Genomic DNA, 56,230 nt, shown 5'->3' with positions numbered 1-56,230 from the left:
GTGTCTCCAGACTGGCCCAAGCACGTCGCGACAGCGACGTATATTGCGCCCTCGAACAGATCGGACCGAAGGGCCGATGCCGCTTTTCCGGAACACGGCCATCGGCCGGAATTCCGGCTGCGACGTTTTCGACTTGATGGAAAATAGCCCATTTAACTATTTTATTCTAGTTAGTATAATCTGTCCGCTGAGGTTATTTTCAGGAAGGATGAATCACCGATGGCCACAAAATCATCGATCACCGACATAGACACCCAGATCGAAAAGCTGCGCGAGCGCAGGCGCGCGATGATCGCCAAGTCCGCCGAGCGCTTTGCGCGGGCCGCGACGAAGTCGGGCCTGGCGGAAATGGAGATCACCGACGAGGAGGTCGATCGCCTCGTCGAGGAGATCGCGGCGCGATTTCGCAAAGGAGAGAAGAAGGGGACTGATGGCGCATCTGTTTCGCCGCGTCGACCAGCAGCTGGCGTCGCTGGAACGCCGGCGGAGGTTTCTCATGACGGCTGATCGTAGGCACAAGGCGCGCGAAAAGTTTTTGCTCGGCGGCCTCGTCGTCAAGGCGGGAATTTCAAAGGCCGACCGGGCGTTCCTACTAGGCGGCTTTCTCGAATTGGCAAGGATCGCCCCGGGTTCATCGGAGCATCGGCGCTTGCGCGATATCGGCGAGGAGGCGTTCAAGATCTCCAAGCTCGACGGCGGTTCGCTACGCATCGCGGAGGCGGCCGAATGACCCCGCTAAGGAAACCGCGCCCGAGCCTGTTACTCGTTCTGGCGCCGATCGCCGGCACTGCTTTTGGTGCCTATGTCGTCGGCTGGCGGTGGCAGGAACTCGCCGCTGTCATGTCAGGCAAGACGGAATATTGGTTCCTGCGCTTCGCACCCCTGCCGGCGCTTCTGTTCGGGCCGCTCGCGGGGCTGTTGACGGTATTGGCTCTGCCACTGCACCGGCGAAGGCCGGTGGCCATAGTGAGCCTCGTCAGCTTTCTGGCTGTGGCCGGTTTCTACGCACTGCGCGAATATGGCCGGCTCGCCCCATCCGTGGAGAGCGGCGCGGTCTCATGGAGCCGGGCACTTTCCTATCTGGATCTCGTGGCCGTCATCGGCGCGCTGATGGGCTTCATGGCCGTGGCGGTCGCCGCGCGCATCTCGACCGTCGTGTCCGAACCGGTGACGCGCGCCAGGCGCGGTATCTTCGGGGACGCGGGTTGGCTTTCGATGTCCGCGGCTGCAAAGCTCTTTCCACCCGATGGCGAGATCGTCGTCGGCGAGCGCTACCGGGTCGACCAGGAAATCGTCCATGAGCTGCCCTTCGATCCGAACGATCCGGCGACTTGGGGGCAAGGCGGCAAGGCCTCGTTGCTGACCTACAAACAGGACTTCGATTCCACCCACATGCTGTTTTTCGCAGGATCGGGCGGATACAAGACCACCAGCAACGTCGTCCCGACGGCGCTGCGCTATAGCGGGCCGTTGATCTGCCTCGATCCCTCCACCGAGGTCGCACCAATGGTGGCCGAACACCGAGCCGGCGCCCTCAAGCGCGAGGTCATGGTGCTCGATCCGACGAACCCGATCATGGGCTTCAACGTGCTCGACGGGATCGAAGCATCCAAGCAAAAGGAAGAGGACATCGTCGGCATTGCGCATATGCTGCTGTCGGAAAGCCTTCGCTTCGAAAGCTCGACGGGATCCTACTTCCAGAACCAGGCGCACAACCTCCTGACCGGTCTGCTCGCCCATGTGATGCTCTCGCCCGAATATGAGGGCCGGCGAAGCTTGCGCAGTCTCCGCCAGATCGTTTCCGAACCGGAGCCCTCGGTGCTCGCTATGCTGCGCGACATTCAGGAGCATTCCGGTTCGGCCTTCATCCGCGAAACGCTCGGCGTCTTCACCAACATGACCGAGCAGACGTTTTCGGGCGTCTATTCCACAGCATCGAAGGATACCCAGTGGCTGTCGCTCGACAGCTATGCCGCGCTCGTCTGCGGCAATGCCTTCAAATCGAGTGATATCGTTTCGGGCAAGAAGGACGTCTTCCTCAACATCTCCGCATCGATCCTGCGCTCCTATCCGGGCATCGCTCGTGTGATCATCGGCTCGCTCATCAACGCCATGGTGCAGGCCGACGGCGCCTTCCAGCGCCGGGCGCTGTTCATGCTCGATGAGGTCGATCTTCTTGGCTACATGCGCGTGCTCGAGGAGGCGCGCGACCGCGGCCGCAAGTACGGCATCTCGATGATGTTGATGTACCAATCGGTCGGGCAGTTGGAGCGGCATTTCGGGAAGGATGGCGCGACGTCATGGATCGATGGCTGCGCTTTCGCCTCTTACGCAGCGATCAAAGCGCTTGACACGGCGCGCAACGTCTCTGCGCAATGTGGCGAGATGACGGTGGAGGTGAAGGGCAGTTCCCGCAACATCGGCTGGGACACGAAGAACAATGCATCCAGGAGATCCGAGAACGTCAACTTCCAGCGCCGGCCGCTGATCATGCCGCACGAGATCACCCAGTCGATGAGGAAGGACGAGCAGATCATCATCGTCCAGGGGCATAGTCCGATCCGCTGCGGTCGGGCGATCTACTTCCGGCGAAAGGAGATGGATGAGGCAGCTAAGGTCAATCGTTTCGTCAAACCCGTGCTATGATCGTGGTTTTATGAGCGGCCCACCTCGTCCTCGCCGGCATAGGCGTCGACGGCGTTTTCGAGTTCGGCAAAAAGCTCGTCGGGCATCGTTTCGATAGTGCCGACGGTGCGTCGGCCTGCCTGCCTGATCAGTTGCTGATAATCTTCGATATTGAGGAGAACCAGCCGGGGTTTGTTCCGCTGGGTGATCGTCACCGGATGACGCAGCGCCTCGGCGATGATGTCGCTGGATTTACGTGGGAGGTCACTGGTTGAATACGTCCCGCTTGGCTTCGGCATATGGGCTTCCTTGTTGCTATCGCTGGGATTTACAGCATTTACAACATTACTGCGATTGTTGTGAAACTTCGCAGCCGTCCTTCCTCGGCCCACTTGAGGGCCATCGGCAACTGAGAGGCAACCTCGTCTGTCGCCTCTCAGTATGTGAGATGGTGCTGCTACCACCATGACCAAACGGCGCGCCCCGCATAGACCGGGATGCGAGTTGCCAACGTGATATCCTTGATGATCGGCGCCAGCGAGCCGAGTTCGTCCGCAATCAGCGCAACGAGCTCAGGATAGTTGATATCGACGCCAGTGTCGTCGGCAGCCCAAGCGCTCATCCAATCGCCGCCGTTGACGCGGAATTCACGCGTGTCGTAATCAATTCGAGTTCGTCCAGCAGATTGATAGTGAAGCGCCCGAAAATCTCGATCTCGCCCTCCAGCTGATATTCGGCGAATTCATCCTCCCCGATGAGAACACTTCGTTCCAATTCCATGATGACGCGGATCCGATCGATTGCCGCGTCGAGCCCCTCAACCAGGCGATCGTGAAGCTCTCGCGAAAAATCGCTGTCGCAGCCGAAGCGGTTTGCCAGGACCCCGAGCCGGAAGCCGGCAAGCTTGGTGTAGAGCATGAGGTTCTGATCGGTTGTCACAATGTGATCTCCTTCATCTTGATGACGGAGATCGGCCACTCTGTTGCAAAGAGGGGTCAAGGACCGCGGAACGCGGCTCGCAAGCGGGGGAACCGATTTTTCCAGAGCGCAGTGAAACGCAGCAGCGGAAAAATTGGGGGAGACGCGCCGTCCTTGACGCCGGATTTGCTGGAGTAAAATTGGACGTCAGAGAGAGAAGAGACCCGCGGACCCGAAGGGGACGCGACCGTTTCCGGCGTGAGCCGGCAGCAGGTGTCGAGGATAGAACCCCGCCCCGCGGCTGGGCAATTCGCTCACGTCATTCCGCGAGAGGGGGCGTGACCGGAGGCGCAGACGGTGTTCGGGCTCCGTGAGCGGAGCGAATAGCACCCGGCCGGCGATTGGCCGGCTCGCCCAAATCCATGATCTTCGGCTTCGACGATCATCACAAAAATGAATCGGTGTGGGCCGATCGATTCATAAGTGTCGTTAGACGCAAAAGCTGGAAGAGGCGACTCTCCGTCATGCTCACTCAACCCTATCAGCTCTACATCGAACGCACGGACGCGACGAAAAACATGGCGCGCTTCTACGCGCTCGCAATCGAACCGACGTTGTTCGGCACACCTTGCCTGACGCGGCGATGGGGACGCATCGGAACGATCGGACAAGCCATGGTGCATCACTTCGACAGAGAGGAGGATGCAGTCCGTATGTTCCTCGAACTTCTCCGATCAAAACGGGCGCGCGGCTATAGGCCGAACACAAATGCCGGACGGGAACCCATGGTCCGCGCTGTCCGCGGAAGTCTTCCTGGTCCTTGCCGGTGATTATCGGCGTGAAGCGCAGCTTCGGGTCGACGCGCCGGTCGATCCGGCGCGCCGGCCCAGGCGAGGAGGCAAACGCCGCCCTCAGAAGGGTGGCGCGGCGTCGATGGCGCCCTCCTGCTCGGCGATCGCTACCCTCAGTTCGGCCCGAGCGATCTCCAGCTCCGCTTCGATCTGGCGGCGCTCAGCCGGATCGGCGTTTCTGAGCTCGGCCCGCAGTTCCTCAACCTGAATTTCGAGTGCAATCGTCATCGTCGTCATCTCCTGAAATGTGAAAGATGACGCCCGGGGTCGTGAGGATCGGGCCGGGTCAAGGATCGCGTCAGCGACCGGCGGAGCCGGCGAGCGGAGGAACCGATTTTCTGACGGTGCCCTTCAGGGCGCCGGCTGAAAATTGGAGGGGCCGCGAAGTCCTTGAGGCGGCACGAGCCTCACGGCAGACTTCAAGTATCTGGGCAGACAGGGTCCTTGGTCTCGTGTGGCACGACAGGAGGATTGAAAGCGGGCTCGATGCCCGCTTTCAATCCCGCTATTGCGCGCAAAACTTGAGATACGACGAAGCCGGCCCCGATTGCTCGGGGCCGCTCGCTTTGTTCTTCAGTTCGGGCTGTTCCAGAGGATCACCTTCTTGCTCGGATCGCCGCCGGGTGCCGGTGCGAGATTGCCGAAGATCACACCGATCTCGGGGGCCTCAAGCTTCACTGAGAGGTATTCCTCGCCGGTCTGCCGCGCGATGCGGTTCCAGGCGGCGCCGATCTCGAAGCCCGTCTTGCGGTGAATGACGCGGTAGTCGGGCGCTTCTTCGCTTGCCTTGCTGGCATTTGGGACGATGGCGATCGGGGCGTTGACCCGGATCGTGGCGAAGACGCCTTCGAGGATGCCGTCGGTCTTCTGCGTGAGCGTTGCGATCGTGGTGGCCATGGTTGTTGTCTCCGGTTGCTCGGGACCATTCCCGATGGCGCACGAAGAGACGGCCGACCTGCTGCGGTCAGCTCGCCTGAAAATTTTGCAAAATTCTATTTTCCACCAGGACAAGCGAACCGAAATCGAATTTTGCAAAAATTTCGGGCGAGTCTTACCCCTTCAGGGGTTGGCCGCAAAAGCAGGCGGTCGTCTATACGAGCGACATAAAACGGGAATGGTTCGGGGCAATCGAAGGCTGCGACAAACCATCATGGCCCCCCGGTCCAAGCACTGGGGGATATTGGCCGCGCACTCCACGGACGCTTCGCCCGCATGTCGATCAACATAATCCCTCGCCCGCTCCCGGCTGCGGCAGGCTGTGAGCACCTCGATAGCATTTCTGCTGATCGGCGAGGTCGCCGCGGCACCGCATTGCCGTCTGCAGACCGTGCTCCAATCCCGGGTGAAGCTGTTCACGCGGGTGTCGAATGAGTGATCTTCCCCAAACGTGCCCGCTCCCAAGCACCTGAGCCGCCGATGGGTCGCCAGGTACATCGCCATTGGCAAACACGCAACCGGAACGATCTGAGCCGGCTTCATCCGCGGAGCCAAGCTCGGTGAGATCACAAGGCAACAGGATCGGAGCAAGTCACAAACGGAATGCCATAAAGCGCGACATTTTGATCGTCCGAAACCAAATACGCTCCCTCCGCCACGGCTTGCGCCATGAGCAGATGATCGAAAGGATCGCGGTGATGAAGTGGAAGAGCAGCGAGAGCGATAAGATGCGCGTCCGAGATATCCAGCCGGTCGAAACCTTGATCCGGCAAAATCGCAACAATCTCTTCGATATCGGCATCAAGTTTGCCGATGCGCAGCTTCACAGTGATTTCCCAAAGCGAGACAGCACTGACGAGGACATCATTCTCGGGATCGCCGATGGCGACGCGCATGGTTCCCTAGCTTCTCGTCGTCGTTCAGCCACCACAGCAAGGCATGTGTATCGAGCAGCAGCCTCACGTCCCGTCTTCCATGGACTTCAAAACATCCGCCGGCAGACCATCGAAGTCATCGGCAACTTTGATCTTTCCGCGCAGCGCGCCTGGTTTCCGCATGACGACGCCGGCTGACGGCGGGCCGATTTCGGCGACAACCTTGTGATGCGACGTCAGGACGAACCGCTGGCCGTCTTCGACCTGCTTGAGGAAAGACGTCAGGTTGCCGCGAAATTCCCGCACGCCGACACGGCGGGGAGATGGTATCTGCTGCCGAGATTGGGTCATGGCGAAGCTCCGTTTCAACGGCAAATGTGTACACAATTTTTACGAAATACAAGCATCTCCTTCAGCCGTATGGACAGATGGCGCTTACGCGCCATCTCCCGCCGCTTGCCAAACGGAGATGCCAAGTCGGCGGGCCTTGTCGGCCAGATTGCCGGCAATGCCGGAGCCGGGGAAGATGACGACGCCAGCCGGCATGACCGAGAGCATGTCGTCATTGCGGCGGGAAGCCAGGGGAAGAAACCTGAGCGACCCGCTGAAGGCCCGCCCGCCGCATGGTAAGGGTCGCCTCTCGGCAGGCCCGCGGGCGGGCGCCTACCCGTGCGGCGACCGGCAGAGACCGGCCATCCTGTAGGCCCTCACGCCCTCACCTTCCCCGTCCGGCTCGATCATGCGGGCAGAAAGGCCAGAGCGTTTCCCAGAACGAGCTGCGCCCTGAGATTAGCGATGAGCCGTTCCGGGCTGAGCCGGCGCAGATCCTCGTTGAAGTCGCCGAGCTCCGGGGCAAGCACTAGCGGCAGGATCCCCAGCGCCTGGGCGCGGCAGCTCAATCCCTCGATACGTGCCGGCCGGCCGCATCGGCGTCAGCTGCGATGTAGAGACGCCGGCAGCCAGCGGGCAGTCGGAAGGCGGCAAGGTGATTGGCGGTTCAGCGCCGGCCGGCTCGAAGGGCTGGGTAGCACGCGATTAGAACTCACTTTATGCTGGCGCAGTCTCTACATTTTGACGGGCTGACGTCTAATCAACGCACCGTTGACTTCTAATTATCATGATCGTTAATTTTAATTTTTGGAGGCTGGAATGCACGTATCTTCTTTCCTGCCTATGGCGTTGAAATCGGCCCCAGCGGCCGTAACATTTACATACTAACTATTTTGCGCTAGTAAAGTCCGCGAAGCTCGTGCTACGCCTTCCTTTTACGGTTCGATCAGCCTTTGGTCAGGCAAGGGAGGAACGACGTGCGACAGTTTTTGATCGGCAACCAGGCGTTCGACGACAGTTCTCCAGAGTTTCTGCCGCAGCTCGAACGCGCTTACCAACAGAAGCTCAGGCCACTTTGCCAGTGCCGGCAACCGCCGGTGCCGATGTACATTGCCCGGATGGATGGCCAATTCCTGATCAAACGCATGCCGCTCTCAGGCCGGCAGCATGATCCCGGCTGCTCGTCTTACGACCCGCCGTATGAGCTATCCGGCCTCGGGCCGTTGATCGGCAACGCCATCCAAATCGACGCGGCGACCGGTGCGGCAACGCTGAAACTCGATTTTTCGCTGTCGAAACGAGGGGGCCGATCGACGTCGACATCGCCTTCGGAGCCGTCGGAGATTGTGCGAAGCGAGCCCAAGAAGCTCTCGCTCAGGGCGATGCTCCACTATCTCTGGGACATGGGGGAGCTGACGGAATGGACCTCGCTATGGGCCGGGAAACGCGGCTGGGGGCGCGTGCGCAGCAGTCTGGTGAACGCGGCAAAGCAGATGATCGTCCGCGGCGGCCCTCTCAGCGATATCTTGTTTGTCCCGGAAGTCTTTCATCAGGACGACAAAGAGGGGATTTCAGCGCGGCGTGCGGCTATGTTGGCCGGCGCCCAGTTAACCGGTCCCGGTCCGCGGAAACTGATGATGACCGTCGGAGAGGTAAAGGAATTTTCCTCAGCGCGCGATGGCCAGAAGATGCTGGTGCGCCACCTGCCTTTCCCCTTCATGCTCGATGAGGGGGCGTGGAAACGGTTGAATGCCCGATATGAAACCGAACTGGAACTGTGGCGATCCAACGAGGGGTTTCATCTCATCGTCATCGCCACGTTCGGCATTTCGGGAGCGGGGATAGCTTCGGTCGAGGAAGTGGCGCTGATGGTGGTCAACGAGAACTGGATCCCGTTCGAAACCATCCATGAACAGCGTCTCCTGGAGCGGCTCTCAAGCCTGAAGCGAAGGAGCGTGAAAGGACTCCGGTTCGATCTTTCGCGCGACCAGCCGATTGCCTCCGTGACCTTACCGGAGGCAAAGCCAGCGCCGATCGCCATGTTCATCGTTCCGACGAAGGCCGACGAAGACTATGACGTTGCACTGAATGAGATGATCGCCGCGAGAGCCGAGATGACGCCGTGGATCTGGCGTGTGGCCGACGGCGAAATGCCGCGACTGCCATGATCCACACCAGCCTCCTTGGTCAGCGACGTAGACGCCCTAAAAGGAAACCAACGCCCGGGCGATCTCGACTGCGTGAAGCTATATCCCGGTCAAATCGGCCCAGAGGCGGCCCTTTTGCATTGCACGATCACATCGAAAGCGGAGCGCTTGCCGTTGGCGGTAACCCACGCTTGAAGTTGGCGGGTCGAGCTCGTTCGCCGCGCGCTCCTATGGCACCCAGAAATCGGAGATGGAAGGGGAAGATATTTCAGTTATTGCAGTTATGAGCGACTTGCCCTATATACATGGTCAGAGGTGTTCGCCATGACCAGCCATGTTCTTCAATTTACCAAATTGTCGGATCGCGACCGCAAGGCCGTCGCGCCTATGCCAAATCTGGCGGAGGGCGACCAACTGGAACTACGGATTCGCCGTCAAAGTGGACAACTTCAAACCCTTTCTCTCCCAGCCTCGGCTCTCGCGCCTGTCGAAGCACTCCTCGATCATCTGTTGCGCGGCAAGCGTGTTGCCGTGCTCACGGAAGATCAGGAATTGAGCCCGACCGACGCCTCCACCATCCTCGGCATCTCACGTCCTCTCGTGGTGCTGCGCATGGATCGCGGCGATCTGCCCTTCCGCTATGTCGGCAAGCACCGCCGAGCCAAATTGAAGGATGTTCTCGCGCTCAAGGCCAAGCTCGATGCTCGCCAGAAAAGCCTCGACGCGCTGGCCGAGGACACAGAGGATCTCATCGTCAATCATGGCCTCTAAGCCGCCTGTCGCGGTCTATGATGCCTGCGTCCTCTACCCTTTCCATTTGCGCAATGTCTTGGTCCAATGTGGCTTCGACGGTCTCGTCGACGCACGCTGGACCGACGACATCCACGCCGAGTGGATTCGCAATCTGGCCATCGGCTCCCCCGAGATACCCATCTCACGTCTGGAAGCGACCCGTGATCGGATGAAAGAGGTTTTGCCCGATGCAGATGTCGGTAACCACCAATTTCTCATCCCCGACCTCTCGCTACCGGATCCGGATGATCGTCATGTTTTAGCTGCAGCCATCGCCGGAAAGGCTTCTGTGATTGTCACGTGGAATCTCAAAGATTTCCAGCCGCGGACCTTCGGCCTCATGGGGTGGCCTGCGTATCGCCAGACAATTTCCTCGTGGGCCTCCATTCCATCTTTTCGAGCGCATTGATCGACAGCATCAGGCGCGCCCGGTTGAATTTACGCAAGACGGTGCCGGCGGTTGACGAATTCATTGATGCACTGGACCATCAGGGGCTCCGCGCGTTTTCAGTGGTCCTGCGTGAGAAGGCCGCACAATTGGACTGACGGTCGAGACAGACAGAATCGTTAGAGGCCCGGACGCAACCCGTTAAGCTCGATCCGACGAAGAGCGGCCGAGGTCAGTCGCGGCGTCTCGATAGTAGATCTCGCTCACCCGAAACCGGCCGTCGATCCGCTTGCATTGGATGATGATGTCGACCGCGATCGTCAACATCTCGCGGATGTCGTGCCGTTCGAGGTCCGCACCTCCCTCCGACTCCTTGACCAGCAAAGTCAGCTGCTCAAAGGCGAGGCGGGCCGAGTCGGCATGGACCGTGGTGATGGAGCCAGGATGGCCGGAGTTGACATTGCGGATGTAGTAGAAGGCCGTGCCGTCCCGCAGCTCCTGAAGTAGGATGCGGTCGGGCCGCATGCGCAAGCAGGATTCCAGCAGATCCTTCGCATCGACTTTAGACAATCCCTGGCCGCCTTTGGAATAGAACAGTCGAACGTGGTTGGGCTGCGGGACCACCAGTTCCGGAGTGTCTTCGATCGAAATAATCCGCTCGCTTTGCGGAATGTGGCGGATCAGCGCTTTCGATAGAGTTGTTTTTCCCGACCCGGTGGCGCCGGAGATGATGATGTTCTTTCTTGCAAACACCGCCTCCCGGAGAAACGCCTTGTAGGCACCGATGCGATAGTATTCCAACAGCCTATGGTCTGATCGTCGCCCGTCGTCTTGGGCCGGCACAACATCGGCGAACAATCCCCCATGATCGAGATCCTCCAGGGTCAACGACACGGAGGATGGCTTACGGATGGTGATGCTGACGGTTCCCTTCGTCGTTGCCGGCGGGATGACGATCTGAATTCGCTCATCGTCCGGCAAGGTCGCCGACAGGATCGGTCGCGTCTCGTCGATCGACTGATTGGAGAAGCTCGCGACGGAGCGGGCGAGACGCATCAGCCGGTCGAAAGAAAGTTCGGGCATCTCATAGGTCTGCCATCCGTCCCTACCCTCTGTGACGACCTGTCCCGGCCGGTTGACGATGACCTCATAGAGCGTCTTGTCGCGTAGGAAGCGTGATAGTGGCGAAAGCAGTTCGCGCACGACGCCGGCGTCGGCAGCTTCAGTCATGCAGAACCTATTTTGTCACGAGCTTCGAGGAGGGGCTGAAATCCCCAAGCACGGCGCGGTCATAGACGCGATTGCGGGGCTCCGTCACGCGAAGCCGATAGACGCTGGAGAAATCGAGATCGCGCGCCACGAAGATCGAAACGAGCTCGCCCTGATGTTTCATCAGGGTCGGGGGAATGTTGATCGACTGCTCGACGGCGATCGCCGCGGCCTGCTGACCGGCACTGGTGGTGTTTTGCGCTTCGACGTCGCTGTCCTGCAGCCGGCTGCTGGCATAGGAACTGGCATCACCGACGATCGACAGGAGCATTGCGCTGCCAAAACGCTCCCACCAATGGGTGTCCACATAGCCGTCGATGCCCGCCCGGCCAAGCGCATCGGTTGCCGGCGATGCCAGCGTGATGATCACGCCTTTCGGCGTCTTCGCCCGGTTCCAGAGAACGAACACGCGCTTTTGCCCGCGGCGAATGCCGCCGCGATATTCGCCGACGACCTGCGTACCTTTTTCCATCAGCACAACGCGGCCGTTATCTGAAAGAACGTCCCGGTTGATGACGCAGCTCGTGAACCCCGGCTGATCGGAGGAGAGCGCGGTCTCGAGAACGCAAGGAATGGATGTCCCCATTGCGACGATGAAATCGCGATTGCCCAACGTCCCTGCACGCGATCCCTGCAATTGCGTCGGCGTCAGCAAGCGGTTGAAGCGCTGATCTTCGTTTTCGCCCTGCGAGGCGAAGCCACCGGGATTGGCGCCGAGCGGCACGTAGTTCGAAGCCTGATCCGTCGCCGCATCCTGATCCTGCCGCCGCGTCGCCGGCGATTTCTCGCCGCCATAGGCGATGACCGGCGCACGCCGGGCAGCGTCGAGCAGCTTATCGTCGTCCGTGGGCGCTTGTTCTGTGACAGCGGGCGTCGGCAGTTGGACCTGCGGAAGAGGCGCTACAGGCTGGACCGGTTCCTTGGCCGGTTCGAAATCCGATGTCTGCCGGATGACCACCCGCTCCGGCTGGGCACCGTCTGACGGTTTGTCCTGGCCTCGCATCGACCAGAGAGCGAAGGCGACAAAGACGACGATCGCCAAGGCGATAGCGCCGCGTTTGAGGATCGGGTTATTGTCGAGCCGGCCACCGGCCGACGTCTCGGCGCGCTCGCCCGGAATCTGGGTAATCTCTTCCTCGGCCATGTCACCTCCTATTGCGCCGCGCCGGGCGGCACTTTGACGACGCGCTCGACCGATGGTGACGTCGTGTTGGTCTCGGGATTGGTGCCGACGCGATCGTAGGCTTCGTTGAAGACGCAAAGCCCGTCGCCGCCACGGCGCAGTATGAACTTGCGGCTGATCGCGTGAACGAGGACGAGATTGCCGTCGACTGACTTCGGAACCAGGCTTTCGCTGCCGTCGGAATTTTCCATATAGATCGCCGGCATTTCCTGGTTGCCGGCAAAGGTGAAGGTGGTGACCTTGCCGTTGTCATAGACCGTTTGCGGTTCGAGCGCCTGGGTCCCTTGCGCCGAATAACGCCAGTTGCGCGGTCCATAAGCTTCGTGAAGGGCAAGCACGCGATCGGCCTCGCCGGCCTGTGCCGCCTGCGCGCGCGCAGCTGCTTCCTGGCGGCGCCGCTCCGCCTCATCAGCGGGATAGCGGTATTTCACATAGAAATAGGTGTTCTGCCCGGCTTCGACGCTGCCGTCGCGAACGGTGAGTTCCATCTGATAGCTGCGGGTCGAGCCGTCCCGTCGTGTCGTCACGACCGAGATATTCGTCACCGGCTGATTTTCCCTGGGCTTCAGGAACAGGATGTTGCCGGCCGGCGCCACTTCCCAAGCAACGCTGTTGCCAAGCGCCACATGAGCGACTTCCTCGTCGGCGGCGAATTCGATTTGCACCGAAGACCGCAGTGTGCCGACGACTTTGGTGATGTTATAGGGCTGGTAGACGACGAAACGGATGCGGCTGTCCTGCGCGGCGCCGCGCGGCGTCTCGAGGGCGAGCGCTGCAGACGAAAACCCGGTGGCCAGGATGAGCGGAAGGAGAAAGTGCGGTCTCAATTGATGGCCTCCGGATCGGCGCGATATTCGCTGACGACGAAGCCGAGCGGATTGGTCAACCGGTCGGTCGAGGACATCGGAGCGTTGGCATAGGAGAAGGTCAGGGTCGTAACCCAGTGCGTGGTGCGCACCTCGTCACCGCGGCTCACGGTCCTCATATAGCGGACGGATGCCACATTGGCGTTGATCAGCGAGATGGAAACAATGTTGATCCGCGACGTGGCGCTGCGGCCATAAATGTTCTGCGGGGAATCGGGATTGCTGCCGCGGTAGACTGCGGCAAATCGAGTCTGTTCCGGCTGCGTCGACAGCAAGGCGACGGTGCGGAAATTCTCCTCGCCCTCGCTCCAGACGTAGCCCTCGCGGGCGCGGACATATTTGGCCGCGAAATATTTGGTGACGGCCTCGTCGTAGGTGCCGGCGGTGGATGTCAGCGCCGAGACCACATCGACGATACCGGTGGAATTATCGACCCGCACGACGAAGGGCTCGACGGTTTTCAAAGGAGTGAGGCCGGCAACGGCAAAGACGGAAACGGCAGCAACCGTGCCGGCGCAAGCAGCGACGAACCAGGCGATGCGGGCGGAACGCTCGACCTGGATCATCCGGTCCTGATCGAACCGGCGGGCTTTGTCGAAGTAACTTTTGAGGTTATTCGTGGTCACCATGTCATTCGCCCTCGCATGGACGGTAGGAGCCCGCGACATCGAAATGCGCGAAAGCGGCCGGTGTGGCTGAAGATGGTTCCGGCACATAGGCGGCCGCGTGACTGGTCGGCTCCGCGGGAACAGCCCCGGTCGTCGGCTGCTGCCTACCTCCGCCATCCTCCCACTGCCACATGGCGCGGTTCAGCGGCCGGCGGGAATAACCGTCACATTTGGGCAGCGGGTGGGAAATCGAACCGCAGCCTACGAGACCAGCGGTCAGCAAAAGCGATAAAACGATACGGAGCATCCAAAAAAACCTGTTCGATTATCTGAAGCGTTGGGGGCGTCATTCGGTCCGGCCTGGCGTCAGGCGGCGGCCGACGGAACGCGCGCCGCGGCCGACCGCTCTGACTGTGTGGGATGTCGCCCAGGAGAGCGTGCTTTCGTGCGCATCGCGGGCAGCGCCGTAGCCATAGGTGAGCGACGCCCCGCCCGCCGCAAGAGCTGAAGCAATGCCGGGCAGTTGGTAGAAGACATAAAGAGCGGCAAGGCAGATGGCGCAGAGCGCGATCGGCCGCATCAGGACGTCGCTATAGCCTTCGATCGCCGCAAACGTCGTGTCGATGCAAGTGATCAGCAGCGAACCGATGGCAACGACCAGAACCTGAAGGATGACGAAATTGACGAGCTGGCCGATCCAGGATTCGGTGAACCGGCGGGTCGACTGGAACATCGCAAGCGCGACGAAGATCGGTCCGATGGCCAGAACGATGGCGAGCGCCAGCCGGGCATAGAGCGAAACGATATAGCCGATCGCGGCCACGATGAAGCTCGCACCGATGACCATCATGCCGCCGATGCCGGTGACGATATCGACCGGCCAGGAGGCGCGCGACCAGATCTCATAGGCGCATTTCTGGCCCTTATCGAGCAGGCTGTCGAAGGTCGATGCGCTCGGCGCCGTGCCGGAGTTCAGCGCCTGCGAGATTTCGCGCGGCAGCGCATCGAAAAAGATATTGGTGACGTAGGTCTGATAGTCGCCGGCATTCCTCACCAGCATGACGATGATGGCGAGCTTCATTGCGCGGAAGGCGAATTCGAGTATCGGTTCCTGCACGGAGCCGCGCAGAACGAGATAGCCGTAGAGCACGACATAGAGCGTGAGTGCCGCCGTCAGCGGGCCGCTGACCCAGCTGGCAATATTTGACGTGCCGGAGGAAATGAAGTTCTCGAGCGGTGCCTTGAACTGCCCATCGACGAAGCTGAAGACCTGATACATCGTCAGCCTCCCAACGATTTGCCCATCCGCTCCAGCCGCAGCTTGCCGTCGGCGGCCTCGGCGTTGCGGCAATTGGGCGTATCGCGGAGTTCTCCGGGATTGTTACGGCATTCGCCGATAATCCTAGCGAGCAGAGCATCGTCGGCCATAAGCTCATCGACGGTGTAAATCTTATCCGCCTGTGGGGAGCAGGCCGCCAGAAAAAGCATGGCCGTGCCGGAAAGAAACCACCTCATTTGAGCGCCGCTCCCATCGTGTCCATGCGCTTGCGCCAGTCCTCGGCCTTGCGTTGGTCGTCGACCTGCACCTGGGCCTGCTGGACCATCTGCAGGCCCTGCATGCGCAGGACATCGGTTTGCAGGAAGGCGGTCTCGGCCTGGAGGCGGGCCTGCAGATCGGCGATGTCCTTGGCGTCGGCAGCACTGGAGATTTTCTGGCGAAGCTCATCGATGCCGTCGATGCGCTTGGTCGCCGCATCGTAGATCTGCTGGCCGAGGCTCATCTGCCCGGCGTTCTGGTTCTGGATGCGCGACAGTTCCTGCGCATAGAAATCATCGGCATCGGTGCGATAGCTGGAGTTGTCCTGGCGGAATTTCGAAGCGGAACTGCCGAAGACGCCGCTGCCGGAACCTTGGAACAGGCCCTCGATCGCGTTGAAGTCCTGGGGAAGCGCCTCGCGGATCGACGGATCGTTCAGCAGGTTGGCGACGTCGGCCATGTTGGTGATCTTGTTCAGCGAGCCGTAGAGCTGCTGGGCTTGCTGGAGCTGCTGGTTCAAGGCGTCGAGCTGGGACTTCAGCTGCGTGATGCTCTCGATCTGCTTGGCGATCGATGTCTGATCGATGACCGGGATGCCCTGGGCCGACGCCAGCATCGCCGACGCTAAAAGAGCGGCCGATACGAACAATGGCCGCATCGTTCCTGTTCGGATCATCCTGTCTTCCTCCTCTGATGAAACACGGCAAGCCAATCCTCCCGTCCCTCGCCGATCTCCAAACGGATAGTATCGGCAAGCTCGACATTGGCCGTCCGGCCGGAGAGGATGGCAAGTTCGTCGTCGAAGCCGTTGAGGTTCAGCTCGGCGACAACGCTGTTGTGCCCCTGCTTGACGATGAACCGGCGGGTTTCGACGGAGAGTTCGCGTGAGACGAGCTCGAATTCGCGCTCAGTCAGCTTGAAGCCGTCGACATAGTCGGCGCGGTCGCCGCGCGGGTTCGGAAGAAAGATCTGGGTCGGGCACTGCTCGATGATCGTGTGGGCGATCGGCGATACGATGGCGTCGCGCGGGCTCTGGGTCGCAAACAGCATGAGACCGTTCTGCTTGCGGATCGTCTTGAGCTTGTTCTGGGCGAGATCACGAAAGCCTTCGTCCTGCAGCGCCTTCCAGAACTCGTCGATGACGATGATGATGCGACGCCCGTCTATCAGTTGCTCGATGCGATAGAACAGGTAAGCCATCAACGGCGTGCGGATTTCCTCGTTGTCGAGGAAATCGGTCATGTTGTAGCCGATGAACCTGGCGCCAATGCCGATATCGTCGGCTTCGTTGTCGAAGACCCAACCAAGCGGCCCGCCCCTCTCCCAGCGTCGCAGACGTGCGGCAATGCCCTCGGGATCGGTGTTGTTGAGGAAGGTGCGCAGGGCGCCGATGGAGCGACGCTCCACCGGCAGGTCCGCCACCCCGTCGACCGCCGAGGCGATGTCGCGCAACTCGGTGATCGATAGTTCGCCAGATCCGGATCGGACCAGCTTGGCGATCCAACCGGTGAGGAATATTTTGTTTTCCGCAGTGAATTCCAGTGCTTTCAACGGCGCGCAGCCGGTGGCGACACCATTCCTCAGCGGCAGATAGGTGCCGCCGGCCGCGCGTACGAAGAGATCCGCGCCGCGGTCCTTGTCGAAAAAGACCATATGCGGATCGTGCTTTTCGAGCTGCGACAGCATGAAGTTCAACAGCACCGTCTTGCCCGCACCCGACGGGCCGCAGACGAAAGTGTTGCCGAGGTCGCCGTGATGGAAATTGAAATAAAAGGGCGAACCCGAGGCGGTCTTGAGCATGGCGACCGCCGGTCCCCACTCGTTGCCGTCCTTCTTACCCGCCGGATAGGAATGATAGGGAGCAAGGGCTGCAAAGTTGCGCGACGTGAGCGCGCCCGAGCGCGCCCGATAGCGGAAATTGCCCGGCAATTGCGCCCACCAAGCGGCCTCGAGGCCGAGATCCTCGCGGGCGACGACCGCGCCGCCGCTGGTGAGGTAGGCGCGCGCCTTCGCCATGTGATCGGTCAGTTCCTTGACCGAGGGCGCGAAGACGGCAAGCGCAAGGTGATGCTCTCCGAGGACGAAGCGATTGGATTCGAGATCGTCCATCGCCTCGCCGAGTTCCTCGATCTGCGAAGCCGCCTTGTCGCCGGCGCTGACCATCTGGTTCTGCTTGCGGCCCATGATTGTTCGAGCATCGGGCTTTGAGGTGAAGGCGAAGGACTGCGTCAGGATGAGCTCGAAAGGTGCGGTCAGGATAGCATCGAGCATGCCGCTGCGCGTGGTCGCCGGATATTCCTTAAAGCCGAACATGCCGGCATAGCGGCTGTCGGCCTCGTGACGGATCTCGACGGTCTCGCGCCCGAAAATGACCCGGTCGGAATAAATCGCCGAAGAAATTCGTCCCTCCGTCAACGGAATCGGTTCCCGCCGGCCGCCGATGATCTGGTGGAGCACTTCGCTCGACTCGGAGAAAAGGATCCCGTCATGTTCGTGGAGGGTGAGCAGCCGCGGCTCGAAGCGCTGCAGGCCGGCGACGACATCCGCCACACGGTCACGCAGATGCTTCAGAGCCTGCCCGTCGAGCTCTGTATCGGATCGGCGGGCCTTGCGCAGTCGGGAGAGAAGCTTGGCCGCCTTTTCGGCAGGATCCCGGCCGGGATGCCAGACAAGGGTGAGGTAGAGATCGTTGCGAAACAGGTCTTCCCTCACCATCCGCTCCCGATATCTCGCGTTCAAACCGTCGGAGAAGGGATTGGCGAAGCGTCCCTCGGGATAGGCATTGTCGCGGCGGCGCACGACATGCGTCCAGAGCGCCAGCCGCTCGTCGGCGATATTGCGATAGAGCGTGTTCAGGCTTCGGTGCAGGCCGTTGAGGTCCCTGACGTCTGATGTCTCGAAAGAAACGCCGTCGAGAGCGATCATCGTCATCAACGCTCGGGATTCGAGCGCAATGGTCGTCTCGTCGACATGCCTGACATAAGGAATGAAGGTCTCCGGCCCGAGCTCGCGCGACCGGAGCGTCGCAATGTTAGACAAAGCTGAGATCCCTTTCGTCATAACGCCGGGTGAGCGTCAGAGGCGAGAGCGTGGCGCCGCCCCAATAGGAGGCATTGCGGGAGCGGCCACGGGTTTCGATCCACGCAATCAGGATCCGAAACATATTGTGGTCGTGCTTGACGAGCGCGCGAAACAAGACATGGAAGACGATGCCGACCAGCGCGTAGGCGATTGATCCCGCGGTGATGTAAAGGATGGTCGTCAGCATGATGTTGACGCCCATCGCCTCCATCGTCACACCCGCGATCATTGCCGGGCGCGTGCAGGCGAGAAACAACGTGTCGTCTTCGAGACTCGGAATGCTCACCATAGCGCTCAATTCCCGACGATGGTGTTGACCAGCTCGGTGGCGCCGAAAATGCCGCCGATCCCGATAATCCAAAAGCCGGCTCGCCTCAAATCCATGTAGCCAAACATCCAGGCAATGCAGATGATGATGACGGCGATGACCGCCAGCAGACGGGCGATATTGCCGGTCAGCATGTCGACGATGTTCTGCAGCACGGTTTCGATGCCGGCGGCCTGGGCGAAGGCTGGCTCGACCAGGCAGATGACAATGGCGGCCGCCATCAGCGTGGATGAGGCAAGGGGGCGAAGACTGGCTTTGGAGATCATTCACTTTGCTCCGATCGATCATTCTGGAAAACGAGAATCGAGGATTGCCGCCCTGAGCTGAACACATCCCAGGATGCGGCCTCGACGGTTTGGGAGGGTTGTAAAGGCGGTTCGGGAAGTGCTGGTACCACCTCATCCTGTGGCTGCCCGCCAGCCCCGGCCTGGTCACCGCGTTCGCCAATGGTGAGCGAGGCAAGCGTCGGCGATAACTGCTTTGCTTCCTGGCGTACCTGCTCGTCATATTTGACCATGGCGCCGAGGGATGGATCATCGCGGCCATAATAGGACTGGAGCATCACCCTTTCGGCCTGAGCCGGATCCCCCGCGCGTAATGCGGCGCGGTAGTATCCGTCGAGAAGCGTGGCCGTGGCCTTGAGGTTCCGGCAGGGATCGAAGGCGTCGGCGACGGATAGATTCAGTTTCTGAAGGTGCTCGATGCCAATGCCGCCAAGGCCGATCTGGATATCCTGGCGATCGCCAATCAGGGACGTGGCAACCTCGATCGCTTCGGCCTTCGATGCGGGTTGGGTGGCCAGCGGCGGGCCCGTGTTGATGCGGATGGCGAAGGGCTGAAACCGGCTCTCGAGGCTGACAACGCCGGCCAGCGTCTGCACCTGAACCATCGGCGCACAGGTTTGCGCGATTTCGACGAATGCAGCACCCATCGGTCAATACCAAACGCGCTGTTTACCGGCGCCGTCGATGGTGACATCGACATAGCGCGGCTGCGATCGCACATTCGGGCGCGTTATCGGATAGCCCATGCACTGGCGGTGCCCGTCCACGCGCTGCCAATGTGGCGACAGGACCGAATTGTCGCGGGAAGTATAGTCGTTCCCATCCCAGCAGAGGCTGTTGCTGACCGGCTGCGGCGATGTCGATACGCAGGTTGCTTGCCGACCGCCGCGACCGCTATCAGTCGTGAGCTTGTACCCCGCATCGCAATAATAGGGCTCATAGCCAGGCCGCGAACTCTGAAAACCGACGCCGCTACAGGTCGGGAATGAGTGCCCCTCGGCAAGCTCCCGCCACAGCTTCTGGATCGGCGGCCGGCATTCTGCATATTGCGTCGGCCCGCCGGGATTGGAAAGGCATAGGATAACCTGGCATCCCCAATCCTCGGCCCGCGCGTTACTGCCGAAAATAAGATAGGGTGGCGCAACGAAGCAGACCGTAAGCAGTGAATTCAGGAGAAGGCTTTTCATGAACAGGATCCTTCGAGACGATGGCGCCCTATTGCGTTTCGGGAGACTCAATCTGCCTGCCCGCGTTTATACTGTCGTATATAACATAGTTAAATGACATGACAAGCGCGATTAAAACGCAATGGCACAACCTTGCCTTCTCGGGACTCATTCTCCATGAGATCCTCGACCATCCGCTGGAGGACGAGACCCCGCAGGCGAGGCTGAAGCAGATCGGCATGATGACGATCCTCTATACGATGACTCAGGCCCATCAGAAGCTAACCCTCTCTAATATAATTGAGATTACCGAGCTAACACGCAGCGGTGTGAAGGAGACGGTCGACCTTTTGGTAAAGCGGGGAATGCTGGTGGAGACGATGGGGAAGAACGCCATGGGCCGGGGGACGGCGCGGCAATTCGAGATCTCTCAGGACCTCCTGAGCAAGCTGAGCTCTTTCCGCGCCAGCCAGGAGGCGGGGTTAAACTGACTGATCTTCGGCTTTAATGGAGTGAGATGCGAATCATCCGCCAGCCCGATCGCATGGCTGCCGGTAGTCATCAGGGACGATCAGGCAACCCGTCCGCAGGCGGGTTGCAATCAAACAATGAAGAGTATCGGAGAAATCAGCATAGCGGCGCCGTGAGGCGGATTTCGGGAATTCTCGCCACGCTAAGGGCGGAACAAGGGCAGCCGCAGGAGCCTCAGCATAGCGGCCGTCAAGGGAGGCGGGACCGACTGCCCCCGCCCGTGCGTTCCCTATCTCCGTCGCCGCTCAGCATATGGAGCGCGTTGCGCACCGGCGAACTCGGCTGGAACATGACCTACCGGTGAGGGCGCCGATGGTTGGCTCTCCAGTGTCTATCCGGCATTACGCGCCAAGCGAAAACAGATTTCATGAACGGGTCCAACGCGTTTGGACGGAGAGATCGCTAATCCCAGGCAGGATCTGACGAAACAGGAAAGACGTTGTTTGCAGCTTTTATCCGACGGCGATAGTGACGGTGCTATCCATAGGAGACTGAAACTTATCCATTCAAACCGTCCGCCTCCATCTTTCCAATGCGCGCCAGCGGCTGCAGGCACCCGCTCGTGTTGAGGCCGCGGCCAAAGCTGTCAGCGCAAATTTATCAAAGCAATATTTTTTGCTAGTTCCAAATAGATCATCCGACGACCCGCTGTCATCAACGCTTCTCTCGATGCTACGCACGACGACTCGTTCGCGCGGGACATCGTTCTCGTTCGCCCTCGGCGGACGATGGCTTCCGCCATCGCGATGCTAAGGGAGGATCTGCCGGAGGAGGTTGCAAGCCTGCACAGTCGCGTGATTTTCAGCATCGACGGTCGAGGGGATGCGCTGGTTCTCACCACGGGCCGCATGACGACGCCGTCGGAATACTTCGCGCGTCACTTCAATATGCCGGTGAACACGCCCCACTAGCTGCGCGAGGTCAATGCCTGACGATTTTAGACGCCGGTTCGCGGGATAGGAGCTTGCGGCCGTCGGGTCGCGGCAGTGGGCGGCGTCCGGGTGGCTAAGAAGGAGACGGCTCACGCCGCCTCCTCCTCGTTGAGGTCCGGCTGCAAGTCATGCAGATAGTCGACCGCGCGCTGGGCATGAGCTGCCGCTGAAAAGATGGCACGCTTGTCGCTGCCGAGAACCTTGAGCCAGTCATCGAGATAGCTTGCATGGTCGGGGCGTGGTTCGAGCTCGGGGACGATACCAAGATCGGCGCAGAGAAAGCAGCTGCCGAGTTCGGCGATATATCCTGACAGTCAACCGAAAAATACGATGTTCAGGACGTGGCGCAGTACCGGCGAAAAGGGGTGTCAATGAAATCTGGAGCCTTGGCGACATATTCGAGCGTCGCGCGGCGCCCATCTTCTGAAATCGATCGAATGTGCTCCGCAGCAGCGGATATTGAAAACGGCTTGCCGGTCTTCTGCGTGAAATTGCTCTGCAAATTGGTCCAGACGACGGCATCGAACGCTCTCGTGACCGCCCAAGCGTTAATTATGGAGCCCGACCCATCATCTCGCGATCGTGTGCGGCCATCCCGATGGATATAACCAATATTGGCAAGGCTTGTGCCTTCTCGGATGCGGAGATCCTCCACAGCCTCCGACAGGTCACTTCTCAAGCTTTGACAATAGGCAACCTGGTTATCGGAGCCATTCATCGGATCCAGCACAAGCGTCAATGCTCCGAGGCGAGACGACGAAATACGTGAGAACTCGATCTTCAAGACCGGCCCGTCGAATTGCCACGGCCCATGCCAATTATCGAAATCTGGGCGCCCGTCCCATAGCAAAGAGCCCCATCCGAGGATTGCAATTCGTTCACTCATGGCGGCCTCTTGGCGATGTGTTCGGTGGCCAGCATGCAGCAACTAGGAAGAAGCCCGCTAGGAGCAGCACGACAAGACCGCTGACCCCTGCTATCGGTTTGGCACATCCGCCGGGCTGAACGATTGATAGCAGACCCAGCCAAATGCTAAGTAATCCCGCCCAGATTCCTATAGCACCGAGACGAACCCCTAACCTCACGACGATATCTGGATGATGTGACGCAGCACGCATCTGGTACCAGGGTTTCCAGCACCCGAGCGGGCATAAATTGAGTGTTACCTTGCCAGTTTCGTTATCCTTGTCGGTAGTGCCAAAGCCTCCCAAGGCATCTCGATACCACCCAGACATCACGATGGTGTTTTGCTTCAGCTCGTTGATCTCTATACGGCCAGCACCCTCGGCATTGTAGCGATCCAAGAAGTTCTTATCGAACTTTCTGGTCTGACAAACGACGCTCCGATCATTTGTCTGATGGATTATTTTTATCAAACTTCGGGACGGGAAATCTTCGACCCAGACCCACCCCTCATTCGCCTCGTCGTGTAATGACGCACGGATAATATAATCTGTCATTGCCCCCCTCCCTCCAGAACTGCCTGTATGCGACCAAGCTCACTTCTTAGTACTTCCCGTTGCAATTTTGACAGCCTTTTCTCTTTCAACAAGCTTCGAGTATCGTCAGCCATACGTTTCCATGCTGGCAGGTGCCGAGCGGTGATGCAGGCGTTTGGACAGCGCGTTGGCTGGCAAAGTGCTGTTAGCGGCGATTTGTTGTCGTTGTTGGTGGCCTGCTTCAGGCACATGGCCATGCCGGGATCGAAGAAGCAATCGGCCAGCACGCCGACATGAAGGGTCCGCGCGAGGCTCGCGAGCATGGTGCGCAGTCGGGCGCGATCAGCGATCATGGCCGGAAGCGGCCCGAGATCATCCGATACGCTGTCGAGCGTCTTCGCGATCCGCACCGCCGCAGGCCCCGACAGCCTGGCTCCGGCCTGCCGCTCGTCGAAATAGATCAACAGGTCGTCGAGCTGGCCGAGGCTACGCTGGTTCTCGACTTCCGCCCTGAAACCGGAACGGCTGGAGCCGGCATATCCTTCGAAAGCGGCGACGGAGGCATGCTTGTACTGGATCATTTCGGCGATGGTGCCGAAGGGACGATTGGCGATGTGCCATGCGATCGTTCGTCTGAACTGCCGCGTCGTAATACGCCAGGGTTGTCCACCTGGTCCGCTCGGGACCGCTGGCTCGTCGGGTGTTCCGAACAGGTCGTTGAGGTGATCTCGGAATCGGTTGAGCTGGCGGACGATCTCAGCCGAGAGGTGGTCCTTGCAAACAGGCCTTGCGATCAGAACGGGCCAGAGCGTCATCAGGCCGCGGGCGGAAGCGACCCGAAAAGACAAGCGTTCCAGAACCTCGACAGCTCTGGCAACGGGCTCGATGGTGACCCACTCGGCAGGTTCACCCTGGGCAGACTTGCCCTTATAGGCGACGGATTGCACGCGATGGCGCATGATCACGCCGTCGTCGCTGCGCGTCAGAGAAACGCATCCACGCTGCATCGCCTGGACTTCGCAATCTCGCATGCCGGTCAGATAAGCACAGAGAATATAGGCCGCTGATTGCAGCATGCGCTCTTCCGCCGCCAGGGTCTTGGCATCGAAGCGAGACCGCCAGGGCTTGCCGGTCTCTGGAAGAATGGAGATGGGTGTATCCATGCCGCCAGTCTCGACACCGAGCTCGAGCACCGCAGCTCTGATCTGGCGTGGAGCGCCGTTCGTGAGTTGAATGTGCATCTTCGGCTCGGCCAGCGTGTCGATACCGATGTGCAGGTGAAGCAGGTGGGCGTTGACGGGTGGCGACAGCTCTCCTGTCTCGGGATGCCGGAGAAACATGCCGTTATGGGCAGTGCCCCAGACCGGCACCCCGCGACCTTCACTGCGCAGCCGCCCGAAATAATCCTCAAGCCGCTTACGCTGCTGGCGCCGCCGGTCATTACGTTCGAGAACGCTGTCCTGCTCGATGAGTGAGGTGCAGTGAGCTTCGAGGTGGTCCATCTCCTCGCGGGCTGCGAAGATATCGGCGGCGAACTCGGTGACATACCGGATCGACCAAGCCAGCAACGGTGAGATGATTGTCTCGGGAATGCGCGGCGTTCGGTTCTCGCAGATGTGACGATAGCCCGCGACACGCGCAGGTGATCTTCCGGACCAAGGTTGAAACCGCAGTCCTCCGGAGGGCAGATGGTCGCGATAAAGGAAGAGATCGGCAGGTACTTCCAGTAATTGCGCGACAATGACGGGCCGACGGGCCCGATCGGCACTGAGATGGCGGGCATATCGGTCCAGGAGTGGCTGATCGACCAGGTGAAGATCGACAGCACCGAGTTCATCACGCACGAAATCGAAGAAGCGCCGCGCTCGGTTGAACGCCTGCCGGACACTGCCGGGAGGAAGTATCTTGCGGTGACCCGGCAGATCGACGTTCAGCCGGGCATAGAGGAGTTCGCGCAACGCCTCGCGGACGCTCGTATCCCCGACAGACCCGAGATGCACGGTGACATGACAGCGACGGGCGCTCTCCCGAAACACGGCCGGGCCGAGATCCCAGCTCGGATCACTGTAGCGCGACAGAGCGTCCCGATCGAAACCAGGCTTCAACGGAGCGGTCGCGAGAACCGGGCGCAGATCGTGTTGCCGGGCTGCTGACGATAGTCCCCTCATTGGCGGGCCTCCGGAGGGAGATAGAGGGGATGCACTTCTGCCTCGCGACGGGCTGCGGCAACCACACTGTCGGGGAATGCCGGCAGAACCTGCCCGGCAATGCGAGCATGGGCACGCCCAAACTTCATGGCCCAATCCGCCGCGGAGAGACCCGCCCGCTGCTCTTCGATAAACCGCAGGAACGCGACGATAGCCGGCAGCTTGCGCGCGGTGATGACAGCGTTACGGCATTCGAGACAGCCCCAGAACGGTTGCGGGCAAGGCTCGCCTGAGTCTCCGAACGGGCTGCGGTCAAACCCGGAGCATGCCGCCAGCCAAACGTCCTGCTCGCCACTGAGGATACCGTCTCGGTTCTCGCGCGCTTCCGGCGTCGCATCGCATTGCCGCCAGGAATCTTCCCGGGCGGGCGCCACAACGATCGGACCTGCAGCGGCCGCGACTTCTGAGAATGCCTCGGCAATGGTGGCTTCGTGCAGCGGTCGCAGCGAGGGGATATCCGCGTAGTGGCGAGCGGCGATCTCCGGCGTATGTCCGACTGCGAAACGGGTCATATGACCCTCGGTCTTCAGATACCAGAGCGCCTTGTGGGTCTTGCGCAGCCTGGAAAGAACGAGACGAAGAGGTTCACCATTGTCATCGACGATCCCATGGCCTGCGGTCCATCGGTCGACGAGCTCATGTGGATGCTCGATACCCGCCCGGAGCTGCGTAGGCCCGGTATAATAATAGAGCCAAAGATTCTCGCTCGGCACGAACTGCCGTGTGAATGCCGTTGCCTCGATCAGCTTGCGGATCAGACCGCCCGGTGTTCCGATCCCACCGTCACGGACGCGGATGTGCTTGTGCTCAGCGCCGCGGGCCCGCCGCTTCACATAGGCGATCTCGATCGTGCCGGGTCCGGGATTCTGAAGGCAGTCGACCGTCAATGCCTTGCAGCACTCGATCTCAAGGCCGGTCTCCAGTGACAGGAAGGTCAGCAGAGGAGGAATATCCATTGCACGCAGATGGAAACCTGCATGTAGATCCTCGGCCAGGGTCGAGACCGGAAGACCACGCCGCAGCCTCATGAAATAGAGGCTTTTGAAGGCGGGGTCTGCGCTGCTGAGCCTGCCGGACGCGACGATCCGGGCATTGGCCTCGTCGGTCACTCTGCGAAGGTTGGGATAGTTGTCGTCTTCATCCAGCGGCTTCCCGATCCGCCGGAATATCCTGGCGATATCGCCACGGGCAGCGTCGCGAAGCTGCCTTGCAACGAACGGGCTATAGGCATCACGCGGTCGGGATCGGCCGGCGGATTGTGAGCTAGTGTAGCTGAGGCGACGACGAACACCTTCATCCAGAAGCCTTGGCTGGTCGGCGTCTATCGAGCGCAGGGCGAGGATGGCTTTGGCGAGAACAGTGTGTCGGTGGATCGGGGTCATCCCGACGAATGCGAGGAAATCCTCATACCCATCGATATCATCTGCGCGCAGATCGGCGGGCGTCTTTACCGTGGAATGCTCGCGCAGATATGCGAAAAAGCGGAGATAGGCCTGGAGGTGTTGCTTGATCGTGCTCCGCGCGCCGAGCGGACCACCAAGCTCGGACTGCCGGCGCAGAGCCCCTGCAAACGCGAGGGCGAAGGGTCTAGGATGCTCGCCGACAAGATCAACTTCGACGGACCCGCCATACCGCGCCTCGATGTTGAAGCGCAGACCCAGCACCGGATCGCTGGCGTGTGGAAGAACAACGCCATCGGCTGGCGCAAAACGAACCGCAGTTCCCTTGCGTGGGCGCCCCCTCATAGCGTGGCCTCCGAGGGGAGCAGTCCCAGGAGTTCTTCGACAGCCGCATCGACGGTATCGGAGCGCGTCGCGATGTGGTCCAGGTAAATATATGTTGTCGTCAGGCTGGCATGGCCCAGAAGCCGTTGCACCTGCTGGAGAGGATCGCCAAGAACTTGCCGATATCCCTCCATCGGCCCGGCAGGCAAGGCAGCATCGCGGAGGCGATGCTGAATGAGCATCGCCAGCATGTGAACGGCGAAGGTGTGACGGAGTTGGTGCGGGCTGATGCTGATATCGAAACCGAAGGATCTGCACCGGCTGGAGGCACGGGCGAAAGCGACTTCCCAGGAGTTCGGCTGCACCGGTAAGCCGATCTCCGAAAGCCATAATATCGCCGGTTCGCTCGGCGTGCCGTCGCTGTCGCAGACAATGATCCGACCGCGTTCCTCCGGATCGAGCAGGTCGAGTGCGATATCGCCGCCATCAAGCAACCGCAGCCGGGCAGCATGCCGATCCCGATGAACGAAGATCGGTCGGTCGATCGACCGCCACGCAGAGCGTTGCTGGAACTTCGTGACGGCATGAGCACGTTCGACACCGACATAGGCGCGCACCTGCTGGAGCAGTCGAGCGGGAACGAGGATCTGTCGACCGCGATCACCCTTGGTCTGGGCATCCGCCAAATCCAGCCAGACCTGACGGCCCGGACGCTGATCGCCGAAACCGAGATCGGAGGTGAAGAGGGATGATGCTTCTTCCAGCCGAAGACCTGTCGTCACCAGGAGATCGGCGAACAGCGCATTGCGGATACCGTTGCGATCTCGGGCGCCAGGGCGTACGTGGCCGTCAGGCAAAAGCGTTTTGAGGCCGACGTCCCGAAACCGTCGGTAGTCATCGAGCGTGACGAAACTGACGTCGGTTCGACGCGCGGCGGGCTCATAGGCATCGTTCCGCGCTGCCACCTGCGACCGCCGCCCAGCGTACCCCTGCCTCCAGACCGAGCGATGCGTGAAGGGTGCTTCCGCGATCAGTCCTTCCTGCACACCCCAGCGATATAGCCGGTCGAGGCAGGCGACGGCGCGGTTCCACGAGGCAGCGGAGATGCGTTGTCCAGCGTCGGCGCGGCGCTGGACGCGGTGATAGGCAAGAACATCATGCCGGTCGGCTTGCCATATCGTCTTCGCGCAGGCTTCCGAAAGAAAACGAACCCAGACGAGAACGTCGTAGCCATAGGCACGAAGAGAATGGCGGGAGCGAACGCCGTTGAGAGGGAGGTCGCGGAAAAAGCGATCCAGATCAGGATCGTATAGCGCCCCATCGCAGAGGATCATCGGGACATAGGCATCAAGCCCCGCCGATGATCTGCGCTCCTGAATGGTGATACTCAAAGCTGCGATTACATTGTCCACAAGTTGCTCAACCTTCCCCCGGACCCCCATCCGGGGAGCCCAGAATCAACGAAGGAGTTCAACTTGCCCGGCACTCTCCAGGCCGGCCTCCGCCAGCTATTTGGGAGCGCTGCGTCCGGCCTGGAAAGCGCCTCCGTCAGCGAGTGCATCAACCTGAGCATGAAGCCAAGAGTTAGTGCAGACTGTCAAGATAAGGCAATGAGCTCTTCGCGGGCGCGTTCGCTCCTGTCTTTCGCATAGCGGCTGAGATCCCGATCGAGCCTTCGCGGTGCAGCGGTCCAGTGCGTCATCTCGTGACTGAGAACGGCGACATAGGATGCATCGTCCCGGAAGGCGTCGAAGCACGGCATCTGGATGTAGTCACGGGCAGCAGCATAATAGGCCGCCGATCCTCCATGGCGGATCAGGGCGCCGGTATTGGCAAAGAAGCGGCCGGCAGCACCGATGCGGCTCATCCAATCCTGGTCAGGCGCGATGGAATGGGCAAGGCCATCAAGGCCGGTGATCTGGTCGGTGTTGAACACGGTGTAGGTTTTGAGGAAGGGGATGTCGCGTTCGATTTCGGCGCCTGTCTCCGTCGTCTCGGCGCGGATGAAAGAGCTGGCGAAGACGACGGTCGTGCCGGTTTCGCCCCTGCGGACGGCGCCGCCGAGCTCGATTGCCTGGCGAAACGTCATCCACCTTGGTGATGCAAAGCCGCGGGCGATGGCTTCAGACCAGAGGAGCAGAGCATTGATGCCGGTGTAGGGTTGGCCATTGTGGCGCAGTGGCCGGCTGACCTCGGCTGTCCAGCCTCCCGTCGTCCATGGCTTGGTCCATGGACGGACGCCCTGTTTGAGATCGGCGATGATCTTGGTGGTGATGCGGCTGTAGATATCGGATCGTTGATTGGATTGCTGCCTGTTCATCTCTGAACCTCCGTTCGAGGTCGCGGCCATCGCGACCTGCTACGGCGGTCCAAAAGCCAGGCTGCAAGTGCGGCCAGCACCCGCAGGGCCGCAACGAAGTGAAGGACGGCAAAGCCGTTGCGGGCAGCGCGAGCCTGGCAGGACCAAAAGCCGGGGCAGGACGGGATGCAGCAACACCACGGCGAGACAGGTTTGAAACCCAGGCAGAAATGAAAAATCCAGTCTATTACGCAAGGCGGGAGCGTCCGGGATGAATCGATGGACCCGAAGCGTGGCATCGACCTTGCGCGGCCGTTCCTCGTCGACGCAATGGAGAAGGTTAGCAACGAGAGTGCCATTTCGTCGAGGAAGCCAAGACCGCCGAGACCAAACTCGTAGTCTTCGCGCGCATGCAATTCGACCCGTACCTCAGCCCCTACTTCGTCGCCAACCAGGACAAGATGCGGGTAGAGTTCGAGGATCCGTATATCCTCATCCACGAAAAGAAGCTATCGAACCTGCAGTCCTTGCTGCCGGTAAGTTGAGGTCTGATGGAGCATTCCAATCGGCCGACCGCCTTCAGCAAATAGGCAGAACCATTACGAAATCACGGCGCAATCGCTGGCGTTTTTTTCCGCCACCCGTTCAAATGGCCGAAAGTTTCGAGTTGATCGAATTGAAGCTCCCGTGTTCGGGAAGTGGTGGGATCCGGGAACGTTTGGCAAGATTCAACGAACCACTGGCCGCCACGCCCAGAGAGGGTCATAGGGAATACGATGACAAGCGCGGACGCTCAGTCGTTCAGTCAGGTTGCGAGCACGTATCAGCTTGGGATCGGTATGACTCACATAGCGCCTCCAACTGATTTACGGCACTAGCCAAATCGTGAAGTTCCGATTTCAGCGATTGGATGATGTCGAAATGTCCGGAGCCATTCGAATTCGCAGTTGAACTTTTCAAATCCGCAGAATTTCTATTCGGATGGGGAAATGGGATGAGCTTTTGCACGGTTATGCTTTTGACGATATTGACGCAGAATAGTAGATTGTACTGGGCAAGTCTTTGCAATGGCAATCGAAAGCGAAAACACGTCAACGTATGTTTCGTCGCGCAATTCGGTACAGGGCCTGCATATTTCGGAACATCAAAGCACCTGAAGTTTTAAGTAGTTCCTATTGGTCCGCGTTTTATCCAATCGCCCAGAGTAGTTTGGGCTTCCGTTGGATGAGTGCGGTATAAACAGCGCCGCAGGTGGCGTGGATCCTGCGCGCTGTTAGCCGTAGGCTTCACGCGGTTCGGGTCCCAACAGATGCGGGAGGCAAGCGCATGAGTGCCACCCCTTCCTCTGCGGGCATCGGCGTAAGATGGGAATCACCGCGAGAGAACTCGGGCACTGCGTTTGCAGCGAGAAGTTCGGACTTCGGGATGGGCTTGCTATAGTAGAACCCCTGTGCCACAGCGCAGCCGCTTTCAGCCAAGAATTTTTCTTGATCGACCGTCTCCACGCCCTCAGCGACTACATTTTGCCCTAGGCAGCGCGCAATTGAGAGAATTGCCTTGACCAGTTCTCTACTTCGCTTGTCGGATCGATTGATGAATGACCGGTCAATTTTGAGGGTATCAATGGGAAAGTTAGCCAAATAGCTCAGAGATGAGTAGCCGGTGCCGAAATCATCGATCGCTATGGAAATTCCGCTCGCATGCAATTGAGAGAGTGTCGTCGAAACGCCCTCGCAGTTATGGAGCAGGAGACTCTCAGTTATTTCAACCTCGATCCACTCCGCACGACAACCGGTTTCCTGCAATACGTCCGCCACCGTTTGCGACAAACGCGGGCATTGAAACTGCTTAGGAGACAAATTTATCGCAATCTTGTGCGGGGGCAGTCCATCTGCATTCATGACGGCAGCCGTGCAACACGCCTCATGCAGCACCCATCGTCCAAGATCGATGATCAATCCCGTTTCCTCGGCGACACCTATGAATTCTCCCGGAGGGATCATTCCCATCTTCGGATGATGCCATCGTAGCAGTGCTTCTGAACCGATCACCTTTCCGTTGTCCAATAGGACCTTTGGCTGATAATGGAGTTCAAGTTGCTCATGTTTCAAAGCTAGGCGTAGGTCTGATTCTAGCGCTAGGCGCTTTTCAGCCCCAATCGTGAGATCCTTTGAGTAGAAGCGGAAGTTGCTACGCCCCGAGCGCTTCGCCAAATACATCGCAGAATCCGCATATTTCACCAAATCGTCGGGAGCGTCGCCGTCATTTGGAAATACCGATATCCCGATGCTGCAGGATACAAAGATCTCCCTGTCGGAAAGCATGAAGCGTTCGCCGAATGCGGCAAGCATTCTGCTGGCAATTTGAGCCAAATCGTCATTGTCCTGAACATTGGGCAGCAAGACTGCAAATTCATCTCCACCGAGTCTCGCCACGGTGTCGCTGGCACGGACGCCTTTTTTCATGCGTGTCGCCACCTGCCGCAGCAACTCGTCACCAACGGGATGTCCCATAGTGTCATTGATCGCTTTGAAATGGTCCATGTCGATCAGCATCACCCCGGCTCGCTGGCCCGCCGAAGCCGCGTCCCCGATCATCTCGCGTAGCCGTTCATTGAAAAGTGTCCGGTTAGGCAGGCCGGTCAGAGAATCGTAGAATGCCATCTGATGGATTTTCTTACGGGACGTGTCCAGTTCGGTGATATCGCGGGCGACGCCGAGGATCCCCATCAGCTTTCCCCCCGTGAATACCGGAACCTTACGAGTCTCCAAAAGCGTTGATCGACCGTCCTCGTGAGCGGTAAACCGTTCCTCATTGATGAGAATACGGCCGGCTTGCATGGCCTCCTCATCCTTGTCACGAAAAAATTGGGCGAGTTCGGGAGTAAACAGGTCATAATCCGTTTTCCCGACGATTTCCGCTTCTGCCTTGCCGACCAATTCTTCGAAGGCATGATTGCACAACAGATATTTGCCTGTTACGTCTTTCAGCCATACCATATCCGGAATGGTCTGCAGGACACTTAGGAGGCGAGCCCGAGCTTCAATAGTCGTGCCCTCGGCGTGCTTTCGTTCGGTAATATCGCGAGATAACACCAGAAAAGTGACGGTTGAGTGATTGCTGCTTGGTCGCCTTGCGACCGACAGTTCAAACCAACGGGATTCGCCGTTTGGTAGGGCTATACGGACACAACGACCGTAGGAGGCGCCGGTTTCATCGGCTTCTTCAAGAGCCAGCATAGCGATGTCGGCCTGATCTGGAGGGAGCACATCGCGGACAAGCTTGCCGAGCAGCACTTCTTTTCGCTGCGCCAGGATCTCCTGATTCCTTGCCCAGACCTGCAGGTAGCGACCGTCGGCATTTACCTCGAACAGAACGTCAGGAATGGCGGCAATAATTCCCTCTGCGAATTCAAGAGCCTCTTTGAGATCATGCTCCGCACGTTTTCGCTCTGTGATGTCCAACATCGCGCCAACCAAGCCGATCCTGTTACCAGCGATATCAGTGATTGCGGTCTTGCTGAGTAAAAGATCAACGACACCACCATTCTCGGTGGTGGCCTTTGCTTCATATTGCTGAACACCGCCATTTGCAAAAAGCGCCTCGTCCAACGCGGCATACGTCTCGGCTATGGGTGCGGGCACCAAATCGAAAACGGTTTTTCCGATAATATCTCCCTTTGAGCGGCCGGAGAAGCTTTCGAAGGCCCTGTTGCAACCAAGGTGTATCCCATCTCTGTTTTTGAAGAAGACGGGTAACGGGATCGCGTCGAGTACGACGGCACTGGACATCTCTTCGGCGTTGAATGGCAAGTCGACGTTTGTCGCAGGATGCCGGGGATTCGCCCGGAAAGCCTTCTCAAACGGTTGCTTCAGACTTGCGACATCTGCGTCGTGACCGTCCGATGGCCGGACAACGGAGGCTTCCGAAAATGGCGGGGCCGTGCCCGTGGCAAGCGGAGGGCTGGCATTGACCGCGTTGCGGAAGGCTCCACGCCCCTGGTCGATTTGAGCATCAGTCGCCATCTGCACTTCCACAGGCTGTTCGGGGCGGGATGTGCGTTCCGATTGACGTACGTGTTTCATGTGCCTGTCCTGCTTTGTCACGTGGCTGAGCAATCATGCGTCAAGCCAGCATTTTGTTAGGACCGCACAAGTCATTTGGCGGAGTACCATGCCGCTACCCCACCGGGATATCGCTCTCATTCAGAATCATCAAAGACGTGTATTTGCATGTGGTCGGCGACGCCGCCCATATCATTTAGAACGCTTGCCAATCATCATTCGAAGGCGCGAGCACCAGGTTACCACGGCGCATCGGATAGTCTCCGCGGTCAACCATTGTCTGACCGGGCGGGAAGCTCTTCCCAAGTTCGCCCGTGACCTTCTGTGGCTTCCCGCTCTCGTCTTTGAAGTGGAAATGTTTCAACAGTGCGGCTAGGCTTTGGCTCTCTTGAGCGAGGTGCGATCCTGCAGTATTCATCTCCGCGACCATGCTCGCATTTTCTTGAGTGGCATGGTCCATATGGTTAACCGCGCCGTTGATCTCGCGCAGGCCCGACGATTGTTCCTGGGAGGCCGTTGCGATTGCGTCCATATGAAGATTTACATCCTGCACAAGCTCTTCAATCGTTCTCAGGCCCGATCCGGTTTCACTCACGAGCCTTACGCCTTCGTCGACGGCAAGAGCTGAATTGCCGATGAGATCCTTGATTTCTTTTGCCGCTGTCGCTGAGCGCTGTGCAAGCTCCCTGACCTCCTGGGCAACAACCGCAAAGCCTTTTCCCGCGTCGCCAGCACGCGCTGCTTCGACGCCGGCGTTCAGCGCCAGGAGGTTCGTTTGGAAGGCGATCGCGTCGATGACGCTGATGATCTGGGAAATCTGCTTGGAGGAGTTTTCAATGCGATTCATGGCGCCGATAGCATCGCGTACAACCCGACCGGACATTTCCGCATGATCTCGCATCTGTTGGACGGCTCCGCGCGCCTCAGCCGTCCTCTTCGTGGTCGACGCAACGTTGACGGTTATCTCCTCCAACGCCGCTGCAGTTTCCTCGAGCGAAGCCGCCTGCTGCTCCGTGAGTCTTGAAAGATTTTCAGATGCGGCCGAGACGCCCGAGCTGCCATTCGTGACCGTTTCAACTGAATGGCCGACGGTAACAAGCACGTCCCGGAGCTGACGAATGGAAGCGTTGAAATCCCTGCGCAAACTTTCAAACTGTGGCGCTAACGGCTCCTCAATCTCATAAATCAAGTCTCCATCCGCCATCCGCTTCAACCCGGTTGCCAATGCCGTCGTCGCTCGGATGAGGCGCTCTTCTGCTTCTTTTTCCGCCCTTACCTGAATATCCAGCTTCTCTTGGTCAGAACGAATGCGCTCAGCTTCCGCGGATGTCTCCAGGTTACTTTTCTGTATGGCCGCGCCGCGGAAAAACTCAAGGCAACGCGCCATGTCCCCGATCTCGTCGCGTCGGATCGTCAAGGGCACCGGCGCCGACGTATCGCCTTCTGCGAGTGCCTTCATTCGGCTTGTCAGAGTCCGAATGGAGCTTGAAATTCTCCGAACGACCGAAATGCACAAAATGAGTACCGTAGACATGATCAGAAGCGTGGCGCCGGAGTAGCCGATAAAGGCATTGCGAAGATCGGCGTAACGCTGAAATGCCATCTCGTCCAACTCGTCGCCGGTGCGCATAATGAGTGCGGTCAACAAAGCAGCCCGCTGTTGGGTGATTTCATTCCATCGATCCAACGTCTCGGGGGGGAAGGAAACGCCCGGCTGGTTTGCATACATCTGATCGCGAACGCCCGCGATGAACTTGCCTGCGGCGCTGGCCTCGAAGTCGTCATAAGATTTGACGAGATCGGCGGGGAGAAATTCCTGCATCGCAGGCACATAAAGCTGCTTTAGATTTTTTGACTGTAAGAGGGACGAAAATAGATCGACGGACATGGCTGAATTTTTGACGTAGGCTCGGCCGGGCCTGATCTCCAGCAAACTAGCTTCCGTGATCTGCATGAGCGCGTGAAAACCGGTAATTTGGCGTGCTAAATCCAAATCATTGACAGTCGCCCCAGTGCGACGGACGAGCTCCAAGCCCGCAAGGGCAGCTGGGCGCAAAGCAACAGCTCCCTCCGCCTCGCTAGCCGTTCCGTCATCGACGCGCCGGCGGAAGCTATCGATATTGTCCCGCCTTTCACGAATGATCTGTACCGCCCGTTCTATGGCCGGATCGTCGAATGCCTTTTTCCAAGAGTCGTAAGCGGAAAAGACCGCTGTAAAAGCCCTGTCCGATGCAGCTTGCTTTGCCCGACGCACGTCGGCGCCTGCAAACGCTTCCGCCGCTATAGCTTGGGCGAGGAATCCGCCTTCCCGCCCAAGTCGCTGCGTTGTTTGTGCGCTGCGGAAGGTAGAGTATTCTCGGTAATATCCCAGTGATGTTGATACTCCGATGATTACGAACGCCGTCAACGGGATAATTGCCAAAATCATTAAAAGTAGAGATAGCGGCAGTCTCGACATATGTTCCTCATAGACGACTATAAATTACACCGGCTTCCATTAGCGACGCGGTCCAGAACATTGCGACATTGACCGCTATGTGTGAGATGACCTCGGCATAATTACTATAAGATTAACCCCTGTAGTGGTCTTGAACTGCGTTGCGCAGATCGGAACATCGTCGCGTTCAGGGGATCATCTGCAAGACAGATCTTGGGCCGAGGCAGTCGGCTTTTCTGGAGAGTGCTGTTGCTACAAGCCTTGAGGACGGTCGAGCGTGCCGGCTGATCGTAGCTCGGTCGGCGCAATCTGCTTATGATATACGCAATGTTTCCGAGGGAAGTACCCCATAGCGCTTGCGATAGTCCGCAGAAAATCTGCCTCTATGCACGAAGCCCCATTTCAGAGCGACCTGCGTGACCGAGAGGCCAGGTTCGCCTGTCATCAGTTCCTGATGCACTAATTCCAACCGTAGGTGCTGCAGGAATGCCAGAGGGGTCGTATTCCGAAAGTTGCGAAAACCGCTTTGAAGAGTGCGTCGGCTTACGCCACAAGCCGTTGCGATTTCCTCAAGAGATAGCGGCCGAGTAATATTGGCACGCATATAGTCGACCGCCCGCTTAACGGCCTTGGGTAAGGGTGATTCAGCAACGCGGCATAACTCAGATGAGTAGCGATGCTGCGCAGCTTCGATCAAAAGCTCCATCGTCGTTTCAGTGAGGTGATGAAGTGCTATCGGTGATTGAAGGAGGGTTCCGTCTCGTAATCCAGCATACAGCACTGGTACCAGTTGAACCAAAAGGGAGCCGAACCCGACCGATAGGTCGATTTCTGGCGAGAAATCGAGGCTGCCTCTTATTGGCGTATTGAGCCGACATCCCAAACGGCGCGTCAGCTCATCATGGGCGATCCTAAGCCCCAAATGTTTCCTGGGCCCAATGAATTGGGTCGTACTCGCCGACATACTGTTCACGAAAACGCCCCGCGTTCCCTCTGACGGGATTTGTCTGCCGTCAACGGTAACGACCGATCGCCCATGTAGTGGAAGCATGATGATGTTTGCCTCCGCCGGTCCCCGGTGCTGGACCGTTAGGTCGCCCTCGTAGTGCGCGGCAATAACTGCAATCGGACCATTGGTAATCGCATGTACATCGTAGGCGATCGTCTTATCGCCATGTACATGCGCTTCAGATTGCGGGGAAAGCCTCGAAAGCGCTGCCGCGAGTTCCTCGCTGCAGGTACCTTTGAGCGAGAAATGGTCAATCTTAGAGGGGGACACTCTCAACTCTCCACATCATCACTTCCTTCCCGAAACGGTATTCAAGCATGAGGCCCGCCTATCGCTAACGACAGGCGGACAGGGCAATTGACTTGTCGCGGCCAGTCCTCGCCGTGAATTCGACGCAGTCGAAGTCGCCTAAGTTGATAGTGCGAAGATCAATCATTGTTATATATGGAACTCCGACAGAATTGTTACCTGCTGCCAACCATCGCTTCGCAACCGATTCCCAAATGTCTGGCCTTTGATGGTCTCCATTCACGGCCCAGCAGACTCGGGCGTGCTCGCGCTAGCGACTAAACCTCATCCTTTAAGGTTTCTTTTTGCGTGATCAAACGTGCGGAGTGATGGCCGGAAACAAAGATCCATAGCCAGCTTAGTCCAACTGCCAATCTGCTCCTCGTACCTATCAGGAAGTAGATATGGGCAAGCCCCCAAATCCACCATGCAATTCCGCCCTTGAGCCGGATCTTCCCGAAGTCGATAACAGCCGAATTCGGCCCGATGGTAGCCAGGTTTCCCAGATGCCTATATCTGAACGCACTTGGAGTGGGTGTACCCAGACGTCGTGCTTCAATTACCGAAGCGACATATTTGCCTTGCTGTTTGGCGGCGGGAGCCACTCCGGGGACGGGTGTTCCATCAGCGGCCTTCACGGAGGCAGTATCTCCAATAATAAAAATCTCGGGCTTACCGCCAACAGTCAGATCTGGCTGCACGACCGCCCTACCCGCCCTGTCCTTTTCAGCACCGACCCAGGCGGCGGCGTTCGACGCTTGCACCCCCGCAGCCCAGATGACGGTCCGGCTTGAAACGAACTCATCTCCGATCGCGATGCCGTTCTCGTTGCATGCCGTCACGGGAATGCCTGTTCTCACTTCGACGCCCATCTTGATTAGCGACTGCTCGGCATATCTCGAAAGTGCTTCCGGGAACACGGGTAGGACACGTGGACCTGCCTCGATGAGAAGGATGCGCGCCGATCTGGTGTCGATGCTACGGAACTCCTCAACAAGGGTTCGTTGGGCCAGTTGCGCTATAATCCCAGCCATCTCCACGCCTGTCGGGCCTGCTCCGATTATGCTGAACGTGAGCATTGCCTTCCGCCGTTCGGGATCAGCCTCCAATTCGGCCTTCTCAAACGCGAGAAGAAGCCGCCGCCGGATGGTCGTCGCGTCTTCGAGTGCCTTTAGCCCGGGCGCAAACGGCTCCCACTCGTCCCGGCCAAAATAGGCGTGCCTTGCACCTGTCGCGAGAACGAGCGTGTCATAGGGAATAGCATTCCCATCCTTGAGCGATACTACGCGTGCCTCGGTATCAACGCCAACAACCTCGCCCAGCAGCGTCGATACATCCTTTCGTCCTCTGAACAATGCTCTGATGGGCCAAGCTATCTCCGAGGTTGCCAATACAGTCGTGGCAACTTGGTAGAGGAGCGGTTGAAAGAGGTGATGGTTGCGCCTGTCGACGATCGTTATGGAAGTGTCGGGACACTCGAGGTCCTTCGCTAACTGGAGTCCGGCAAAGCCACCGCCGACTACGACAACTCGATGCGTATCCATTTCGTCTCCCTCAAACCTGCGCGCTCGGGGCGCGCGCCTCGTAGAAATGGCCATTGCGCCCGATCAGTCGCTGATACGGGTATTTACATTAATCGACGGTGGACTCACCAACAGTGGAAGAAGAGGCTCCAGCACCCGCTTGACATTAGGATGTTCGCCATGGCCAACGACAGCCGCCTCATTCTGCCAGCCGTCTAAGATGATGAAAGTGTTCGGATCGTCCGACCGCTGGTAGAGGTCGTAGTAGAGACAACCAGACTCTTCGCGGGCGGGTCCAATGAATTCCTGAAGGAGTTCTTTTACGCGGTTTCGATTTTGGGACGTGGTTTTGAATTCCACGACAAGGTGCTGTTCCTCTGACTTCTTCGATGTCATTTGCGCTGGCTCCTAGTTGAAAACGACGACCGGCTTGATCACTCGCCCGGCTTCGGCGTCCGCGATCGCTTCGTTGATCTTCTCGAAGGGATACTTGGTGATCAATTTTTGGAAGGGGAAAAGCCCAGCCTGATTAAGATCCATCATCTGCGGAATGAACAGCTGTGGAATCTGATCACCAAGGATCGCACCCTGGATCTTGCGATTGAACACCATTAGATCGAGGGGGATGGGAATGTCGTTCCCGAGCGCGTCGAGGCCGAGCAAGACAACGTGCCCGCCGGCACGGGTGCACTTGATCGAGTTCAGAATAACCGGAATGATGCCAACTGCGTCGATCGCGAAGTCGGCACCGCCGCCCGTCAGCGCATGGATCTGGTTGACTACGTCGGGATCTTTGCCGTTGATCGCATGTGTGGCACCAAGCCCCATGGCCATGTCTAGCCTCTGCTGATTCAGATCTATGATGATAATCTTGCTGCACCGACGAACTTTGGCGGCCATCACGGCGGCCATGCCGACAGCACCTGCGCCGAAAACGGCTATCGTCGACCCTATTTCCGGCTTCATCGCGTTTATCACTGTTCCTGCACCTGTTGCCATGCCGCACCCGAGTGGCGCAGCGTCGGTAAGGTCGAGGTCTGTTTTCGGCAAAAGCGCTGCATTGTTTTCAGTCGCAAGGATATGCGTCGCAAAGGACGACTGGCCCACGAAATTGCTGCCAATGCCAACTTCATCGCAGAGCAATGCCTTCTTACCATTCGGACGAAGCCCCGTAAGATTGTACTGGGTATAGTTTTGGCAGTTCATTGGGTGAGAACGGCGGCAGTCGGCGCAGAATCCGCATGAGCTCTGGCTCAGTGCGACGTGATCACCCACTTTGAGGCTCTGAACTTCTGGTCCGACCGCCTCGACGACGCCGACGCCTTCGTGCCCCGGGATCACCGGTGCCGGCGGGCCAAAAATACCGTCGCGAAGCAGCAAGTCCGTGTGGCAGATCCCGCTCGCAACCGTGCGAACCAGGATCTCGTTGCCTTCGGGGTCAGCCAGTTCGAGTTCACGGAATTCCAGCGGGCTCTTTGGCTTCACGGCGACAGCCGCAGTGATCTTCACCATTATATTCTCCTGCGTTCTCCCGCAATTGCTACGGGAATGACTTGATCGGTCCGACGGACTAGACGCGACCCGCGCGCGCACCGTAGATGATTGCGGCAAATGCAATGATCACGCCCTGGACGATAAGCTTGCCCGGCTCCTGGATGCCGAAGACGGTCAGCATCGCGAACAGGAAGCTGAAGGCAACGACGGCAACGAACGGCCCGGCGACGCCGCCCCGGTCGACGCCGAACGTCACACCGCCGAGGATCGTGGCGGCGAGCGCATTCATGAAGGTGTCGAAGCCTGGCTTGATGGTGCCGACCGCCAACGCGGATACCTGGACCAGGGCCGCGATGCCTGTCAGGGCGCCCGCGAGCGTGTGCGAGACAAAAATCGTACGTGCCAACGGAATTCCTGTAGTTTCCGCCGCCCTCGGATTGTCGCCGACGGCCCTGAAGTAACGCCCGACGATGAGAAAGCGAAATGCGATAGAAATCAGGGCGGCGATGACGATCCACAGGACCACGGAATAGGAAAGGCCGTGGATATTGCCGCTCGTAAGTATTCGAAGCCAGCTTGGCGTTGAACCGGGCGCGCGGCCGGCGCTCATGTATTGGACGATCCCAATCAGAATGGCCGAAACACTTAGTGTGGAGATAACGGCAGAAGCGCGCACGTATGCTACGAGTATTCCGTTTACACCCCCCACAGCTAGCCCAATCACAACAGGCATGAGGACGGTCATTAGCGGTGGATAGTTGTTGAGCTGGCCCGAGCTGGCCAGATAGATCGCGAAGGCGAAAATACCGCTGACAGAGAGATCGATGGATCGCACCCGCATGACAAGCGACTGGGCGAGCACCGCGATCCCGAGCGGCGCTGACTGCTTGAGGATTACAAACCAGTAGTTGGGATTTATGAGCGTGGCGCTCACTGCTGGAGCAACCGCAACCAGGATTGCGAGCACATAGTATGCGGGCGGTAGCCCGAGTATCCACGAAATGGCGCTCTTACCCCTCAATGAGCGAGATGGTGCTTCAGTTTTCGAGTCTGATGTGGTCATCGAGAAGTCCATCTCTTTCAAAGTCCGATTGTTTTGCGTCGCTGCGAAACGACGAGTACGAGAAGCAACACACCCTTGACGACCGACTGAAGAAATGCAGAGACGTTGGCCAGATTCATCACATTATTCACTGTCCCGAGGATCGCCGCGCCAACGACGGTTCCCACAATGCTTCCGATGCCCCCGGCGAGGTGGACCCCACCCAATGCTGCAGCCGTTACAGACTCAATCCCGAATGAAGCGCCGCCCTTAGGATCACCCGATGCAAGGCGACCTGCAAGAAACATCCCCGCAGCGCATGCGAATAGAGCGGAAAGAACATACGCTTTGATGATGGTGCGCTCGACGGGAACACCGTTCATCCGTGCGTTGAAGTCATTGCCGCCGGAAGCGAAGAGGTAGAGGCCGAAGGGACGACGATAGAGAATCCAGGATGCGAAGAGCGATGCCGTGATCAACCAAAACAATGAGTTAGGTACGGGGCCGATGGATCCGGCTACCGAGCCGGAAAGCCACTCCGGAACGCGCCCACCTGGGATTGGCAAAATGATCAACGCGATACCTTGGCCGATGCCCATTGTTGTCAGCGTCATGATGATTGGATGTACATTGAGGCGCGCGACACCGTAACCGTTCGCTACTCCGAACCCCATCGCCACCGCGATGCAGATAAGCACGCGGGTTATCTCAGGAAGATCAAGCGTCATGATCGTCGTCGTTAGACTGATGACGGACCCAACCGACACGTCGAGGCCGCCAGTGAGAATGACGAACGTCTGACCGAGAGCCGAGATGACGAGCACCGTCGATTGCGCCAGGAGATTAGACAAATTCTCCGGATCCATGAAGTCCGGCAATAATATTACCGAGGCGACAACCATCACCAGGAGCGTTCCAATGGAAAGCCCGATCGCTCCCGCGCGATAAGGGAGCTTCAGGCGACTGGCAAATGAATTCATAAGTTATCCTCCTCAATGCACCGCAGCACGGGGATCCGGTGACGCACTCGCCCCCAGCGCAGTCTCGAGGATTCTTTCCTCGGTCGCCCCCTCTGCGGACATCTGCCCGACGATCTTCCTGTCATGAACGACCAAAATGCTGTCGCAGAGCCCTATAAGCTCAGCGTGCTCGCGCGACGAAACCACGACCGCACCGCCACGATCACTGAAGTCCCGCAGCAATCTGTAAATCTCTGCCTTTGCACCGACGTCGACGCCGCGCGTGGGCTCCTCAATAACGAGGATGTCCACTCCGGAGAGCAACCAGCGGCCCAGCAGCACCTTCTGCTGATTCCCGCCCGAGAGTTTACCTACGGGCGCATTGGGATCGGCGGCCGCAACTCGTAGCGACTTGATCACCTCGCGGACCCTCGACACCGATCGCCACGCAACGCTTGCCATATTCCGATTGAGCTGTTTTCCCAGCGCGATGTTGTCGTAGATAGGCAGGCGCAGGAACAGCCCTTCCTGCTTCCTGTCTTCAGGGATAAAACCGATTCCTGATGCGACCGCGCGAGCGAACCCTGACCCTACATTCACCACGTGCATGCTGTTGTCGAGGCCGGCACGCCACACGGCGATGGCCTTTGGCGATTCAACGCCCACAATGGCACGCATTATCTCTCGCTGGCCCTGTCCTTCGAGCCCTGCCAGCCCGATGATTTCACCTTTTCTGACAACGAAAGTGACTGTCGAGCTGCTGTCGTCGAGGCGCAAGTCCGAAACCTCCAGCATTGCCGCTCCGGTGGCCTGCGAGCGCGGCGGAAAGAAGTTCTGAAGTTCGCGACCAACCATTGTCGCTACCAGCGTTTGCAAGTTGAAGTCCTGCGCTCTTGCAGTCCTTACCCAAGCGCCATCTTTCATGACGGTGATGGTGTCGCATAGTTCGAAGACTTCATTCATGCGATGAGAGATGTAGACGACAGCCTTATGTTGAGCCTTAAGGTCGCGGATAACCTTGAAAAGATGCGCGACATCGGTCGAGTTCAACGCCGCCGTTGGCTCGTCGAAGATGAATACGTCCGCGTTCGACGTAAGTCCCTTCGCGATCTCTACTGCCTGCTGCTGCGCGACAGTCAGTGTCTCGACGATCGCAGTTGCGTCGAGCTGTGGAAATACGTCAGCCAGCAAAGCGCGAGCGCGTTTCACTACCTCGACGCTATCGATCGAACCGTCAATGCGACGAGGTTCATGGCCCAGGAACATGTTCTCAGCAACGGTGAGATTGGGGATCAGGGTAAACTCCTGAAACACCGTCGACACTCCCGCCAACCGTGCCTCCTTAGGGGAACGGAAATTGACTTCCTCCCCGCGGAGCCGAACACTTCCTGCGCCCGGCTGATATACCCCCGCCAGAATACGCATCAGGGTGGACTTCCCCGCGCCGTTTTCCCCCATCAGAGCGTGCACGGAGCCACGTTCCAGGGAAAAGCGAACGTCCGAAAGGACTTTCGTGAAACCAAACGATTTGTTGATGCCGACCATCTCGACAAGCGTGCTCATGGGAATTTCCATCTTCGACAGGGATACGGGCACGAGTGATCGTGCCCGTAGTTCATCAAGCCTTGAAATAATCAAGGAGCTTTTCGTTCGGCATTTCGGTCGGCGCCCAGTACGCATCAGTGAGATCTGCGCGATAGAACTGGGAGAGCGTCTCGTCGGTGATCGGCTTGGGGCGGTTCGTCCAGTTACGCTGAATCGGCTTCCCATCCAGCAAGGCGAAGGCGGCCCGCAGCGCGGCAGTAGACAGAGCGGGTGGGCAAATCGGACCGATCGAGGAAAGTTTTTCGTCATTCCAACGACGCATCCAGCCGTTAAGTGCTTCGCCCGTGATTGGCGGGATCGTTGAGGCGCCAGCCTCCTGCAAGGCATCCAAAACGCCAAGAGACATGTTGGCTCCATCGGTCCAGATGCCCGCGACATCGGGGTCGGAGAGATACAGGCTTTCGGCGATCTTCTTTGAGTCCTCATAAGACCAGCTTCCGTGCTGGGTCGACGTGATCTGAAGTCCAGACTTGCTGAAGACTTCCATGGCGCCTGCATAACGATCTGCATCGATGGGATGCCCGGCGACGCCACGCAGAACCCATACCTTGCCCTTGTTGCCAAGCTTGTCGACGAGGAACTGAGCCATCACGCGCCCGAAATAGAAGTCGTCGCCCTGGACCTGAACCGTAAACTCCTCGGTGTCGACGCGTCCGAGATAGACTACGGTTGGAATGCCAGCAGCCTTTGCCTTCTTGATGCCCTCGACGGCGGAACCGGTGGTTAGCGGTGCGATGATGATCGCATCGACCTTCTGGGCGATCAGATCCTCGATATCGGCAACTTGTTTGGAGGCATTGAGATCAGCGCTCCGGAACTGGTAATCAGCGATCCGATCCTTGTTCTTTTTTATTTCATATTCGGCTTCAAACGCCGTCTGGTAGGTATGCGTTGAACCAGCGAGGCCGTAGTGGCTGTGTCCGATCTTCCACGGGCCTGACTTCTTGAACTTACCCGCGTCGACAATTGGGTTGGCGCCTTCGGAGGGCCAAGTGTCAGGTAGGAGACTGATCGCGTCGTCGGCGCGAAGAATCCCCGGCATTCCGAACGTGCCGGCTACAGCAATTGCCCCGCTCGCTTGTAGAAATGTACGTCTCTTCATGAAAATTCCTCCTCCGGCCGCTCTGGGCGGCATTGTCTGTTAAGGCGAGAGCCTTGCCTTCCCAAGCCGTGCCGGACTCTCCTCAATACGGCGGAGTGCATTGGTATGAGCTATCAGACAATCTGTCAATAAATATATACTTCGACGTTTATTTTTTCGGCATCGTTTTGTTTTCACTTGCACATAGTCGCACTTGACGGATTGTCCGATAGTGCGACAATATTCGTGTTCGCTAAATCGATGGGAGGGTTATGAATGTCCACTCTGGTGATTGTCCGGCATGGCCAAAGCGAAGGGAACGCGCGCGGGGAGTTCTCGGGTACGAGCGACGTTCCGCTCACACAGGAGGGCTGGTCTGAGAGCAGGCGAGCCGGCTCACTGCTCGCGAACCTCGGCATCTCGTTCGATATTGCGTTTAGCTCTGCCCTCTTGCGCACAGTTGACACTTGCAGAGCGATTTTGAACGAAACCAACGGCGATCTGCTGGAGCCAATCAGGAGAACCGAGTTGAACGAACGCGACTACGGACAGCTCACCGGCATCAACAAGAACGTGGCACGTGAGCGGTGGGGCCAGGATGTTGTCCAGGTTTGGCGCCGCTCGTACAGCACTCCACCACCTGGGGGAGAAAGCATACGGGACATAAGCGCGAGGGTTCTGCCCTTTTTGATAAGCGAAGTGTTCCCCCCCTTGTTGAGAGGGAAATCGGTTCTTGTGGTGGCCCACGGGAATACGATCAGGTCACTAAAGCAGGGCATCGAACGCCTCACGATCCAGGATACGCTCGCTATTGAGTCACCGACCGCCGCGCCAACTGTATACCGGATTGCGTCGGACCTCTCGATCATCGAGAAGACTAACGTCCTGGTTGGTACTGTCTGTTAAGCCTGGCTGGCAGTAGCATCGTTTGTAGTCGGTTAAACTTGGCAATACCGGTGTCTCGAAGCTGTCGATAGCCTTCAGAACCGGCTCGACGTCGGCAAGCGACGCCATCCGGCTCGCCTCACACGTTGCTACTAAATTTTCGTCTGCCGATCTTTCAGCCCAAAGCGGGACAAGACGCATGCTCCCTTTCGAACATGCACGGAACCCTTTGATCACTTCAAATCAGCGTTCACTCGTGACTTTGCAAAAATGCAGCCCTGCTCCGGTTGAACTGATCTAATTTAACAGAGTAATTATTGACTGATTGTCTGACGATGAGTACGTTCGCGCGAATTGCGTTGTGAGCCTTGGAGGAACAGTTACATGAAGCAGGCATATGCGGCGGTCTCGCGCGAAAAGGCGAAGCCCTTGATCTTGGAGTGCATAGGGATTGAGGAACCTCGTGCAGACGAGATTTTGGTCCGCATCGTCGCATCGGGGGTATGTCATACCGACCTGGTGGTCAGGGACCAGGGATATGACGTACCTCAACCTGTTGTGTTGGGACACGAAGGCTCTGGCGTCGTCGAGGCCGTCGGGAGCGCAGTTAAAGATCTTGTGCCCGGTGATCACGTTGCTTTGAGCTACGCCTATTGCGGCAAGTGCGAAAAGTGCCTTTCCGGTACACCTTTCTACTGCGAGGACTTCTTCGGTCGCAATTTCCGCGGCACTCGTCCGGATGGCACCTGCCCGATCCATGATTCTCACGGGAAACAGATTAGTGGCTGCTTCTTCGAGCAGTCGTCATTTGCAACCTACGCCATCGCCAGCGAACGAAACGCCGTGAAGGTTGCAAAGGATGTTCCACTCGAGTTGATTGGACCGCTCGGGTGCGGGCTTCAGACCGGTGCTGGCGCGGTACTGAATTGCCTCAAGCCGAAGCCCGGCTCGTCAATAGCAGTGTTCGGTGCTGGTGCGGTTGGCATGGCGGCTACGATGGCCGCGAAAATCGCCGGATGCGCGACCATCATCGTGATCGACTTGAACGATGAACGGCTGGAACTTTCGCGCGAACTCGGGGCGACGCACACGATAAATGCCCGCAAATTGGACAGCGTTGCCGCGATCAGGAAGATCGTCCCCGCAGGCGTTGATTTCAGCTTGGAATGCACGAGTTCGCCACGAGTTTTCCGTCAGGCAGTCGACTGCCTTGGTACGCCGGGAACATGCGGTCTCGTTGGCTCGTCCGCTCTCGGCACTGAAGGCACGATCGATATCGGGAACTTCCTTTTCGGCCGCACATTGATCGGCGTTGTCGAAGGACAAAGCATTCCGTCCGAGTTCGTCCCGCAGTTGATCGAGTATTGGCAGCAGGGACTTTTCCCGTTCGACAAACTGGTTCAGTTCTATGACCTCGACCAGATCAACGAGGCGATGGCTGATTCCGAGAGCGGCAAAGTCATTAAGCCGATCCTTCGCATGAAGCATTAGTTTGCGAGACTTTTCGAAAGACAAGACGGACCGCGATTAAATGCGATCCGTCGGAACAGCCGTGCTCAAGACGAGATATGGTCGAACGCTGCTTTCGATGCAATCGCGGGCCACATCACTCCGATACGCCTGCACGAATGATGTGCTGGCAGGGCCGACGCAAAAGCTCTAGGACTCTGCCGGTCAAAGGCGGCCCCCTACAATCACCGGCAGGTAAGTGGCGAGGGCGGCTCCGCTACCCAAGGGGTCCAGAGAACACCTGCGCGCCAAACACTGAAAAGACGTTGTTCCGGCCGACGTGTTCAGCTGACGTGTCCTGGTCCAACAGGTGGCCAAACCGATCGCGCTTTGTCTTAAGATAAGTGATGTTGGACGCGCTAGATGCGGCGATCAGACTCTGGCGAGACGACACGATGACGCCTGACGTTCGCAGCGCCTCTATTTTTGCAAGATTGTTGGTCAGAAGCCGAACGCTGCCGATACCGAGGTCGCGGATGATATCCGCCGCTGCGTTATATTCGCGGGAATCAGATGCGAAGCCGAGTTCCCGATTTGCCTCAAGAGTATCACGACCATGATCCTGCAGGCCGTAAGCCGCAATTTTGTTTCCTAAGCCAATGCCACGCCCCTCTTGCCCACGCATGTAGATCACGCAACCAGCGCCCGCTAACTGGACCGCCCGAAGAGCCATTTCGAGCTGTTGACCGCAGTCGCATCGCATGGACCGGAACGCCTCACCTGTCAGACATTCAGAATGCACCCGTACCAGAACGTCTTCCTTCTCGCACAACTCGCCAAGTGTCAAAGCTAAGTGTTCCGTTCCCGTCAAACTATCGCGATAAGCAATTGCCTTGAAATCCCCAAACCGCGTTGGCATAAAGGACTGCGCGTAACGCTTTACCCTCGTATCACGACTCCTGCAGTACTCAATCAAAGCGTCGATCGTTACTATGTGCAGGCCATGTTCGATTGCGAACTTCTCGAGATCTGGCAGTCGAGACATGGTTCCGTCGTCATTGGCGATCTCGCAGATTACGCCAGCCGGCGCCAGGCCGGCCAGTCGTGCAAGATCCACGGCAGCTTCGGTGTGGCCAGGACGGCCCAGGACACCGAGACGATTTGCACGCAAAGGAAAAATGTGACCCGGCCGCGATAGGTCTTCCGGCCGCGTCTGCGGATCGATGAGCGACTTGACGGTTGCTGCTCGATCTTCGGCTGAAATCCCTGTCGTTGTGCCGTGTTTGCAATCGACGGAAACGGTAAATGCCGTCTGCAGTGAGTCCGAATTACGTGTGACCATCAGGGGGATCTCGAGTTTGTCGAGACGTTCGGCTGGAAGTGGCACGCAGATAAGGCCTCTCGCATATTTCATCATGAAAGCGATGTGCTCAGCTGTTATTTTTTCGGCAGCAACGACTAGGTCGCCTTCATTCTCCCGATTTTCGTCGTCGACCACGATAACCATCTCGCCCGCTTCGATCGCCTCGATCGCCTCATCTATGCTCGAAAAAGACATGGAATCCTCCTCCTTATTATGGGCTGACGGCGCGACGCGCGGCATCGAGCTCTCTGTCGACAAGCGCGCGCAGGTTCTCAGAAAGAGCATCGTTCTGAAAATCTTCATCGAGAGCGAAAATGAAACGGCTATGTATTTGCGCTTCGAAAAAGTCGAATAAGGCTTCCATCGAGGCTTCGACGAGCGGCTTGTGACTCGATGCTTTACCGGTTGCAAAAGGGATCACATAGCGGCCCTTAAGCGCTTTCATGTCGACAAGGTCGAATAAATGCTTCAGCAACCCAGTGTAAGATGCTTTGTAGACCGGACTACCAACAACTAGCACGTCACTAGCCAAAATATCGTTGAGTGCCGCTTTAACAATCTCAGCGGCGCTGGAGGGCAACACTGTTGCCCCAAGGTGCGGATGAAGGTCGACAAGGTCCCAGCAGCTTGCTTCGTTGCCGGACGCGCGCACCCGATCCACCATGAAGTCTGCTACGGCCCGGGTTTTCGAGGGGCGCGATAAATTCCCCGTTATTACAACAACTTTCATGTCACAGGACTCCCAACATTCTCGCATAAGACAATCTTACAATTTTCACTCACACCGCAATGGAGGTCGTTGAGGACCCGTGGGGGCAAAAATAGTCCTGCGGTGTCCTGAGCCCTCACAACCCGTAATTTCCGAACCTCGAAGGCTGGATTGCTTCGCAGAAGTCTTCTGTCTCGTACGACTTTATTCTCTCAATGGGTGGGCTCGCCGTGCAAGCGAACCTATTGTCTCCAATCCCTGCCGCTTTTACCGACCCAGCACGTTTGCGTTAGAACCTCCTGGACAGGAATGAGGCGTTGCCGCTTGATATACGGTCGCCGTGACTCCACCTCAGTTACGACAGGTAGTATCCCGGTCACTTACGGGAACTCTGGTGAGCTTGCCTTCGATGGATCATGGGCGAGCCAAGGTTTCGCATGCGATACCCATACGTTTGACATCGGCACACTTCCAGGATCGGTATCGAACGTGCCGGCTCTAACGACTTTGAGCTCCGGGCTGGCCGGCCGCTCCGCATAAACGTGCGAGCCACATACCGAACAAAACCACCGCAGCTTTCCAGGCGTCGATTCGAAGCTATGAAGCGTATCTTGGCCTGTAAGGATCTTGAAGTGCTCGCTTTTCACCTTCGCAGCGGTATTGTGATCAGCGGCGTGGGACTTCCGGCATGTTTGACAGAAGCAATTCCACATGGGTCCATCAATTTCCTGAACCTGGTACGTAACGGCTTTGCATTGGCATGATCCGAAGATTGGCATCGGGTATCCTTTCACTGATTCATTACGTTGATTTCAAATTTCTCGTCGCCGCTAAGCCAGCGTTTGATGTTGCGCGCAGCCTGGCGGATGCGGTGTTCGTTCTCGACGAGCGCCAGACGGACGTAGTCGTCGCCCATTTCGCCGAAGCCGATACCCGGTGCAACGGCGACGTCGGCCTTCTCGACCAGCAGCTTGGAAAACTCCAGCGAACCGAGATGACGGAACTTTTCGGGGATCTTCGCCCAGGCGAACATGGTGGCAGCCGGCGGCGGCACGTCGAAGCCGGCCTTGCCGAAGCTTTCGACCATGACGTCGCGGCGACGCTTGTAGACGTTGCGAACCTCCGCAATGTCGGAACCGTCGCCGTTCAGCGCATGGGTCGCGGCCACCTGGATCGGCGTGAAGGCGCCGTAGTCGAGATAGGACTTGACGCGGGTGAGCGCCGCGATCAGCCGCTCGTTGCCGACGGCAAAGCCCATGCGCCAGCCGGGCATGGAAAAGGTCTTCGACATCGAGGTGAATTCGACGGTCACATCCATTGCACCAGGCACTTCGAGAACCGATGGCGGCGGAGCGCCGTCGAAGTAGATCTCGGAATAGGCAAGGTCGGAAAGCACGATGATGTCATGCTTCTTGGCGAAGGCGACGACGTCCTTATAGAAATCGAGCGTCGCGACGAGGGCCGTCGGGTTCGAGGGGTAGTTGAGGATCAGCGCCAACGGCTTCGGGATCGAATGTCGGACCGCCCGCTCCAGCGGCGGGAAAAAGCTCTCATCCGGCTCAACCGACATCGAGCGGATCACGCCGCCCGCCATCAGGAAACCGAAGGCGTGGATCGGATAGGTCGGGTTCGGGCAGAGGATCACGTCGCCGGGCGCGGTGATCGCCTGCGCCATGTTGGCGAAGCCTTCCTTGGAGCCCAAGGTGGCAACCACCTGGGTATCCGGGTTGAGCTTGACGCCGAAGCGGCGGGCATAATAGGCGGCCTGGGCGCGGCGCAGCCCCGGAATGCCCTTGGAGGAGGAATAACGGTGGGTGCGCGGATCCTGCACGACCTCGCACAGCTTGTCGACGATCGATTGGGGAGTCGGAAGGTCGGGGTTTCCCATGCCGAGATCAATGATATCGGCGCCGCCCGCTCGCGCGCTTGCTTTCAAACGGTTGACCTGTTCGAAAACATAAGGCGGCAAACGTTGAATTCTGTGAAAGTCCAGCACACTATTTCCAATCAAATCGCAGATACCTCCCGCGCCGATTATAGAAACCGACGCGGGAGGCTGGGAGGTCTCCTTCCGGAGAACATTCATTACTTCTTCGGCCGCCAAGCTAACGGATCTTCAGGACGTTCGAAGTAGTTTGCAGCGACGTCTGCAGGCCACCAGCCGTTGTTCTTCGGCTCGATCCAATCCGTAGAATTGGGATCGCAATCTTCCTTCAGCACTTCCTTCACGTCATCAATGGTGTAAGGAAGCGCAGGACGAAGAATCGACTGGATCTTTGGTCCCTGGCCTTCGAGCGTTCGCATCATGACGTCCCACACAAGGCGGGCATCAGACCGCGGCGGCCAGAAATGGAAGCTCTTGCTTATGAAATCAGGGTTCTTACGCCAGTAGCAGGCTGCGGAAGCCTCACCCCCGAGCACGATAGGCATCATGTCGCGGCCGGATTGCTGTACTGCGTTCACGACACCGTTTTCTGAAGCGGACTGAACGAGAATGCCATTAACCTCAGCAAGATTGGTGGCAAGAAACTTCTGAACCTCAACCTGGGCGACCTGGTCGGTCCATTTGCCAGCTATCGTGCCTACAATTTTGATACCGGGGAATTTATCGAACGCGTTCTTCGCGCCGATGTCGAAGCTGTCCGATGATGCGAAACCGGGGATGCCCGATACCATCAGGACGTTGCCTTTTTCACCGATTTCCTTGGCAAGCCATTCAGCAGCCTTGTAGCCACCGTCGGTGTTATTCTCTGTGGCATTGATTGCGTAGGGTGATGTGACATAGCCCGAGACTGAGAAGACTGGCACGCCTTTCGAATGAGCATACTCTATGGTCTTGTTAAGTGCGGTAATGTTCGAGCAGCAAATGACGATCGCATCAACACCGTCGTCAACCATCTGCCGCATCTGCTGGATTTGGACAGCGTCTTTGAGGTCAGACTGCGTGACGATAAGATCGGAGACTAGGCCTGCTTCCTTATATTTCGGAAGCAATACGTTGGTGAATTCGTCCAGGATGTTCGCGCGCCAGGTATTACCGGCATATGTGGATGCATAACCAATTTTCCACGGCGGTGGACGTTTTGGAACAAAATCTTTGTACACCGTCCCCCCGAGCGGAATGGCGGGATCGATATTCTCGTAAAGCGCCTTTTGGTCCGGCGGCAACGAATCGAGGCCGTCAGCCTTCGCCACGCCGTTCATGTGATAAAGGCTCGACAGCGTAAAAAGCGCTGCAACGATTTTCTTCAGCATTCAGGGCCTCCTCCCCTTGTGGTTCCGCTCAACCGCCGGCCCCTTTGGCCGCCAGCCGCGAAAATCCTGCCAGAATCTGGCAGAGTTCGTGTCGGGACGGCAATCGCCGTCCCGAGGACTGGTTCAGTTGCGCAGACCGGCTTGCTTGAGCAGCGGCATGACACGGTCGTTAAAGAAGGGAAGTTCCTCGTTGTAATCGACCATTGTCAGCAAGGCGCCGTTGACGCCTGTATTGCTGAGATCCACGAGCTTGTCGGCGACTTGTTCTGGATTGCCGACGATCGGGTATCCACCCCAGCCAGCGACGAAGCGTTCCTTGAATTTTTGATACATTTCGGCAGAATGGTTTTGAGATTGCACCTGCAGAACTTCACAGATGTTCTCGCATGCCTCCCAGTCACCCTTCTGGTTGACGTAGTAGTCGTAGTATTCCTTTGCTTCCTTCTCCGTTTCGCGAACGATAACGGGGCAAGCTGTGAATGTGCCAAGATCACGGTTATATTCAGTACGCGCCAGGTCCTTCACCTTTTTGACCCAGGCAGCGCCCGATTCCATGTCTTGCATGAAGCCGAAGTTGAAGTCGCAGAACTTGGCGGTGAAATGCAGTCCCTTGCCCGAGGCGCCGGCGCAGATCAGGAGCGGGCGACCCGCCTTGTTGTAGGGTTTGGGTTCACTGAAGGCGTCTTTGACTTTGAGGAACTCGCCTTCGAAGGTAACGCCATTGCGTTTCCAGAGCGTCTCGACGATATCCATCCATTCAGTGGCGTATTCATAGCGGGTGTCGTGCTCCATCATAGGAACTCCGAACATTTCCATTTCGGGAGTGAACCAGCCGGTAACGAGATTGAGGCCGTATCGACCCTTCGAGATGTGATCGATTGTTGTCGCCATCTTGGTTGCAACAATCGGGTTTAGCGTCGGAATGTGAGTCGTTGAGAAGAACTGGAGCTTCGTGGTGACCGCCGCGAGAGCGGCCGCCCAGGTGAACGTATCCATGTTCACGCCATTGAAGTTTGAAGGACCGCCAAAACCACGCCAGCGTGCAATCGGCACCATGCATTCCCAACCGGCTGCCTCAAGCTTCTTTGCAATCTCGACGTTGTGGTCGAAGGTAGGTTCGAACGTTGTCTCAGCGAGCGTAATCGCGCATGCATTCGAGCAATTCGTGCCAAATACGCCGAGCTTGAGCTTGTTATCATTGAACATTGGGTTTCCGGCAGCGCGGAAATCGTCTTGTGCGGTCACTGTAGTCCCTCCTCGGGCTGGCAACGGATGATGCTCAGCCCACTCAAATGCGTTGAATAACTAGATGCCCATCTCGTCGAAAACTTCCGCTGCCACGCGGAAGCTGTCGATGGCCGCAGGAACACCGCAGTAAATCGAAACCTGGAGGAAAACCTCCCGAATTTCCTCTTTGGTAAGACCGTTGTTGATTGCTCCGCGAACATGCAGTTTCAGCTCATGCGGACGATTGAGGGCCGAAATCATCCCGAGATTGAGGATGCTGCGCTGCTTGCGCTCCAGGCCCGGCCGATTCCAAATCGCGTCCCAGCAGTATTCCGTGACGAGGGTTTGCATCGGCCAATTGAAGTCGGTGGCTTTGCTGACCGACGCATCAACATAGGCCCCCCCCAAGACTTCGCGCCGGGTCTTTAGTCCGCGCTCAAAGCGCTCTGTGACTTCACGTCCATGAATTTCTCTTGCGGGTGCCATATTGCTCACGCTTTTCTCCTTGCCGCCCTTGGGCTTTCGATGAGTGATGTGATTGGTGGTTAAAGCCACCTACTATGCGGCCGATCCACTGATGGACGACGACCTGACGAGTTGACCGTTTTCGTAGAGAAGCGGCGCGATTGACTCGATGAACCGTGCTTCGAGCACTTCTCCGAGCACAACATCATGCGTTCCAACGTGAACGACATCTTTTAGCTTGCAGACAAACGCCGCCTGCGCATCGGACAGGACCGGCATGCCGTCGAGAGACAGCCACTCGCCGTAATGAAAGCGCTCTTCACCCTTCAATTGCCCACTGAACAGCGGCACAAGATCGGCATGTGAAAGATGCAGCATGTTCACGGCGAACTTCCCGGAGATCTTCAAAGGCTGATTCACCGAAGCCGATTGGTTGATGCAGACAAGAACAGTTGGTGGGTCCGCGGTAACCGACTGGACCGCGGTGGCGGCCATGCCATGACGGACCCCGTTGAGTTCGGTCGTGATCAAGCAGATGGTTGATGTGAACCGACGCATAGCTGCCTTAAAAGCCAACTGCGCCTCAGTGCTGGTATCGGCCATATTGTCCTCCCACGGCCAAATTCGATCGAGCCTAGATAAACAGATCAGCAGACAATCTGTCAACTGGATTTTCACAATTGACAGATTGTCTGCTAAAATGTCTTCTAAGGCACCCAAAAATGAGGAGATGGTCGATGGATTTGAATCAAAGGGTTTGTATCGTCACAGGGGGCGGCAGCGGCATTGGTCGTGCGACCGCCGAGCTTTTCGCAAAGAACGGCGCCTATGTGGTTGTTGCTGATGTCAATGAAGACGCCGCGGTTCGTGTGGCGAACGAGATCGGCTCGAAGGCTTTCGGTGTTCGCGTCGACGTCTCGTCCGCCAAGGACGCGGAAAGCATGGTTGAGAAGACGACCGCAAAGTGGGGCCGGGTCGACGTGCTCGTCAATAATGCCGGGTTCGGAACGACGGGGAATGTGGTGACCATTCCTGAAGAAACTTGGGACCGGATTATGTCCGTAAACGTCAAAGGGATCTTCCTTTGCTCAAAGTACGTCATTCCTGTTATGCGACGGAACGGCGGAGGTTCGATCATCAATACGACTTCCTACACCGCAACCTCAGCAATCGCGGACAGGACTGCCTACGTAGCATCGAAAGGAGCAATATCTTCGCTGACGCGCGCGATGGCCATGGATCATGCGAAAGAGGGAATTCGTGTCAACGCGGTCGCTCCAGGGACAATCGACTCTCCTTACTTCACGAAAATCTTCGCCGAAGCGAAGGACCCCGCGAAGCTTCGCAGCGATTTCAACGCCCGTGCCGTCATGGATCGGATGGGGACAGCTGAAGAGATTGCTGAAGCAATGCTTTTTCTTGCGTCCGATCGTTCGAGGTTCGCGACCGGTAGCATTCTGACGGTCGATGGCGGCTCCTCGATCGGAAACCACCTGGTCAAGTGAAGGAAAGGGCGGCACTCGTCATGCCCTTACATTTGAGGCAGGAACACCGGGGTATAAGGCTCCAGCCTCGTTGATCATTGACGTGTTCCTAACCCGTCAATGACAGCACAGAGCTGTTGGCCTAGGCGCAGCTCTTGTCGGACTTGCGGCACGCTCCAGCAAATATGATAGAGAAAGGACTGCCGGCGACAACGAGATCTAACAGCGGAAACTGGATCAAGGACATTTCGCAATTTTTGTCGAATAACCCCACGATGTCGGTCAGATGACGTCATGCGAGTGCCGACCTTCCGGAATAGCCGCATGCTGGTTCCGAATGCCCTCTATCGCAACGCTGTCGGCATAAGTTTAGTCCGGAATACAAGGTGATACGATCGTGTCCCGGGAGGTGGGGTAGCTGACGGCTGATTGCCGTGCTTTCCGAGGTCGGGTCGGAGGGGATATCAGCGTGCCACAGCGGGCAGGCTGATTTGGGGCTCATCGCTCATTTGGGCCATGGTCTCAAGCGTCATATACCTGGCGCGTTGAACGGCCCATTCATCATTCTGTTCGAG

Annotated in this window: 54 protein-coding genes and 6 pseudogenes; 14 read left to right on the top strand and 46 right to left on the bottom strand. The window is 58.1% G+C overall.

From position 1 onward, the window contains the following. Positions 1-219: 219 nt before the first annotated feature. Genes PYR71_RS28130 through traG form a run of 3 tightly spaced genes read left to right on the top strand, consistent with a single transcriptional unit; the run spans position 220 to position 2,646 of the window. A complete protein-coding gene (locus PYR71_RS28130) occupies positions 220-507 on the top strand; it encodes a TraC family protein (protein ID WP_077991368.1) in 288 nt (95 codons plus the stop codon). Then, positions 497-730 carry a conjugal transfer protein TraD gene (locus PYR71_RS28125; RefSeq protein ID WP_077991367.1) on the top strand — a complete coding sequence of 78 codons (234 nt, stop codon included), beginning with the start codon at positions 497-499 and terminating at the stop codon, positions 728-730. The genes PYR71_RS28130 and PYR71_RS28125 overlap by 11 nt, the downstream gene beginning before the upstream one ends. Next, the gene (gene traG / locus PYR71_RS28120; RefSeq protein ID WP_077991366.1) at positions 727-2,646 is read left to right on the top strand and encodes a Ti-type conjugative transfer system protein TraG; all 1,920 of its coding nucleotides are present in this window, start codon (positions 727-729) and stop codon (positions 2,644-2,646) included. The genes PYR71_RS28125 and traG overlap by 4 nt, the downstream gene beginning before the upstream one ends. Positions 2,647-2,654: 8 nt before the next feature. Here the strand turns inward: traG and PYR71_RS28115 are convergent, their stop codons facing one another. Beyond that, positions 2,655-2,924, bottom strand: a complete 270-nt coding sequence (locus tag PYR71_RS28115) for a type II toxin-antitoxin system prevent-host-death family antitoxin (RefSeq protein WP_097545114.1) — start codon at positions 2,922-2,924, stop codon at positions 2,655-2,657. A 158-nt stretch (positions 2,925-3,082) separates the two neighbouring features. Next, positions 3,083-3,564: pseudogene (locus tag PYR71_RS28110) on the bottom strand (hypothetical protein). Between the two features lie 503 nt (positions 3,565-4,067). Between PYR71_RS28110 and PYR71_RS28105 the strand changes: the two are divergent. Continuing rightward, complete coding sequence (locus PYR71_RS28105) at positions 4,068-4,373, top strand: WGR domain-containing protein (RefSeq protein ID WP_012489498.1); 306 nt, start codon at positions 4,068-4,070, stop codon at positions 4,371-4,373. An 81-nt stretch (positions 4,374-4,454) separates the two neighbouring features. On the opposite strand, the gene PYR71_RS28100 is transcribed toward PYR71_RS28105, so the two are convergent. The 6 genes and pseudogenes from PYR71_RS28100 to PYR71_RS28075 form a co-directional block, all read right to left on the bottom strand. Continuing rightward, positions 4,455-4,622 (bottom strand): hypothetical protein, encoded by a 168-nt coding sequence (locus tag PYR71_RS28100; RefSeq protein ID WP_004676096.1) that lies wholly within the window; start codon positions 4,620-4,622, stop codon positions 4,455-4,457. A 345-nt stretch (positions 4,623-4,967) separates the two neighbouring features. Continuing rightward, positions 4,968-5,291 (bottom strand): DUF736 domain-containing protein, encoded by a 324-nt coding sequence (locus tag PYR71_RS28095; protein WP_004676095.1) that lies wholly within the window; start codon positions 5,289-5,291, stop codon positions 4,968-4,970. A 605-nt stretch (positions 5,292-5,896) separates the two neighbouring features. Further along, positions 5,897-6,293: pseudogene (locus PYR71_RS28090) on the bottom strand (type II toxin-antitoxin system VapC family toxin). Continuing rightward, positions 6,290-6,556 carry a type II toxin-antitoxin system Phd/YefM family antitoxin gene (locus tag PYR71_RS28085; protein WP_004676093.1) on the bottom strand — a complete coding sequence of 89 codons (267 nt, stop codon included), beginning with the start codon at positions 6,554-6,556 and terminating at the stop codon, positions 6,290-6,292. The pseudogene PYR71_RS28090 and the gene PYR71_RS28085 overlap by 4 nt, the downstream one beginning before the upstream one ends. Positions 6,557-6,640: 84 nt before the next feature. Next, complete coding sequence (locus tag PYR71_RS28080) at positions 6,641-6,763, bottom strand: hypothetical protein (protein WP_258719717.1); 123 nt, start codon at positions 6,761-6,763, stop codon at positions 6,641-6,643. Positions 6,764-6,942: 179 nt separating this feature from the next. Beyond that, positions 6,943-7,202, bottom strand: a pseudogene (locus PYR71_RS28075) (toprim domain-containing protein); the annotation flags it as partial. Between the two features lie 310 nt (positions 7,203-7,512). Between PYR71_RS28075 and PYR71_RS28070 the strand changes: the two are divergent. The 4 genes from PYR71_RS28070 (at position 7,513) to PYR71_RS31135 (ending at position 10,020) form a co-directional block, all read left to right on the top strand. After that, a complete protein-coding gene (locus PYR71_RS28070; RefSeq protein ID WP_077991364.1) occupies positions 7,513-8,703 on the top strand; it encodes a DUF1173 domain-containing protein in 1,191 nt (396 codons plus the stop codon). Between the two features lie 303 nt (positions 8,704-9,006). Next, positions 9,007-9,453 (top strand): MerR family transcriptional regulator, encoded by a 447-nt coding sequence (locus PYR71_RS28065; protein ID WP_077991362.1) that lies wholly within the window; start codon positions 9,007-9,009, stop codon positions 9,451-9,453. Further along, the gene (locus PYR71_RS28060) at positions 9,443-9,883 is read left to right on the top strand and encodes a PIN domain-containing protein (RefSeq protein ID WP_245304432.1); all 441 of its coding nucleotides are present in this window, start codon (positions 9,443-9,445) and stop codon (positions 9,881-9,883) included. Before PYR71_RS28065 ends, PYR71_RS28060 begins: the two co-directional genes overlap by 11 nt. Next, positions 9,775-10,020, top strand: coding sequence for a VapC50 family PIN domain-containing toxin (locus PYR71_RS31135; RefSeq protein WP_483434109.1), 246 nt, complete (start codon positions 9,775-9,777; stop codon positions 10,018-10,020). The genes PYR71_RS28060 and PYR71_RS31135 overlap by 109 nt, the downstream gene beginning before the upstream one ends. 43 nt (positions 10,021-10,063) lie before the next feature. Here PYR71_RS31135 and virB11 read toward each other — a convergent pair whose 3' ends face one another. From virB11 to PYR71_RS27995, 13 genes are read right to left on the bottom strand one after another with little or no spacing between them, the layout of a single operon-like run. Continuing rightward, positions 10,064-11,092, bottom strand: a complete 1,029-nt coding sequence (gene virB11 / locus PYR71_RS28055; protein ID WP_077991360.1) for a P-type DNA transfer ATPase VirB11 — start codon at positions 11,090-11,092, stop codon at positions 10,064-10,066. A gap of 7 nt (positions 11,093-11,099) precedes the next feature. Further along, positions 11,100-12,275 (bottom strand): type IV secretion system protein VirB10, encoded by a 1,176-nt coding sequence (gene virB10, locus PYR71_RS28050; protein WP_077991358.1) that lies wholly within the window; start codon positions 12,273-12,275, stop codon positions 11,100-11,102. Between the two features lie 8 nt (positions 12,276-12,283). After that, complete coding sequence (gene virB9, locus PYR71_RS28045; RefSeq protein WP_077991357.1) at positions 12,284-13,141, bottom strand: P-type conjugative transfer protein VirB9; 858 nt, start codon at positions 13,139-13,141, stop codon at positions 12,284-12,286. Continuing rightward, a complete protein-coding gene (locus tag PYR71_RS28040; RefSeq protein ID WP_077991356.1) occupies positions 13,138-13,809 on the bottom strand; it encodes a VirB8 family type IV secretion system protein in 672 nt (223 codons plus the stop codon). The genes virB9 and PYR71_RS28040 overlap by 4 nt, the downstream gene beginning before the upstream one ends. A 1-nt stretch (position 13,810) precedes the next feature. After that, positions 13,811-14,095, bottom strand: a complete 285-nt coding sequence (locus PYR71_RS28035) for a hypothetical protein (RefSeq protein ID WP_077991355.1) — start codon at positions 14,093-14,095, stop codon at positions 13,811-13,813. A 39-nt stretch (positions 14,096-14,134) separates the two neighbouring features. After that, positions 14,135-15,067: a TrbL/VirB6 family protein gene (locus tag PYR71_RS28030; protein WP_077991353.1), complete on the bottom strand. Its 933-nt coding sequence runs from the start codon at positions 15,065-15,067 to the stop codon at positions 14,135-14,137. 2 nt (positions 15,068-15,069) lie between these two features. Further along, complete coding sequence (locus tag PYR71_RS28025; protein ID WP_007636178.1) at positions 15,070-15,303, bottom strand: EexN family lipoprotein; 234 nt, start codon at positions 15,301-15,303, stop codon at positions 15,070-15,072. Continuing rightward, the gene (gene virB5, locus PYR71_RS28020; RefSeq protein WP_077991351.1) at positions 15,300-16,001 is read right to left on the bottom strand and encodes a P-type DNA transfer protein VirB5; all 702 of its coding nucleotides are present in this window, start codon (positions 15,999-16,001) and stop codon (positions 15,300-15,302) included. The genes PYR71_RS28025 and virB5 overlap by 4 nt, the downstream gene beginning before the upstream one ends. Continuing rightward, the gene (locus PYR71_RS28015; RefSeq protein WP_077991348.1) at positions 15,998-18,364 is read right to left on the bottom strand and encodes a VirB4 family type IV secretion/conjugal transfer ATPase; all 2,367 of its coding nucleotides are present in this window, start codon (positions 18,362-18,364) and stop codon (positions 15,998-16,000) included. The genes virB5 and PYR71_RS28015 overlap by 4 nt, the downstream gene beginning before the upstream one ends. Further along, the gene (locus tag PYR71_RS28010) at positions 18,357-18,695 is read right to left on the bottom strand and encodes a VirB3 family type IV secretion system protein (protein ID WP_077991347.1); all 339 of its coding nucleotides are present in this window, start codon (positions 18,693-18,695) and stop codon (positions 18,357-18,359) included. The genes PYR71_RS28015 and PYR71_RS28010 overlap by 8 nt, the downstream gene beginning before the upstream one ends. A 5-nt stretch (positions 18,696-18,700) precedes the next feature. Further along, positions 18,701-19,000: a TrbC/VirB2 family protein gene (locus tag PYR71_RS28005; protein WP_077991346.1), complete on the bottom strand. Its 300-nt coding sequence runs from the start codon at positions 18,998-19,000 to the stop codon at positions 18,701-18,703. Continuing rightward, complete coding sequence (locus PYR71_RS28000; RefSeq protein ID WP_077991344.1) at positions 18,997-19,665, bottom strand: lysozyme family protein; 669 nt, start codon at positions 19,663-19,665, stop codon at positions 18,997-18,999. Before PYR71_RS28000 ends, PYR71_RS28005 begins: the two co-directional genes overlap by 4 nt. Before the next feature lie 3 nt (positions 19,666-19,668). Then, a complete protein-coding gene (locus PYR71_RS27995; RefSeq protein WP_077991342.1) occupies positions 19,669-20,205 on the bottom strand; it encodes a hypothetical protein in 537 nt (178 codons plus the stop codon). Positions 20,206-20,303: 98 nt separating this feature from the next. On the opposite strand from PYR71_RS27995, the gene PYR71_RS27990 reads away from it, so the two are divergent. After that, entirely contained in the window at positions 20,304-20,675 is a 372-nt protein-coding gene (locus PYR71_RS27990) for a hypothetical protein (protein WP_004673403.1), read from the top strand. A 768-nt stretch (positions 20,676-21,443) separates the two neighbouring features. Next, positions 21,444-21,626: a hypothetical protein gene (locus tag PYR71_RS27985; protein WP_016737443.1), complete on the top strand. Its 183-nt coding sequence runs from the start codon at positions 21,444-21,446 to the stop codon at positions 21,624-21,626. Between the two features lie 110 nt (positions 21,627-21,736). Here the strand turns inward: PYR71_RS27985 and PYR71_RS27980 are convergent. From PYR71_RS27980 to PYR71_RS27950, 7 genes and pseudogenes are all read right to left on the bottom strand, one after another. Beyond that, positions 21,737-21,949: pseudogene (locus PYR71_RS27980) on the bottom strand (zincin-like metallopeptidase domain-containing protein); the annotation flags it as partial. 32 nt (positions 21,950-21,981) lie between these two features. Continuing rightward, entirely contained in the window at positions 21,982-22,533 is a 552-nt protein-coding gene (locus PYR71_RS27975) for a hypothetical protein (protein ID WP_077991339.1), read from the bottom strand. Beyond that, entirely contained in the window at positions 22,526-23,107 is a 582-nt protein-coding gene (locus PYR71_RS27970; protein WP_077991337.1) for a hypothetical protein, read from the bottom strand. The genes PYR71_RS27975 and PYR71_RS27970 overlap by 8 nt, the downstream gene beginning before the upstream one ends. After that, complete coding sequence (locus tag PYR71_RS27965) at positions 23,104-25,191, bottom strand: integrase (RefSeq protein ID WP_425350911.1); 2,088 nt, start codon at positions 25,189-25,191, stop codon at positions 23,104-23,106. Before PYR71_RS27965 ends, PYR71_RS27970 begins: the two co-directional genes overlap by 4 nt. A gap of 59 nt (positions 25,192-25,250) precedes the next feature. Further along, the gene (locus PYR71_RS27960; RefSeq protein ID WP_245435278.1) at positions 25,251-26,957 is read right to left on the bottom strand and encodes a hypothetical protein; all 1,707 of its coding nucleotides are present in this window, start codon (positions 26,955-26,957) and stop codon (positions 25,251-25,253) included. Positions 26,958-27,034: 77 nt separating this feature from the next. Continuing rightward, positions 27,035-28,459 carry a tyrosine-type recombinase/integrase gene (locus tag PYR71_RS27955; RefSeq protein WP_077991331.1) on the bottom strand — a complete coding sequence of 475 codons (1,425 nt, stop codon included), beginning with the start codon at positions 28,457-28,459 and terminating at the stop codon, positions 27,035-27,037. Between the two features lie 164 nt (positions 28,460-28,623). Further along, positions 28,624-29,337 (bottom strand): annotated as a pseudogene (locus PYR71_RS27950) (ArdC family protein); the annotation flags it as partial. A gap of 294 nt (positions 29,338-29,631) precedes the next feature. Between PYR71_RS27950 and groEL the strand changes: the two are divergent. Next, positions 29,632-29,855, top strand: a pseudogene (gene groEL / locus PYR71_RS27945) (chaperonin GroEL); the annotation flags it as partial. A 747-nt stretch (positions 29,856-30,602) separates the two neighbouring features. Here the strand turns inward: groEL and PYR71_RS27940 are convergent. The 10 genes from PYR71_RS27940 to PYR71_RS27895 all read right to left on the bottom strand — a co-directional run bounded on the left by PYR71_RS27940 (position 30,603) and on the right by PYR71_RS27895 (position 44,839). Further along, positions 30,603-33,401: a sensor domain-containing protein gene (locus PYR71_RS27940; RefSeq protein ID WP_077991329.1), complete on the bottom strand. Its 2,799-nt coding sequence runs from the start codon at positions 33,399-33,401 to the stop codon at positions 30,603-30,605. Between the two features lie 175 nt (positions 33,402-33,576). Beyond that, a complete protein-coding gene (locus tag PYR71_RS27935; RefSeq protein ID WP_077991327.1) occupies positions 33,577-35,838 on the bottom strand; it encodes a methyl-accepting chemotaxis protein in 2,262 nt (753 codons plus the stop codon). Between the two features lie 292 nt (positions 35,839-36,130). Continuing rightward, positions 36,131-37,096, bottom strand: coding sequence for a helix-turn-helix transcriptional regulator (locus PYR71_RS27930; RefSeq protein WP_008534397.1), 966 nt, complete (start codon positions 37,094-37,096; stop codon positions 36,131-36,133). 296 nt (positions 37,097-37,392) lie between these two features. Continuing rightward, positions 37,393-38,658: an NAD(P)/FAD-dependent oxidoreductase gene (locus PYR71_RS27925; protein ID WP_077991326.1), complete on the bottom strand. Its 1,266-nt coding sequence runs from the start codon at positions 38,656-38,658 to the stop codon at positions 37,393-37,395. 63 nt (positions 38,659-38,721) lie between these two features. Further along, positions 38,722-39,033 (bottom strand): putative quinol monooxygenase, encoded by a 312-nt coding sequence (locus PYR71_RS27920; RefSeq protein ID WP_004671505.1) that lies wholly within the window; start codon positions 39,031-39,033, stop codon positions 38,722-38,724. A 12-nt stretch (positions 39,034-39,045) separates the two neighbouring features. Further along, positions 39,046-40,149, bottom strand: a complete 1,104-nt coding sequence (locus PYR71_RS27915; RefSeq protein WP_004671507.1) for an NAD(P)-dependent alcohol dehydrogenase — start codon at positions 40,147-40,149, stop codon at positions 39,046-39,048. 58 nt (positions 40,150-40,207) lie between these two features. Beyond that, the gene (locus PYR71_RS27910) at positions 40,208-41,206 is read right to left on the bottom strand and encodes an ABC transporter permease (RefSeq protein ID WP_026188838.1); all 999 of its coding nucleotides are present in this window, start codon (positions 41,204-41,206) and stop codon (positions 40,208-40,210) included. Between the two features lie 5 nt (positions 41,207-41,211). Continuing rightward, complete coding sequence (locus tag PYR71_RS27905) at positions 41,212-42,153, bottom strand: ABC transporter permease (protein ID WP_004671512.1); 942 nt, start codon at positions 42,151-42,153, stop codon at positions 41,212-41,214. 12 nt (positions 42,154-42,165) lie between these two features. Further along, positions 42,166-43,695, bottom strand: a complete 1,530-nt coding sequence (locus PYR71_RS27900; protein WP_170964873.1) for a sugar ABC transporter ATP-binding protein — start codon at positions 43,693-43,695, stop codon at positions 42,166-42,168. Between the two features lie 55 nt (positions 43,696-43,750). Continuing rightward, on the bottom strand, positions 43,751-44,839 hold the full coding sequence (locus tag PYR71_RS27895) for a substrate-binding domain-containing protein (RefSeq protein ID WP_004671515.1): 1,089 nt from the start codon (positions 44,837-44,839) through the stop codon (positions 43,751-43,753). A gap of 255 nt (positions 44,840-45,094) precedes the next feature. Here PYR71_RS27895 and PYR71_RS27890 point away from each other — a divergent pair, with 255 nt between their 5' ends. Together PYR71_RS27890 and PYR71_RS27885 are read left to right on the top strand one after the other, a co-directional pair. Further along, the gene (locus PYR71_RS27890; protein ID WP_064842555.1) at positions 45,095-45,724 is read left to right on the top strand and encodes a 2,3-bisphosphoglycerate-dependent phosphoglycerate mutase; all 630 of its coding nucleotides are present in this window, start codon (positions 45,095-45,097) and stop codon (positions 45,722-45,724) included. A 363-nt stretch (positions 45,725-46,087) separates the two neighbouring features. Continuing rightward, complete coding sequence (locus PYR71_RS27885; protein WP_037145482.1) at positions 46,088-47,194, top strand: NAD(P)-dependent alcohol dehydrogenase; 1,107 nt, start codon at positions 46,088-46,090, stop codon at positions 47,192-47,194. A gap of 235 nt (positions 47,195-47,429) precedes the next feature. Here the strand turns inward: PYR71_RS27885 and PYR71_RS27880 are convergent, their stop codons facing one another. From PYR71_RS27880 to PYR71_RS27845, 8 genes are all read right to left on the bottom strand, one after another. Continuing rightward, positions 47,430-48,710, bottom strand: a complete 1,281-nt coding sequence (locus tag PYR71_RS27880) for a bifunctional 3,4-dihydroxy-2-butanone-4-phosphate synthase/GTP cyclohydrolase II (RefSeq protein ID WP_082935757.1) — start codon at positions 48,708-48,710, stop codon at positions 47,430-47,432. Between the two features lie 16 nt (positions 48,711-48,726). Continuing rightward, a complete protein-coding gene (locus tag PYR71_RS27875) occupies positions 48,727-49,245 on the bottom strand; it encodes an NAD(P)H-dependent oxidoreductase (RefSeq protein ID WP_004671524.1) in 519 nt (172 codons plus the stop codon). A 359-nt stretch (positions 49,246-49,604) separates the two neighbouring features. Then, entirely contained in the window at positions 49,605-50,003 is a 399-nt protein-coding gene (locus tag PYR71_RS27870) for a GFA family protein (protein ID WP_008534386.1), read from the bottom strand. 11 nt (positions 50,004-50,014) lie between these two features. Next, on the bottom strand, positions 50,015-51,310 hold the full coding sequence (locus tag PYR71_RS27865; RefSeq protein ID WP_011053357.1) for an LL-diaminopimelate aminotransferase: 1,296 nt from the start codon (positions 51,308-51,310) through the stop codon (positions 50,015-50,017). After that, positions 51,310-52,479 (bottom strand): ABC transporter substrate-binding protein, encoded by a 1,170-nt coding sequence (locus PYR71_RS27860; protein WP_008534383.1) that lies wholly within the window; start codon positions 52,477-52,479, stop codon positions 51,310-51,312. The genes PYR71_RS27865 and PYR71_RS27860 overlap by 1 nt, the downstream gene beginning before the upstream one ends. A 123-nt stretch (positions 52,480-52,602) precedes the next feature. Continuing rightward, positions 52,603-53,724, bottom strand: a complete 1,122-nt coding sequence (locus PYR71_RS27855; protein WP_011053356.1) for an LLM class flavin-dependent oxidoreductase — start codon at positions 53,722-53,724, stop codon at positions 52,603-52,605. A gap of 60 nt (positions 53,725-53,784) precedes the next feature. Beyond that, positions 53,785-54,192, bottom strand: coding sequence for a carboxymuconolactone decarboxylase family protein (locus tag PYR71_RS27850; protein WP_008534380.1), 408 nt, complete (start codon positions 54,190-54,192; stop codon positions 53,785-53,787). 72 nt (positions 54,193-54,264) lie between these two features. Then, positions 54,265-54,774 carry a flavin reductase family protein gene (locus tag PYR71_RS27845; RefSeq protein WP_008534378.1) on the bottom strand — a complete coding sequence of 170 codons (510 nt, stop codon included), beginning with the start codon at positions 54,772-54,774 and terminating at the stop codon, positions 54,265-54,267. Positions 54,775-54,908: 134 nt separating this feature from the next. Between PYR71_RS27845 and PYR71_RS27840 the strand changes: the two genes are divergently transcribed. Next, complete coding sequence (locus PYR71_RS27840; protein ID WP_004671535.1) at positions 54,909-55,676, top strand: SDR family oxidoreductase; 768 nt, start codon at positions 54,909-54,911, stop codon at positions 55,674-55,676. The last annotated feature ends 554 nt before the right edge of the window (positions 55,677-56,230 follow it).

The sequence above is a fragment of the Rhizobium mulingense genome (assembly GCF_029194105.1).
Lineage (GTDB): Bacteria > Pseudomonadota > Alphaproteobacteria > Rhizobiales > Rhizobiaceae > Rhizobium > Rhizobium mulingense.
The sequence above is the reverse complement of the archived record's forward strand: the minus strand, read 5'-3'. Positions and strand labels throughout refer to the sequence as shown.

What these genes read in the sequence shown, in the direction of transcription:
- PYR71_RS28130 (WP_077991368.1), top strand. Translation starts at nt 220, where the DNA reads ATGGCCACAAAATCATCGATCACCGACATAGACACCCAGATCGAAAAG.
- PYR71_RS28125 (WP_077991367.1), top strand. Translation starts at nt 497, where the DNA reads ATGACGGCTGATCGTAGGCACAAGGCGCGCGAAAAGTTTTTGCTCGGC.
- traG (WP_077991366.1), top strand. Translation starts at nt 727, where the DNA reads ATGACCCCGCTAAGGAAACCGCGCCCGAGCCTGTTACTCGTTCTGGCG.
- PYR71_RS28115 (WP_097545114.1), bottom strand. Translation starts at nt 2,924, where the DNA reads ATGCCGAAGCCAAGCGGGACGTATTCAACCAGTGACCTCCCACGTAAA.
- PYR71_RS28105 (WP_012489498.1), top strand. Translation starts at nt 4,068, where the DNA reads ATGCTCACTCAACCCTATCAGCTCTACATCGAACGCACGGACGCGACG.
- PYR71_RS28100 (WP_004676096.1), bottom strand. Translation starts at nt 4,622, where the DNA reads ATGACGATTGCACTCGAAATTCAGGTTGAGGAACTGCGGGCCGAGCTC.
- PYR71_RS28095 (WP_004676095.1), bottom strand. Translation starts at nt 5,291, where the DNA reads ATGGCCACCACGATCGCAACGCTCACGCAGAAGACCGACGGCATCCTC.
- PYR71_RS28085 (WP_004676093.1), bottom strand. Translation starts at nt 6,556, where the DNA reads ATGACCCAATCTCGGCAGCAGATACCATCTCCCCGCCGTGTCGGCGTG.
- PYR71_RS28080 (WP_258719717.1), bottom strand. Translation starts at nt 6,763, where the DNA reads ATGCTCTCGGTCATGCCGGCTGGCGTCGTCATCTTCCCCGGCTCCGGC.
- PYR71_RS28065 (WP_077991362.1), top strand. Translation starts at nt 9,007, where the DNA reads ATGACCAGCCATGTTCTTCAATTTACCAAATTGTCGGATCGCGACCGC.
- PYR71_RS28060 (WP_245304432.1), top strand. Translation starts at nt 9,443, where the DNA reads ATGGCCTCTAAGCCGCCTGTCGCGGTCTATGATGCCTGCGTCCTCTAC.
- virB11 (WP_077991360.1), bottom strand. Translation starts at nt 11,092, where the DNA reads ATGACTGAAGCTGCCGACGCCGGCGTCGTGCGCGAACTGCTTTCGCCA.
- virB10 (WP_077991358.1), bottom strand. Translation starts at nt 12,275, where the DNA reads ATGGCCGAGGAAGAGATTACCCAGATTCCGGGCGAGCGCGCCGAGACG.
- PYR71_RS28040 (WP_077991356.1), bottom strand. Translation starts at nt 13,809, where the DNA reads ATGGTGACCACGAATAACCTCAAAAGTTACTTCGACAAAGCCCGCCGG.
- PYR71_RS28035 (WP_077991355.1), bottom strand. Translation starts at nt 14,095, where the DNA reads ATGCTCCGTATCGTTTTATCGCTTTTGCTGACCGCTGGTCTCGTAGGC.
- PYR71_RS28030 (WP_077991353.1), bottom strand. Translation starts at nt 15,067, where the DNA reads ATGTATCAGGTCTTCAGCTTCGTCGATGGGCAGTTCAAGGCACCGCTC.
- PYR71_RS28025 (WP_007636178.1), bottom strand. Translation starts at nt 15,303, where the DNA reads ATGAGGTGGTTTCTTTCCGGCACGGCCATGCTTTTTCTGGCGGCCTGC.
- virB5 (WP_077991351.1), bottom strand. Translation starts at nt 16,001, where the DNA reads ATGATCCGAACAGGAACGATGCGGCCATTGTTCGTATCGGCCGCTCTT.
- PYR71_RS28010 (WP_077991347.1), bottom strand. Translation starts at nt 18,695, where the DNA reads ATGGTGAGCATTCCGAGTCTCGAAGACGACACGTTGTTTCTCGCCTGC.
- PYR71_RS28005 (WP_077991346.1), bottom strand. Translation starts at nt 19,000, where the DNA reads ATGATCTCCAAAGCCAGTCTTCGCCCCCTTGCCTCATCCACGCTGATG.
- PYR71_RS28000 (WP_077991344.1), bottom strand. Translation starts at nt 19,665, where the DNA reads ATGGGTGCTGCATTCGTCGAAATCGCGCAAACCTGTGCGCCGATGGTT.
- PYR71_RS27995 (WP_077991342.1), bottom strand. Translation starts at nt 20,205, where the DNA reads ATGAAAAGCCTTCTCCTGAATTCACTGCTTACGGTCTGCTTCGTTGCG.
- PYR71_RS27990 (WP_004673403.1), top strand. Translation starts at nt 20,304, where the DNA reads ATGACAAGCGCGATTAAAACGCAATGGCACAACCTTGCCTTCTCGGGA.
- PYR71_RS27985 (WP_016737443.1), top strand. Translation starts at nt 21,444, where the DNA reads ATGGCTTCCGCCATCGCGATGCTAAGGGAGGATCTGCCGGAGGAGGTT.
- PYR71_RS27975 (WP_077991339.1), bottom strand. Translation starts at nt 22,533, where the DNA reads ATGAGTGAACGAATTGCAATCCTCGGATGGGGCTCTTTGCTATGGGAC.
- PYR71_RS27970 (WP_077991337.1), bottom strand. Translation starts at nt 23,107, where the DNA reads ATGACAGATTATATTATCCGTGCGTCATTACACGACGAGGCGAATGAG.
- PYR71_RS27955 (WP_077991331.1), bottom strand. Translation starts at nt 28,459, where the DNA reads ATGGGGGTCCGGGGGAAGGTTGAGCAACTTGTGGACAATGTAATCGCA.
- PYR71_RS27940 (WP_077991329.1), bottom strand. Translation starts at nt 33,401, where the DNA reads ATGAAACACGTACGTCAATCGGAACGCACATCCCGCCCCGAACAGCCT.
- PYR71_RS27935 (WP_077991327.1), bottom strand. Translation starts at nt 35,838, where the DNA reads ATGTCGAGACTGCCGCTATCTCTACTTTTAATGATTTTGGCAATTATC.
- PYR71_RS27925 (WP_077991326.1), bottom strand. Translation starts at nt 38,658, where the DNA reads ATGGATACGCATCGAGTTGTCGTAGTCGGCGGTGGCTTTGCCGGACTC.
- PYR71_RS27920 (WP_004671505.1), bottom strand. Translation starts at nt 39,033, where the DNA reads ATGACATCGAAGAAGTCAGAGGAACAGCACCTTGTCGTGGAATTCAAA.
- PYR71_RS27915 (WP_004671507.1), bottom strand. Translation starts at nt 40,149, where the DNA reads ATGGTGAAGATCACTGCGGCTGTCGCCGTGAAGCCAAAGAGCCCGCTG.
- PYR71_RS27910 (WP_026188838.1), bottom strand. Translation starts at nt 41,206, where the DNA reads ATGGACTTCTCGATGACCACATCAGACTCGAAAACTGAAGCACCATCT.
- PYR71_RS27905 (WP_004671512.1), bottom strand. Translation starts at nt 42,153, where the DNA reads ATGAATTCATTTGCCAGTCGCCTGAAGCTCCCTTATCGCGCGGGAGCG.
- PYR71_RS27900 (WP_170964873.1), bottom strand. Translation starts at nt 43,695, where the DNA reads ATGAGCACGCTTGTCGAGATGGTCGGCATCAACAAATCGTTTGGTTTC.
- PYR71_RS27895 (WP_004671515.1), bottom strand. Translation starts at nt 44,839, where the DNA reads ATGAAGAGACGTACATTTCTACAAGCGAGCGGGGCAATTGCTGTAGCC.
- PYR71_RS27890 (WP_064842555.1), top strand. Translation starts at nt 45,095, where the DNA reads ATGTCCACTCTGGTGATTGTCCGGCATGGCCAAAGCGAAGGGAACGCG.
- PYR71_RS27885 (WP_037145482.1), top strand. Translation starts at nt 46,088, where the DNA reads ATGAAGCAGGCATATGCGGCGGTCTCGCGCGAAAAGGCGAAGCCCTTG.
- PYR71_RS27880 (WP_082935757.1), bottom strand. Translation starts at nt 48,710, where the DNA reads ATGTCTTTTTCGAGCATAGATGAGGCGATCGAGGCGATCGAAGCGGGC.
- PYR71_RS27875 (WP_004671524.1), bottom strand. Translation starts at nt 49,245, where the DNA reads ATGAAAGTTGTTGTAATAACGGGGAATTTATCGCGCCCCTCGAAAACC.
- PYR71_RS27870 (WP_008534386.1), bottom strand. Translation starts at nt 50,003, where the DNA reads ATGCCAATCTTCGGATCATGCCAATGCAAAGCCGTTACGTACCAGGTT.
- PYR71_RS27865 (WP_011053357.1), bottom strand. Translation starts at nt 51,310, where the DNA reads ATGAATGTTCTCCGGAAGGAGACCTCCCAGCCTCCCGCGTCGGTTTCT.
- PYR71_RS27860 (WP_008534383.1), bottom strand. Translation starts at nt 52,479, where the DNA reads ATGCTGAAGAAAATCGTTGCAGCGCTTTTTACGCTGTCGAGCCTTTAT.
- PYR71_RS27850 (WP_008534380.1), bottom strand. Translation starts at nt 54,192, where the DNA reads ATGGCACCCGCAAGAGAAATTCATGGACGTGAAGTCACAGAGCGCTTT.
- PYR71_RS27845 (WP_008534378.1), bottom strand. Translation starts at nt 54,774, where the DNA reads ATGGCCGATACCAGCACTGAGGCGCAGTTGGCTTTTAAGGCAGCTATG.
- PYR71_RS27840 (WP_004671535.1), top strand. Translation starts at nt 54,909, where the DNA reads ATGGATTTGAATCAAAGGGTTTGTATCGTCACAGGGGGCGGCAGCGGC.